This window comes from Corallococcus terminator (genome assembly GCF_049194865.1).
Classification (GTDB): domain Bacteria; phylum Myxococcota; class Myxococcia; order Myxococcales; family Myxococcaceae; genus Myxococcus; species Myxococcus terminator_A.
In genome coordinates this window covers 1-55887 of sequence record NZ_JBLZWL010000144.1, presented here as the reverse complement: position 1 = coordinate 55887, position 55887 = coordinate 1, and the positions used below count along the sequence as shown (strand labels likewise).

Below are 55887 nucleotides of genomic sequence, written 5' to 3'. Positions count from 1 at the left end.
GGTGGAACAGCGGGCCGAACAGCAGCTCGACGGCGACGTCCAGGTCCACGCCTTGCGCCACCTGTCCCGCCCGCTGCGCGGCCCGCAGTCGCTCCTTCGTCACCTCCAGGCTCGGCCGAAGCAGCGTGTCCACGAACTGCCTGGCGAGCACCGGGTCCAGTTGTGACTCGGCGGTGAGCGCGCGGGAGGGCACCTCGAAGCGCGGCTCACACAGCTCCACCACCGTGGCGCGCAGGACTGTCTTCAGGTCCACCGCGAGGTTCCCCGTGTCGGGGAGCGCCGCCGCTTCGCCCGCCAGCGCGGCGAAGGCGTCCAGTACCAGCGCGCCCTTGGTGGGCCACCACCGGTAGATGGTCTGCTTGCCCACGCCCGCCCGGGCCGCGATGGCCTCGATGGTCAGCCGCGCGTAGCCCTGCTCCCCCACCAGCTCCACCACCGCCTTCAGGATGGCCTGATGGGAACGCCCGCTGCGGCGGGACACGTCCGGCGTCTTCGCGTCACTCATCTCCCGGCACGCTAACTGGACCCAGACGACACGCAACGTCTCGTCTTGACAAACCCGCGAGGCATCTCCAAGGTGACTCTGACGAGACGGTCCGTATCGTCTCAATCATACCTTCAGGAGGTCGCCATGCGCCGTCGCGCCCATATCGCCATGGTCAGCATTCCCGCCCACGGCCACGTGAACCCGAGCCTGGAGGTCATCCGGGAGCTGGTGGCGCGAGGCCACCGCGTCACCTACGCGAATGACGCGTCCTTCGCGGAGCGCATCGTCGAGACAGGGGCGGAGCTGGTGCCCTACCCGTCGACGCTGCCACGAGAAGGCGTCGCGGACCGGAGCTGGCCGGAGGACACCATCGGTCAGCTCTCTGTGTTTCTCGACGATGCCGTGGCCCAGTTGCCGAGGCTCCGCGCCGCCTACGAGCAGGACAAGCCGGACCTCTTCCTCTACGACATCGCGGGCTACGTCGCGCGCATCCTCGCGGAGAACTGGGGGCGGCCAGCCATCTCGCTCTCGCCCACCTTCGTCGCGTGGGAGGGCTACACCGAGGAGATGGCGCCGATGATGGAGTCGCTGCGAGCGGCCCCTGGCGGCGCCGAGTACTTCCGGCGGTTCTCGTCGTGGCTCGCGGAGTGCGGCGTGGCCCAGACGGAGTCCACGCTCTTCGTGGGGCTGCCACCGCGCTCGCTCGTGCTCATCCCCCGGGCGATGCAGCCCCAGGCGGACCGCGTGGACACGAAGCGCTACACCTTCGTGGGCCCCTGCTTCGACGAGCGGCCCCAGCAAGGCACGTGGAAGCGCCCTGCCGGTGTGGAGAAGGTGCTGCTCATCTCACTCGGCTCCACCTTCACGAACCAGCCGGCCTTCTATCGCCACTGCATGGCGGCCTTCGGAGACCTGCCGGGCTGGCACGTGGTGCTGAACATCGGCCGACACGTCGAGCGCGCGGAGCTCGGGGAGATTCCCCGCAACTTCGAGGTGCACCCGTGGGTACCGCAGCTCTCGGTGGTGAGTCAGTCGGACGCGTTCATCACCCATGCGGGCATGGGCAGTACGCAGGAGGCGCTGTGGTGCGGCACGCCCATGATTGCCGTGCCCCAGGCCACGGACCAGTTCACCAACGCGGACCGCATCGTCGAGCTGGGCGTCGGCGTGCGGCTCGACACGGAGAAGGCCACCGCGAAAGCGCTGCGCGAAGCACTCCATCACATCACCACGGAGGCGAGCATCGCGCGGCGAGCGGCAGCGGTCCGCGCCGAGCTGCGAGATGAAGGGGGCGTGAAGCGCGCCGCGGACCTCATCGAGCAGGCTCTTCCGGCCATCGACTGAGGAGTCGTGCCAGACTCGACGGCATGGACGCGCGGGACATCCATTCGAAGTGGGTCGTGAACCTGGAGGCCGCGGACCCGGAGTCATCCCTATGGCTCGGCTGGGCCGCGCTGGCGCGACTGCTGGAGTCCATGATCGAGCTGTCCACCCACCCCAACACCTTCGTCCGCGTCGCGTTCTCCGAGAGCACCTTCGAGAGCCTGCGTGAGCTGTTGACGCGCGCCGAGGAGTGTCACGCGACCGAGGACCCTCACCTGCCCCATCCTCGCGCCCTGAGCACCGAGCGGCTCGCGAGCGCGGCGAACGAGCTCCACCAGGAGGCCCAGCTCCTCGAAAACAAGCTGGCCGAGCCGGGCGCCACGCACGTCATCTCGCGTCAGGAGGTGACGGCACACCAGGCCTTCATCGACGAGTGGAAGACGATTCAGGCCCAGCTCGGCAGGGGCGGCGGTCGACTCCCGCCGCTGCACGACTGCTCGGGCTCGATGACGCTGTCGCTCATCTGGGGATGGTAGCGTTTCGGGCCCCATGGAAAGCCCGGCACCCTCCACCGCGCAGTCCGTCGCCTCCGCCCGACCCGGGCTGATGACTCGCTTCGGGCCCGGCATCCTCGTCGCCGCCACGGGTGTGGGCGCGGGAGACCTTCTCACCGCGAGCCTGGGAGGCTCGGCGGTGGGTGTCGCCATCCTCTGGGCCGCGGTCGTGGGCTCGGTGCTCAAGGCCTTCCTCAACGAAGGCGTCGCGCGCTGGCAGCTCGCCACCGGTACCACCGTGCTGGAGGGCTGGGCTCGACTGGGCCCTGTCCTGCGCAATGTCTTCTTCGTCTACCTGCTGGGCTGGAGCTTCTTCACGGGCGGCGCGCTCATCTCCGCGTGTGGAGCCGCGGGTGATGCGCTGTGGCCCATCGGAGGAGATTCGGAGACGTCCCGGCGCATCTGGGGCGTGGTTCACTCGCTCGTCGGGCTCGCGCTCGTCGGGCTCGGCGGGTTCCGCCTCTTCGAGAAGCTGATGGCGGCCTGCATCGCGCTGATGTTCGGCGCGGTCCTCTTCGCCGCCGTGGGCTCGCAACCGGACTGGGCCGCCGCCGCGCGCGGGCTCGTGATTCCCTCCCTGCCCGACAATGGCTCCGTCTGGGTGCTGGGCCTCTTGGGCGGCGTGGGCGGCACGGTGACGATGCTCTCGTATGGCTACTGGATTCGAGAGAAGGGCCGCGAGGGACCTCAAGGCCTGAAGACCTGTCAGGCGGACCTCGCCGTGGGCTACGCGCTCACGGGGATGTTCGGCGCGGCCATGGTCATCATCGGCTCGACGCTGCGGCTGGAGGGTAGCGGCCTGAAGGTGGCGTCACTGCTCGCCACGCGGCTGGAGACGGTCATCGGTCCCGCTGGCTACTGGGTGTTCCTCGCGGGCTTCTGGGGCGCGGTCTTCTCCAGCCTGCTGGGCGTCTGGGAAGGCATCCCCTACCTGTTCGCGGACTTCCTGCGCATCCACCGCAAGCGCGAGCCGGGGCCGCCCGTGGACCTGCGAAAGACTCGCGCGTGGCGGCTGTACCTGGTGGCGCTCGCCATCGTCCCGCTTCCCATGCTCTGGGCACCTCTCCAGCGCGCGCAGCTCGCCTACGCCATCGTCGGCGCGCTGTTCATGCCGCTGCTCGCCGCCACCCTGCTGTGGATGAACAACCGGCGCGCCTGGGTGGGCGCCCTGCGCAACGGATGGCTCACCAACGCCGCGCTCGTCGCCACCCTGCTCCTCTTCCTCGCCGTCGGCCTCCAGGAGGCGCTCGACGCACTGCGCAAACTGCGAGGGCCCTGAGCTGGGACGGGCGGCGCGGTCCGCGGGGTGAGCCCAGGGCGAGGATGTGAACTGGCGGTCGTTGCGTCCGCTGGAGGGTGCGCGAGCGGACGTCATGACCTCCCCGAAGCACGAGGCTCGCAGTAGGCTATGAGGCGCGAACGGTGGTTCTTCCACGCCCCTCAGGAGGGACACATGAAGCGCTGGAGTACGTTGCTCGCAGTCGCGGCGCTGTGCGCGGGTTGTCAGAACGGTGGCAAGGACGACCGGCCCACACGCGCGCAGATTCGCAAGACGGGACCCGCGACGATGGAGGTCATTCCCTCCGCCGGGCAGCTCCCCTACTGCATGCTCTACACGGTGTCCCAGAAGGGCGTCATCCGGCAGCTCACGCTGACGCGGGAGAATCGCTCCATCCGCTGCGACTCGAACAAGCCCGTCGCCAACACCAGCTTCCGCGTGCCCACGCAGGAAGGAAAGGTGAAGGTCTACATCTTCTTCTCCGACGACCGCATCCCCGCGGGCCCCGTCGCGCAGCAGCTCTATGACTTGCGCGGCCAGGAGCGCATCAACGCGATGGACCTGCGCCTGCCCGGACGCGTCTACGTGGAGACGCTGGACTTCGTGCCCGAGGAAGGCACGGCGGAGATGACCGGCGCGGTGGTGGGCTCGCACGGCGAGGTCACCGACGCGGGCCCTGGCTCCGGGAATGACACGGACCTGGGCGCCACGGTGCTCGGAGACGGCGGCACCACCGGCGCCCCGCCGGCGGCCTCGGACGAAGGCAACTGAAGTCCGTCAGCTCCGAGGGAGGCGCTCGCCTCCCCCGGGACGACGCTGTGTCACCAGGCCTCGCGGGCCATGGCCAGCAGGTCGGCCTCCACCACCTTGCGCGGGTTGCTCAGGTGCGAGGCATCCAGGAAGGCCTTGTCGGCGATCTTCGGCAGGTCCTCTTCCTTGACGCCCACGTCGCGAAGCCGCGCGGGAATGCCGATGGCCGCGTTGAGCTTGCGCACCCGGTCGATGGCGTTGCTCGCGAGCACGTCCTCCCGAGCGTTGGTGGTGTCACCCATCGCCACCGCCACACGCGCCAGCCGCGTCGTGCTCGAGGCGCGGTTGAACTCCATCACCACCGGCAGCACGACGGCGTTGGCCAGGCCATGGTGCACACCGGAGATGGGCGTCAGCGCGTGCGCGAGCGCGTGGCACGCGCCCAGGCCCTTCTGGAAGGCCATGGCGCCCTGCATCGCGGCGATCATCATGTCCGTGCGCGCCGCCAGGTCCTTGCCCTCGCGCACCGCCGTCACCAGCGAGCGACTCACGCGCTGGATGCCGTCGATGGCCACCGCGTCCGCGAGCGGGTGGAAGCCATTGGCCAGGTAAGCCTCCAGGCAGTGCGTGAAGGCATCCATGCCCGTGGCCGCGGTGACGCCAGGAGGAAGCCCCAGCGTCAGCTCCGGGTCGACGATGGCGGCGCGAGGCAGCAGGGCCGGGCTGAAAATCACCGTCTTGCGACCCGTGTCCGCCAGCGTCACCACGCCCGAGCGACCCACCTCCGAGCCCGTGCCCGCCGTCGTCGGAATGGCGATGAGCGGAGGCAGGTCGTCCTTCACGTACTGGTCCCCGCCCTTCGCGTCGTCATAGCGACTGAGCGGAGGCTCGTGGGTGGTGAGCAGCTGCACCAGCTTGCCCGCATCCAGCGCGCTGCCGCCGCCCAGCGCGATGAGCCCGTCGCACTTGTTGTGGCGATAGACCTCCAGGCCGGCGAAGACGTCCTTCTCGGTGGGGTTGGGCTCCACGCCGTCGAAGACGGCGCACTCCAGGCCCGCCGTCTTCAGGACTTCGAGCACGCGGGAGGCGAGCCCCGCCTTCACCACGCCCGCGTCCGTCACCAGCAGCGGGCGCTTCATGTTCAACCGCTGCGCCTGGGCGGGCAGCCGCTGGAGCGCTCCGGCGCCCAGGACGATGCGGGTGGGCCACGCCATCTCGGTGATACGGGGCTCAGCGGGAATGTCGAACGGCTTCATCGCGGGTTCCTCCCTCGGGCTCATCAGATGAGCTCCAGGTAGCGCTCCAACTCCCAGCTCGTGACGGCGCGCTCGTACTGGCGCACCTCCCACTCGCGCGTGCGCACGAAGTGGTCCACGAAGCCCTCGCCCAGGATTTCCCGAGCGCGCTCGCTCTGCTTGAGCAGGGCCACGGCATCTCTCAAATTGCGCGGCAGCGGCGCGGCCTCGTGGGACGCGTAGGCGTTGGAGTTGCACGCGGGCGGCGGCTCGATTTCGTTCTCGATGCCCCACAGGCCCGCGGCCATGCTCACGGCCATGCCGATGTACGCGTTCATGTCCGCGCCGAGCTGGCGGTACTCGATGCGCATCGCCTTGGCGTTCTCGCCGATGACGCGCACGGCGCAGGTGCGGTTCTCCAGGCCCCACGCGGCGGTGGTGGGCGCCCAGGTGTTCTCCACGCTGCGCTTGTAGCTGTTGATGGTGGGCCAGTAGAGCGCCGTCAATTCCGGCATCAGCGCTATCTGCCCACCGATGTAGTGGCGCATGAGGCGGCTCATGCCGTGCGGCGCGCCTTCCTCATGGAAGAGGTTGTGCTCGCCCTTCAGGTCCCAGAGGGACTGGTGCACGTGCCCCGAGCACCCCGGCAGCTTCGCGTTCACCTTGGCCATGAAGCACGCGGTGAGACCCTGGCGCGAGCACAGCTCCTTCACCACCGTCTTGAAGAGGGCCGCCTTGTCCGCGGAGCGCTCCACGTCGTCATAGCGGATGGCGGCCTCGAAGACGCCGGGCCCCGTCTCGGTGTGGAAACCCTCGATGTTGAGGCCGAAGCCGTTGCATCCATCGATGAGCGCGTGCACCAGCGGCGCGTTCTGCGACGTGCGCAGCCACGAGTAGCCGAACATGCCGGGCGTCAGCGGCGTGAGGTCCTGGAAGCCCTTCTGCTTCAGCGTGTCCGGCTGCTCCTTGAAGATGAAGAACTCGTACTCGGCGCCGAAGCGAGGCAGGTAGCCCTGCTCCCTCGCGCGAGCGGCGATTTTCTGGAGCAGCTGCCGGGGACTGGCCTCGAAGGGCGTCCCGTCCGGGTTGACGAAGTCGAGCAGGAAGGCCGCGGTGTCGGGCTCCCACGGAATCACCCGCCCCGTCGTCAAATCCACCGTCGCGTGCGCATCCGGGTAGCCGGTGTGCCAGCCCGTCACCTGGGTGTTGTCCAGCAGCTCGTCGCCCAGGTCCCAGCCGAAGACGACGTCGCAGAAGCCCAGGCCGCCCTTGGCGGCGCTGAGGAACTTCTCCAGGGAGATGTACTTGCCGCGCCAGACACCGTCGATGTCGATGGCGCCGACCTTCACCTTCTTCACGCCGTTGTCGTCGAGCCAGCGCTTGAGCGTGTCGGTGCCGCCCGGGTCCCGGGCCACGGCGCCGCCGCGCACGGGGCCTCCGCGCTCTTTGGCACGGGCCCGGCGGGCCACGGTCGGATGCGTGAGAACCTTCGCCTTGGGACGGGTCGGCATCGGGACCTTCCTTCCTGGGGTGAGGGAATGCTCAGGTGTCCGTCGGCAGCCGCGTCCACACCGCCTTGCACTGGAGGTAGCCTTCCAGCGCGTGGTGCGACAAATCACGGCCCCAGCCGGACTCCTTGTAGCCGCCGAACGGCGCGGCATCGTCGAACTCGTTGAAGCAGTTGATCCACACCACGCCGCTCTTCACCTTGCGAGCCAGCGCGTGCGCCTTCGCCACGTCGCGAGTCCACAGCGAGGCGGCCAGGCCGTAGAGCGTGCCGTTGGCCAGCTCCAGCGCGTGCGCGTCATCGCGGAAGCGCAGGCAGCTGAGCACCGGTCCGAAGATCTCCTCCTGGGCGATCTTCATGTCCGGCTTCACGTCGCCGAAGATGGTGGGCCGCATGAAAGCGCCCTTCGCCTTGACGCCCTCCGTGTCGCGCTCGCCACCGGCCAGCAGCGTCGCGCCCTGCTGACGACCGCTCTCGACGAAGCCGAGGATGGTGTCGAGCTGCTTCTGGCTCACCTGCGCGCCCATCTCCGTGGACGGGTCCAACGGGTCACCGACGCGCAGCTTGCGCGCGCGCTCCGCCAGCTTGCCCACGAAGTCGTCGTAGATGCCGTCCTGCACGAGCACGCGGCTGCCCGCGTTGCACGTCTCACCCTTGTTGCCGAAGATGCCCCAGAAGCACGCCTCCACGGCGCGCTCCAGGTCCGCGTCGGCGAAGATGACCTGGGGGCTCTTGCCGCCCAGCTCCAGCGTCAGCTTCTTGAAGTTGCTGCCCGCCGACGCCTGCATCAGCCGGCGCGCGGTGCGGCCGGAGCCGGTGAAGGAGATCTTGTCCACGTCCGGGTGCCGCGCGAGCGCCTCGCCCGCGGGGTCTCCGTAGCCGGTGACGACGTTGAGGACGCCGGGAGGGAAGCCCGCCTCCAGCGCGAGCGCGCCCAGCTTCATCGCCGTCAGCGGCGTCATCTCGGAGGGCTTCACCACCACCGTGCAGCCAGCGGCGAGCGCGGGGCCCAGCTTCCAGCAGAGGATGCAGGTGGGGTAGTTCCACGGGACGATGAGTCCCACCACGCCCACCGGCTCCTTGAGCACGTAGGTGTGGAAGGGGCCGTCCACCGGGAGCACCTCGCCGTGAATCTTGTCAGCCCAGTCCGCGAAGTACGCGAGCGTGCCGGCGCCCGGCGCCACGTCGCCTCGGATGGCGTCGCGGAACGTCTTGCCGTTGTTGAGCGACTCGACGAGCGCGAACTCCTCGCGGCGCTGCCACAGCAGGTCGGCGAGCTTGCGGATGAGCTTGCCGCGCTCGCGGGCGGACATCTTGCTCCACGGGCCGGACTCGAAGGCGCGACGGGCGGCTTTCACCGCGCGGTCCACGTCGGGGGCGGTGGCGCTGGGTACGTCGCACACCTTCTCACCCGTGGCGGGATTCACCACCGGGAGCGAGCCCCCTTCGACGGGGTCCACGCCCTGCCCATCGATGAGCAGTTGCAGGACGGGCAGCCGGGGGGAGAGCGAGCGGGCGTCTAGCATGGGGATTCCTCGGGGCACACGGGGGCGTTCCAGACAGATTGGCCAGGAGCGAACACAGGTGGCACGACAGGGTAGGAATGACGTCCAGACGCGGCAACCTGCGGTGGTGAAGAACGTCTTGTTGCTGAAAGCTGGTGAGGCCGCGGAGTCAGTGCGTCTCACCGTCGGTGATTACGAGCAGTGGTTCCTGGGCACCATCGGACTGGAGGGCCATCGCTTCGACATCCTCCCGGTGCACCGCGACGCTCCGTTGCCACGGGAGGCGCATGCGTACGACGCGGTGATGATGACGGGCTCTCCTCTGTCGGTGACGCGGCTGGAGCCGTGGATGGAGCGCGTCGCGGACTTCATGGTGGAGGCCGGGGAGAAGGGCACGCCGGTGCTGGGTGTGTGCTTTGGTCATCAGTTGCTCGCTCGGGCGTACGGTGGACAGGTGGCGCGAAATCCGCTGGGCCGGGAGACAGGCACGGTGGAGGTGAGGCTCACCGAGGCGGGGCGCCGGGACGCGCTGTTCGACGGGGTGCCGGAGGTCTTCGCCGCCCAGGCCACGCACGAGGACATCGTCGCCCAGGTGCCCGAGGGCGCGACGGTGCTCGCGGGCAACGCCAACACGGCCGCGCAGGCGCTCGCCTTCCGCCCCAACGTCCGGGGCGTGCAGTTCCACCCGGAGGCGGCGCCGGACGCGCTGCGCGCCGTCATCAACGCGCGCCGCGAGGGACTGGAGCAGGAGGCCGTGGCGCGGGGGATTCCGCCCGGTGCGCAGGTGCCCAGGTTGCTCTCGGGCCTCACTCCCACTCCCGCTGGGAGGCGAATCCTGATGAACTTCCTGGAGCGCTTCACCTGACTCCCCTCGAGGCTCCCCTTGCCGCGCATCCTGTCGTCGCTCCTGCTCGCCCTCCTCGTCTCCTCCTGCTCCGACGGTGACCCGTGCTCCCAGGCTCCTCGCTGTGACGACTCGGAGGCCCTCAACTGCGAGACGGCCTGCACGGTGGGCCCCTGCTCCACCGGCGCCATCTTCCAGCAGTGCGACCAGGGCACCACCTGCACCGTCGTGCCCGGAGACCGGAGCGACGCGCGCTTCTATCGCTCGCGGGCGGTGTGCGCGCGGAGCCTGACGGCGTGTGACCCGGCGACGGCGCCCGAGCCCGTCTGCGAGGACGGCCGCTTCGTCACCGGCTGCGGGGCACACCGCCGCGACATCCGCGCCTTCTGCTCCCAGGCGGCGCTGTACTTCGCGAAGGTCCCCGCGTGCTGCATCACCGCGCCGGGCGATGGTGGGACGGATGCCGGCACCGACGGTGGCACGATGGATGGTGGAATTCCGGACGCTGGGCCGGGCACGTCCGACGCCGGACGTTGAGCAGCGCGCGTTCGCGGGGTGATGACCCCGCGCGCGCCCGGCGGAACGAGGGGACGAGTCCCAGGTTGTCCCTGGACGGCGCTCCGCGCGCCGACCGAGTGCGCCATGACTCCTCTCGTTCCGCGCTATCGCCGGTGGACACGACAACTGCGAAACCTCGCGGCCTATCTGCACGTGGACACGCGGGCCCATCACATCGTCAGGAAGACGGACTTCACGCAGTGTCCCCGGCCGGTGTTGTTGCTCTACGGCTTCTTCAGCACGCGGCGGGTGTTCGAGGTGTTGGAGCAGCGGCTGCGGCGTGACGGCTACTCCGTCTGGTCCATCCACCTGGGCGGTGCGTTGGACCGGTACAACACGTGTGGCATCGACGCGCTGGCGCAGAAGGTGCGCGAGAAGGTGGAGCGCATGTACACGCGCTATCCACACATGGGGCCGCTGAGCATCGTCGGCCACTCGAAGGGCGGACTCATCGGGATGTATTACGTGAAGCGCCTGGGGGGAGATGCGCGGGTGCGAAACCTCATCACCCTGGGGACGCCGCACCAAGGCTCGCGGCTGGCGTATCTGGGCTGCGCGACGCTCGGGTGGTTCAGTCGCAGCATGTGGCAGCTCACGCCCGTGTCGCCGTTCCTGAAGCAGCTGCGCACGGGAGCCTTTCCAAGGGACGTGCGGCTGGCCTCGCTCTACTCGAAGGTGGACGAGGTGACGCCCTGGACGTCGGCGCGGCTGGACGTGGAGGGCCAGCCGAACGTGTCCAACCACGAGCTGTCCAACGTGGGACACGGAGAGCTGCTCACCCGGCGGGCCGTCTACGAGGTCATCCGACACGAGCTGAGCGCCGGCTATGGCGAGTGCGCACAAGGCCTGCGCGCGGTGTCGCTGCCGCCATCCGCCTCTTGAGGTAGAGAGGGAACATGCCCTCGCGCTGGGACCGCCTCTTCGACCTGAAGCCCGTGCCCCTCATGGACCACTTCGTGGAGGAGGTGGCCAAGCTGCTCGCGCAGGACCTTCAGGGCTGGCCGCCGCCGGTGGACGAGGTGGACCTGGAGACGGGAGGCCACTTCGCGCCGCTGTTCACCGAGCCTCGCCCGCGTCCCGCGCCGGCCGTCTACACGGAGGCGCTGAGGCTGACGCGGTGGGAGCTGGCGCACGAGACGGACGCGTTCGACGACTACATGCGCAACAAGCGCTACCTGGAACGAGGGCTCGGGCCGGATGACCGGCTGGCCCTGCTGTTCCTCGCCCGGTGGCTCACCGAGCAGATGCTGAGCCTGGGAGAAGCCACCGAGGGCCGCGTCAAACGCAAGCAGATGCAGGTCTGCCTGGACAAGCTGGAGTCGAAGCTCCGGCTCGTCCAGGGCGCTCAGGCGTGAGCCGTCCCACCCCGAGGCCCCGCAAAAGCTGGGACCTCGAACTTTCCGCCCCTTCGGAACGAGTGGGCCCTGGTGCGGAGGGCAAGCGAGAACCTGGGGCACCGGCCCTTGTCAGCGCGCGGGCGCTGCCGTAAGCCCGAGGCATGTTGCAGCCCCTGGACACCCCGTCTCCGACGCCCACCACCGACCGCCGCAAGCGCCTGCTCATCCTCGGAGCCCTCTGGCTCGTCGTGGCGGCGGCCCTCGTGACGTTCCGCTCGGTGGTGATGCCCTTCGCGGGCGCGGCGCTCATCGCGTACCTGGTGCAGCCGCTCGTGGCGCGCATCACCCGGCTGAAGGTCGCCGGACGCGCCGTCCCCCACTGGGCGGCCATCCTGCTCATCTACGCGGGCTTCTTCGTCGGGGTGTACCTCTTCCTGGTGGCCCTGGTACCGCAGCTCTACCGGGAGATGGCGCGCGTCAGCCGCGACGCGATGGCGCTGGCCAACACGCTCACGCCGGAGCAGGTGCAGGTGCTCGCGCAGCGCGGCGAGACGTGGCTCAGCGACTATGGCATTCCCGTGGCGCTCTCCAACCGGGCGCTGGAGGGCGCGGACGCCGCGGGCAGTGGGCACTTCAGCCTCGCGCTGGACCTGGAGCAGCTGCTGAGTGACGCGGTGAAGCGCATCTCGTCGCTGGTGCAGGAGAACCTGGGCGACATCGTCAATGTGTCCCGCAGCATCATCGCGGGAGTGGCCGCGGGCGTCTTCACGCTGTTCTTCGTGCTGATGGTGGCGGCGTTCTTCTCCATCGACGGTCACGCCATCCGTCGGTACTGCGGCACCCTGGTCCCCGCCGAGTACGCCCACGACGCGAGGCAGCTCGCCGACCGCATCGACCGCTCCCTGTCCGGAGTAGTGCGCGGGCAGGTCACCATCTGCGTCGTCAACGGCGCGCTGACCTTCGTGGGGCTGCTGCTCTTCGGCGTGAAGTTCGCATTCCTGCTGGCCACCATCGCCACGTTCTTCAGCCTCATCCCCATCTTCGGCACCATCCTCAGCTCAGTGCCCATCGTCCTCATCGCGATGGCGGACGGCTTCAAGAAGGGCCTGGCCATCCTGGTGTGGATCATCGGCATCCACGCGGTGGAGGCGTACTTCCTCAATCCCAAAATCATGGGACAGGCCGCGCGCATCCACCCGGTCATCGTCGCCTTCTCCCTCATCGCGGGAGAGCGACTCTTCGGCCTCGTGGGCGCGCTCTTCGCCGTGCCCATCACCGCCATCCTCGTGGCCTGCTTCGACTACGCCCGCCTCAAGGCGCAGCCGCAGCCGGTGCTGACGCTCCCCTCCTCCGAGCAGCCGTCCGCCGTCACCGGGAAACAGACGCCCGCGGCCTGAGCGCCGCTTCGCCGCACGACGGGACTACGACGAAGCACCGCTCCCGAGCGGCTTCGCAACGTTCGCGAGCGAGCGGTTGTAACGCGGTAGAGGGCACGCCAGCACGCCGCGCGGCAGGCTTGCGCCTGGGCATCACTGACAGGCGGAGTCGCAGCGGGCTCCACGGCAGAAGGGGATGCAGCGCCCGCAGTCGATGGAGCCTTCCGGGCACCCGCCCGTGCAGCTCACACCGCCACAGCTCGGGCCTTCGTCCGCGTGGGTGACGGCGGTGCCAAGCCCGCAGCAGGCATTGGCGACGCAGTCGTCATCCGAGTAGCAGGTCTTGTTCGACAGCACCGGGGGCGCGTCTTCATCAGGCGGCCCCAGGGAGTCCACATCGCATCCCAGTCCACCTCCGAGTGACACCCCGAGAATCAGGGGAAGCAGACGGACGAACATGGAACGGGACATGGACCCTCCGGGCGGTGGCTTATCGGTTCATCGAGCCGAGGAAGTCAGCGTTCGTCGGCGTCGGACGCATGTGCTTGAGCACGAACTCCATCGCGTCGATGGGCGTGAACGGGTGGAGCACCTGGCGCAGCGCAGTGATGCGCACGAGATCTCCCGGCGACAAGAGCAATTCTTCCTTACGCGTTCCGGACTTGTTGATGTCCAGCGTCGGGAAGATGCGCTTCTCCATCAGCTTCCGGTCCAGGACGATTTCGGAGTTACCCGTGCCCTTGAACTCCTCGAAGATGACTTCGTCCATGCGGCTGCCGGTGTCGATGAGCGCGGTGCCGATGATGGTCAGCGAGCCGCCCTCCTCGATGTTGCGCGCGGCGCCGAAGAAGCGCTTGGGCTTGTGGAGCGCGTTGGCGTCCACGCCGCCGGAGAGAATCTTTCCGGACGCGGGCACCACCGTGTTGTAGGCGCGCGCCAGACGCGTAATCGAGTCGAGCAGGATGCAGACGTCGTACTTCTGCTCGACGAGGCGCTTGGCCTTGTCGATGACCATCTCCGCCACCTGCACGTGCCGCGTGGCGGGCTCGTCGAAGGTGGAGGACACCACCTCGCCCCGCACGCTGCGCTCCATGTCCGTGACTTCTTCCGGGCGCTCATCCACGAGCAGCACGATGAGGTACACGTCCGGGTGGTTGCGGCTGATGGCGTGCGCGATGTTCTGCAGCAGCACCGTCTTGCCGGCCTTCGGCGGCGCGACGATGAGGCAGCGCTGTCCCAGACCGATGGGGCAGAACATGTCGATGATGCGCGTGGTCATCTCCGACGACTCGTGCTCCAGCTTGAGCTTGCGCGTCGGATACAGCGGCGTGAGGTTGTCGAACAGGATGCGCTCGCGCGCCGCGTCCGACATCGGGTCCGTGAAGTTGACCGTGTCCACCTTCTGGAGCGCGAAGAAGCGCTCGCCCTCGCGGGGCTGGCGGATGGGGCCCGTCACCGTGTCGCCAGGGCGCAGGTTGAACCGGCGCACCTGCGAGGGGGACACGTAGATATCGTCCGGGCTGGGCTGGTAGTCGCTGTCCGAGCTGCGCAGGAAGCCGAAGCCGTCGCTGAGCATCTCCATCACGCCTTCGGCGTGGACCTCGAAGCGCTTGTCGGCGATGCCACCGAGGAGCGCGAAGATGAGGTCCTGCTTCTTCAGGCCCTGGTAGTTCTCGAGGCCCACGTCGTGGGCCATCCTGGACAGGTCCGTGATCTTCATCCGCTTCAGGTCATTGAGCTTGATGACCTGCATCGGCGCGCCGTCGCGGCTGACTTCCGTGATGGCGGGCGTGTCGGGGACCTCCGGCGCGGGCGGCAGCGTGGCGGCCGGAGACTCGTCCTCTCCAGACAGACGCGCCTCCTGGATGTCGTCGTCGCGGACCGGACGGGAAATGGGAGTCAGGACCGGACGGGGCGGCTCGGCGCTCACCTCCGGCTCCGCGCTGACTTCCTCGTCGCGGCGGGGCGCGCGGCGGGTGCGGGAGGGCTTCTCGGTATCTTCCCTTTCGGCGGTCTTCGCCGCCGCGCGCTTGCGACGGGGCTTGTCGTCGGCCTCGACGGGAACTACGACGTCGGCGGCCTTCTCTCTCGAAGTACGGGCTTTGCGCATGTCTGGAACGCTTGGGGATTGGTGGGGTGCCCGAGGACTCGGACGCTCGATTGCCGGGGGAGATTCCGCGCGGCCTCGGAAGCACCTTCCAGGAGGACAGCCGTACCGGAATCCCTGAACGGGACTGCGCGGGCGCGGGCCGGTGGTTTGGGGAAGAGATGGCGCCGTCGAAACTCCTGCGCCAATGAACCGCGCGGGGACGTTATTGACCCCCTCCTGGCCTGTCAAGGCATCTTGAGGGCTTTGGCACGGACTCTTCCTCATGGAGCAACATGAGCCCGTCGCCAGACATTTCCACCGTCACCAGGGACACTTCGGACCCGGGGACCAGGACCCGGAAGGTCGCTTCGCGGTCCGTGAGTCCCTCCCGCTGTCGTCCCGGACAGCCCCGCACGGCGCCCGGGGGAATGCGACGCCCCCGCCCTCACCCACCGCGCGATTCCCAGCCTACGTGTCAGGGTGTACGCGAGCCAAGCGGGCCCGACGTCCGGGAGCGGGCTCGACGCGATGTCGGGGGGACGCTCTAGATTGCGCGGCACTGGACACGCCCTCGCCGGGGGCGATTTGGGGTAAGGACCGCCCACCGTGGACGACTTCAAGACCGCCGAAGCACGAGCCCGAGAGCTCCGTCGTGAGCTGGCCCACCACAACCATCGCTACTACGTGCTCGACTCGCCGGAGATCAGCGACGCGCAATACGACACGCTGATGCGCGAGCTGCAGGCCCTGGAGGACAAGCACCCCAGCCTCCAGACGCCGGACTCCCCCACCCAGCGCGTGGGCGGCAAGGCGGCCGACGAGTTCGGCGAGGTGGTCCACCGCGTCCCCATGCTCTCGCTCGCCAACCTCTTCGAGGACGAGGGCCTCGTGGAGTTCGACGAGCGCGTGCGCAAGCTGCTCGGCCAGCCCGCCGTCACCTACGTGTGTGAGCCCAAGCTGGACGGGCTCGCCATCGCCCTGCGCTTCGAGAAGGGCATCTTCGTCCAGGGCGCCACGCGCGGCGACGGCACCACGGGCGAGGACGTCACGGGCAACCTGCGCACCATCCGCAGCCTGCCCATGGAGCTGTTCCCCCTGGACGACGTGAAGGTGCCCGCGCTGTTGGAGGTTCGCGGCGAGGTCTTCATCCGCAAGGCGGACTTCCAGAAGCTCAACGAGAAGCGCGAGGAGGAGGGCGAGCCGCTGTTCGCGAACCCTCGCAACGCGGCGGCCGGGAGCCTGCGCCAGTTGGACCCGAAGGAGACGGCCGCGCGCCCCCTCTCCGTCTATCTTTACGAGTGCGTCCCCACCGAGGGCGTGCCCGCGTTCAAGTCCCACATCGAGAAGCTCGAGTACTTGAAGTCGCTGGGGCTGCCCATCAACCGCTACGTGCGCGCGGAGGGCATCGACGGCGTGCGCCAGGCCTATGACGCCTCCTTGAAGGGCCGCCATGAGCTGCCCTTCGAGGTGGACGGCATGGTGGTGAAGGTGGACGACGAGGACCAGCGCAAGCGGCTGGGCCAGGTCTCCAAGAGCCCCCGCTGGGCGGTGGCCTACAAGTTCCCGCCGGAGGAGGAGTCCACGGAGGTGCTCGACATCGGTATCCAGGTGGGCCGCACCGGCGCGCTCACCCCGGTGGCGCACCTCAAGCCCGTGAAGGTGGGCGGCGTCATGGTGGCGCGCGCCACGCTGCACAACGAGGACGAGCTGCGCCGCAAGGACGTGCGCAAGGGCGACACCGTCTTCGTGCGCCGCGCTGGCGACGTGATTCCGGAGATCGTCTCCACGGTGCTCTCCAAGCGCCCGGAGAGCTCCCAGCCCTTCGAGTTCCCCAAGCACTGCCCCGTCTGCGGAGCCGCCGCGGTGAAGGACGAGGACGGCGCGGTCATCCGATGTACCGGAGCGTCCTGTCCCGCGCAGCTGGTGGAGAAGATCCGCCACTTCGCCAGCCGCATCGCCATGGATATCGAAGGCCTGGGCGACAAGCTGGCCGCCCAGCTGGTGGCCACCGGCACGGTGAAGACCTTCGCGGACCTGTACGCGCTCACCAAGCAGAAGCTCCTGACGCTGGAGCGCATGGGCGACAAGAGCGCGGACAACCTGCTGGAGTCGCTGGAGCACTCCAAGAGCACCACCCAGCGCCGCTTCCTCTACGCGCTGGGCATCCGACACGTGGGCGACGCGACGGCCAAGGCGCTCGCCGAGGGCTTCCCGGACGTGCGCCAGCTCTTCGAGGCGCCCTTGGATGACATCACCCGGGTGAAGGATGTGGGCCCCGTCATGGCCCAGGTCATCCACGCCTTCTTCCAGGAGCCCCAGAACCGGGAGGCCATCCTCGCCCTGCTCGGCGCCGGGGTCTCCCCCGCCCCGCCCCAGGTCAGCACCGGCGGCCCCTTCGTCGGAAAGACGGTGGTGCTCACCGGCTCGATGACAGGTATGAATCGGGACCAGGCCAAGGAAGAGGTGGAGCGTCGGGGTGGGAAGGTGGCCGGAAGTGTCTCGCGCAAGACCGATTTCGTGGTGGCCGGGGACGATGCCGGCAGCAAGCTGAAGAAGGCCCAGGAACTCGGGGTAAGAATCCTGGACGAGCAAGCGTTCCTGCAGTTGTTGCAGACGGACGCCAGAGGGTGAGGCTTTCAGTCCATGAGCGGCACGCGGCGGACAACGCTGCGCATCCAGGGCAAGGTGCAGGGCGTCTTCTACCGGGAGAGTGCCCGCGTGGAGGCCACGCGCCTGGGTCTGGTCGGCTGGGTGCGCAACCGCCCGGACGGCTCCGTGGAGGCAGTGGTGGAGGGTGAGCCGGGAATGATGGAAGAATTCATCCGCTGGTGTCACCGGGGTCCGTCCCAGGCGCGGGTCGACAGCGTCGGGCGTACCGACGGCGAGGCCACCGGCGAGTACAGTCACTTCATCGTGGAGCGCACATCATGACGCCCTACGCGCTGGCATCCCTGCCGGCCATGCTGGGCATCCGGGCCGGTTCCAAGGTCTCCGTCATCAACCCGCCGCGCGGCTTCGTACAGAAGCTCAACCCGCTGCCGGATGGGGTGGAGTTCCTCATCACCGCGGTGACGGGCCTGGATGTCATCCTCTTCTTCTCCCAGGACGCCCAGGAGCTGGTGCAGCGGCTGCCCGCACTGGCGCGCGCCATGGCCCTCACCGGCGGCATCTGGGTCTGCTGGCCCGGCGGAGAGGGCGTGAAGACGAACCTCTCCGAGGACTTCGTGCGCCAGGCCGCGCTGGATATCGGCATGGTCGACAACAAGATTTGCGTCATCGACTCGACGTGGACGGGCCTGAGGCTCGTACGCCGGCCGCGCGGGAGATTGGACAAGCCGTCGGGCGGCAAGCAGGCCCCCGCCCAGGCCTGAGAACCCGCCAGGGAGGCATCCAGCATCTGCACGACAGTGGATGGATGCCGTTTCTCGGCTTTACACGTGTGCCGGGGGCGTGGAAAACTCCCCGTGTTTCTGGGCGCTTGTGTGACACTCCGCATTGGCGAAGGTCACGCCCAGTCGTGAATTTTTGACGGGTTGCGTTCCCGGATACCTCCGGGCGCGTCGGCTGCGCCGGGGCTCCAGTCGCCCCCCCAAGGTGACCCACTGAAGGGCACCGACCGGGTGTGGAAGGAAGGAGCGGGCGGCACGCGCGTGGTGGAGGACCTCGAACGCGGTTGAAGACAAGGCTCCGCCCGGCAGGGTGCCGGTCGCAAAGCGGAGCGACTAAATTCGGAGGAGCAGGCGGTGGTCCCCTTGGCCCTCGACAGCGTGACGCGAGCCGTACCCGGACAGACCGGGAAGGCCGTCCTGACTGGAGGGCCACCGGAGGCCGCCTCTCCCTTCGCAGCGTGCTCGGAGGCGCGGCGTCTTGCCGCCTCCCGTCCGGTGAGGTCCGCCCTACCGCGCGCGCGTCCAGGATTCGTCCATGAGCAGCATCCTCGTCATCAACGCAGCGGGTCGGGAGACTCGCGTAGCGCTCGTCGAGAACGGGCACATCGCGGAGTTCTATCTCGAGCGTAAGAAGGACAAGGGCGTCGTTGGAAATATCTACAAGGGCCGCGTGGTCCGGGTGCTCCCCGGCATGCAGGCGGCCTTCGTGGACATCGGCCTGGAGAAGGCCGCTTTCCTCTACGTCAGCGACGTCGTCTACGACCCGGACTTCGCCCGGGCCCAGTTCGAGCTGACGGAGGGAGAGCACGAGGACGCCCCCGACGTTCCGACCGAGTCCGAGGCCGATGCCGCCGAGGCCGCGGCCCGGGACGCGGGCCCCGCGGTGGACGTGGAGGTGGAGGCCGCGGAGCTGGCGGGTGAGGACCAGGCCCACCGCACCGAGTCCCTGCCGCGCGACACCATCCTGGAGCTGGCGGCGAACGCGCCGTCCATCGAGCTGGCGCCCGTCGCCGAGGCCCCCGCTCAGGGTGGTGAGCCTTCCGCCGAGGCCACCACGACCGAGCCCTCCGTGACGGTGGTGGAGGCAACGGAGGTCACCGTGTCCGCCGTCGAGGCGGCGACGCCCGTGCTGGAGACGGAGTCCGTGGCCGTCGCGGTGCTCGAGGCCCCCGTGGCGGAGAGCCCGTCCGAGGCTCCGACCGAGGCCGCGCCGCTGTCCGACGAAGCCACCGCCGCCGCGCTGGCCGCGGCGATGCTGCCGCCCGAGCCGCCGCCGCACGCGGCCACCGCGCTGAGCGAGCTGATTCCTGCTCCAGCGGGCGACGAGGCGGCCGTGGCCGCGCGTCCGGCCGAGGTCTCTGGAGAGCGCCGCACGCCTCGCGAGGCCCGGGAGGCGCGTGAGCCGCGCGCTCGGGAGAAGGAGAAGGAAAAAGAGAAGGACAAGGGCCGGCACAAGGGGGACGAGAAGCGCCGGGACAAGCACGACGAGAGCGGCAAGGAGAAGGTCAAGCAGCGCCGGACGGACAAGATCGAGGACTTGCTGAAGGTGGGCCAGGAAGTGGTGGTCCAGATTTCCAAGGACCCCATCGGCACGAAGGGCGCGCGCCTCACCTCGCACATCTCGATTCCGGGCCGTCAGCTCGTGTTCATGCCCACGGTGGACCACGTGGGCATCAGCCGCCGCATCTCCAACGAGAAGGAGCGCCGACGGCTGCGTGACATCGTGGACCGGCTGCGGCCGCCCGGGACGGGCTTCATCGTGCGCACGGTCGCGGAGAACGTGCCGCAGGAGAAGCTCGAGAGCGACATCCGGTTCCTCATCGAGGTGTGGAACCAGGTCGTCCGCAAGAACGAGAAGCGGGGCGGGCCGGGCCTGTTGCACCCGGACCTGGACCTCATCCTGCGCGCCACGCGTGACTTGTTCGCGCACGACGTGGAGAAGCTCGTCGTCGACGACCGCGAGGAGTACGAGCGAATCCTCGGCTTCGTGACGGCGCAGGACCCGGCGCTGCGGGACAGGGTGGCGCTGCACGAGGGCGACGACACCGTCTTCGACGCGTACGGCATCGAGCAGGAGCTGCAGCGCGCCACGCAGCGCAAGGTGTGGCTGAAGAGCGGCGGCTACCTCATCATCGACCAGGCCGAGGCGCTCACCGCCATCGACGTCAACTCGGGCCGCTACGTCGGCAAGAAGAGCCTCGAGGAGACCATCACCAAGATCAACGTCGAGGCGGCCAAGGAGATCGTCTACCAGCTCCGGCTGCGCAACATCGGCGGCATCATCATCTGCGACTTCATCGACATGGAGAAGGCGCAGAACCGGGACAAGGTCTTCAAGTCGCTCCAGGAAGCACTGGGCCGCGACAAGGCGAAGACGAACGTGCTGCGCATCTCCGAGCTGGGCCTCGTGGAGATGACGCGCAAGCGCGTGCGCGAGTCCATTGGCCGCGTGCTGCACGAGGATTGCCCGTACTGCGACGGCAACGGCTTCGTGAAGACGGCCACCACGGTGGCGTACGAAATCTTCCGGGAGATTCGCCGGGAAGCGCCGGGCTACAAGGACTCCACGCTGGTCATCAACTGCAACGCGGAAGTGGCGCGCCTGCTCCAGGGCGAGGAGCGCAACGAGCTGCGGCACCTGATGGACCGGTACAACAAGTCCATCCAGGTCAAGGCGCAGCAGAACTACCACCGCGAGCAGTACGACATCTATGGACGCTCGGCCACGGGGCCCGAGCACAAGGTGGCCTCGTCGCCGGGCTCGGGTGATGGCGAGCTGGCGATGCAGCATCGCAAGCCTGACAGCGGCGGCTTCGGACGCCAGGACCAGAACCGCCGAGGCGGTGGCAGGGACCGGGACCGGAGCGGTGGTGACCGCCGTGATGGCGGCGGCGGCGGCGGCGGTGGTGGTGGTGGTGCTGGCGGTGGTGGCGGTGGCCGACGCCCGGAGCGCGGCGGGGACCGTCCTCGCGGAGACCGGGGCGGTGAACGCGGCGAGCGCGGTGGTGGTGAACGCGCCGGCGGCGAGCGCGGCGAACGCGCCGGTGGTGAGCGCGGCGAACGCGCCGGTGGTGAGCGCGGCGAACGCGCCGGTGGTGAGCGCGGCGAACGCGCCGGTGGTGAGCGCGGTGACCGTGGCGGCGAGCGCGGTGAACGCGGCGGTGGTGAACGCGGCGGCGAGCGCGGTGAACGTGCGGACCGTGGCGGCGAACAGCGCGGTGAGCGCGGCGAGCGTCGTGGCGAGCGCGGCGGTGGTGGCCAGGGCTCGTCGGGCGGAAGCGGTGGCGAGAGCGGCGGTGGCTCGACGCCTCCGGCCTCCTCCGGTCAGGGCGGCTCGGAGTCCTAGGGCGCACCGCCTGATGCCTCACGGTGGGGTGGGTGATGCCAACGCATCCCCACCCCATCGAGTTCCCGCCTCACTGAGCGGCGGGGGCTGAGATTGACGCCGCCCTCTCTCCTCCGAGGGCGGCGTGCCCTCGGCTCGAAGCCAGGGCGAGTTCGAGACCTCGTTCGCTAGAGCCAGATGCTCGCGGGCGGGCTCCCACCCACAAGCTCCCACGACGAGCAGGTGGCAGGGTTCCGGGCGGGGATGTCGGGAGGTGTGCTCAGAATCGCGGAGTCACGGGGGGTGGGCTGGCCCAGGAGGCTCGGGTTTGGCTAGCCTTGCGGCTCCATGTCGCGGAGCGTCGTCGGCTTCCCTGCCCCACTTCAGTCCCGGATGACCCTCATCTCCGCTCCGCGCCAAGCCTCCTGCCGCCCCTTCATCCCCTCCCTCCAGGGGGCTCGCCCCTTCGTGGGCTGGCGCACCTGAGGTCGGCCGTGGCCCTGTCTCCGTCTTCGTGGCTGAGAACCACCCGAGACCGGGTGAGCGCGTGGGCCCTGCGCGTCTGGGCTCCGGTGGAGGGCACTCCGTTGGGCCGCTTCGCCACGGACACGGTGCTCGCCGCGAGCACCGTGACGCAGGGGTTTCGAGGAGAGAATCTCCGGCTCCGCGCCGCCGCCCTCACCTACATCAGCATGTTCTCACTGGTGCCCTTGCTGACGGTGGGCCTGGTGCTGCTGAACGCCTTCCACCAGGACCGCTTCGAGGAGCGTCTGCGCTCCGTCGTCCGCGAGCTGCTCGCGCCGGGTGTCCAGGAGAAGTCCGCGGCGGTGCTCAACCGGCTGCTGGACCAGGGCAACTCCGTGGCCATCGGCAGCATCGGCTTCCTGGCCATCCTCCTGTCCGCGGGCTCGTTGCTGCGCCACATCGACGGCGCGGTGAACGAGCTGTGGGGAATCCGCCGCCAGCGCCCCTGGGGCATCCGCCTGCTCATCTACGCCGGGCTGTTGCTGCTGGGCCCCGTCTTCCTGGCCGCGTCCTTCACCGGAACCCGGGCGGTGCGTGGCGTCCTGCAGAGCCTGCCGTATCCCGGCGTCTTCATCGCCCTGGGCACCACGCTCATCGCGGTGGTGGGCCTGACGATGCTGTACTTCTGGACGCCCTACGCACACGTCCGGGTGCGCTCCGCCCTGGCGGGCGGACTCGTCGCGGGGCTCGGATGGATGGTGGCCAAGTCCCTCTACGCCGAGTTCGCCGCGCGCAGCTTCCAGTACAACCTGCTCTACGCCTCGCTGAGCGCCCTGCCCCTCTTCCTCGCGTGGGTCTACGTGAGCTGGCTGCTCTTGCTCTTCGGCGCCCGGCTCTCCTACGCCGTCGAGCACACCGCGTTCCGCGACTCCCTCTTCGCGTTCGGCACCCATCCCCGTGCCCATGAGCTGGTGGCCTCCCGCGTCGCCCAGGAGACCACCCTGACGTGGGTGGACGGAGGCCCGGCTCCCACGCCGCGCGAGCTGGCGACCCGGCTCCGAGTCCCCGAGTCGCTCGTCCACGAGGTGGTGGACCGCATGGAAGCCGCCGGGCTGCTGGAGCGCCTGCGCCGAGGAGGCCTGCGGCCCGCAAGGGACCCAGCCTCGCTCACCCTGGCGGACACCACCCTCGCGGTGCATGGGGTGATGATTTCCGGAGGCACGGATACCTGGAATGGTCCGCGCGCAGCGGGCTTCGAGCAGGTGGAGCACTTCTTCCAGGAGGCGGACTGCCTCGGCGTCGAGCGCCTGCGCCAGACGCGGTGGACCGACCTGGTCGTCCCCCTGCGGCCTGGACTGGCGGAAGCGCTCCCTTCGGCGCCCGCCAAGGTGGCGGCAGGCGGAAATCCGTAAAGTTTCTAGGTGGTTGGGAGTCCACCCTGCTTGCAGTGCCAGCGCGTTCTGTTATCTTTTCCTGATTCACCACGGGCCACAGTGCCCTGTCGCCAAGGGGTCACCGGGTTTGCGGGAGCGTCCGATGCTCAAGTCCGATCTGATCAACATCCTCGTGGCCAAGCGAGGCGTGACGCAGAAGCAGGCTGAGGCCACCATCGAGACGATTTTCGAGTCGATGAAGGATGCCCTGTGTCGCGGCGAGAACATCGAGATTCGCGGTCTCGGCGCCTTCCACGTGAAGAACTACCAGGGATACCAGGGACGCAACCCGAAGACGGGTCAGGTCATCCCGGTGAAGCCCAAGCGTGGCCTGCTCTTCCGCACGGGCAAGGAGCTGCGAGACAGGGTCAACCGTCCCGCCCCCCAGCAGGCCCAGAGTGACCTGCCTTCCCCTGAGACCAAGAGCCCCGGCAGCACCGGCACGGGCCTCTGAGTCGACTCAGGACCCCATCGGCACAGGCGAAAGCCTGCCGATGGGCCGAATCTGAAGGGCGCCGTCCAGCTCCCCATAGGTGAGCACGGCCACTTCAGGAAACGCCCCCTCGCAGAGCCTCCGCAGCGACCGCCGGACGTCTGGCGCGGTGAGCAGCACGGCCTTTCCTCCCGTGGCCACCTGTCGGACGCCTTCCAGGATTTCCGCCACCCGCTCCGGGTCTGGCGCGGGTCCCCGCGGACCGGTGGACCGCAGGATCTCCTCCACCTCCGGGTCCACGAGGTACGCGTACAGCGGACCGGTGGGCGCGAACTTGTGGCTGAGGTAGCGGCGCAGGGCCTGGCGACAGCGCTCGGCGAGCGCGACGGCGTCCCCTTCCGTGGTGGGTGAGACGAGCGCTTCCAGGATGGCGCGCAGGTCGCGAATGCTGACCCCTTCCTGGAGGAGCTTTCGCAGCACGTCCGCGAGCAGGGGCAGTGGGACTTTCTGCAACGCCTCCTTCACCAGCATCGGCGCACGGGGCTCCAAGCCCTCCAGCAGTCCCTGGACATCCTGGAGTCCCAACAGGTCCGCGGCGCGGCTCCGCAGCACGCCTCGCAAGTGGTCGGCGAGCAGTTCCTCGGGACGAAGGACCAGGACCTGCGCGAGCTCCACCGACCCTCGACTCGACTCAGGGATGTGGCTGATGGTCCTTCCCGTCGAGGGCTCCACCGCCGGGTCTGCCTTCAGCTGGAGGAACGCGAGCTCATCGGGGGGTGCCATCGCATAGAGCCCGTCCACGCGCACCTGCCCGCCTCCCGCTGGCACTTCATCCACCAGGATTCGGTACTCGCCGGGGGACAGGTATGCGGCCTGCGTCCGCACCCGGATGCCAGGGATTCGCACTCCCAACTCGAAGAAGAGCTCATCGCGCACGGTGTTCAACGTCGTGTGGACGAAGGCTCCAGCGGACGCCTGCGCCAGCATCGTCAGGTCCGGCGCGAGATCCAGCGTGAGGGGCGACACTCCCACGGGCACCACGGTGCTCTCTGGAGCCGTGCCTTCCTTGTCCGTGGCTCCAGCCTTGGAGCCCGGCTGCTCCCCTCCTCGCGTCGCCGCCTCCGCCAGGCGAGGGCCTCGCTTCAGGGCGCGCCCCAGTCCGACCAGCCCCGCCGCCAGGAGCAGGAAGGTCAGGTGCGGCATGCCCGGCATCAACGCGAGCGCCACGCACAGTCCCGCGACCACCCAGAGTGTCCGAGCCTCACCGAAGAACTGCGAGCCGATCTCCGAGCCCAGCGAGTCGTCCTCGTGCTCCGACGCGACCCGCGTGACGACGAGGCCCGCCGCCACCGTGATGCACAGGGACGGCACCTGGGAGACGAGCCCATCGCCGATGGCGATGAGCGCGAACGTCGACGCGGCTTCGGAGAGCGTCATCCCGCCCTGAAGCACGCCGATGAGCGAACCGCCGAGCAGGTTCACCGCGACGATGACGAGGCCCGCGACGACGTCTCCCTTCACGAACTTCATCGCGCCATCCATGGCGCCGAACATCTGCGACTCGCGCTCCAGGTCTCTCCGCCGCTTGCGGGCCTGGGCCTGGTCGATGGCGCCCGCGCGCAGGTCCGCATCGATGGACATCTGCTTGCCCGGCATCGCGTCCAGGGTGAAGCGGGCGGACACCTCCGCGACGCGCTCGGCGCCCTTCGCCACCACCAGGAACTGGACCAACGAGAGGATGGCGAACACCACGCCGCCGACCACGTAGTCCCCTTGCACGACGAACTCACCAAACGCCTGGATGACGTCGCCCGCGTGCCCCTCCGCGAGCGCCAATCGCGTGGATGAGACATTGAGCGCCAGCCGGAACAGCGTGGTGAACAGCAGCAGCGAGGGGAAGGACGTCACCTTCAGCGCGTCCTTGGCCCGCAGGGACGCCACCAGCAAGGCCACCGCCGCCGCCAGGTTCACCGCCAACCCCACGTCCAGCAGCCACGCCGGCAGGGGAATGATGAGCGCACCCAGCACCGCGGCCATCGCCACCGCCAGCACGAGGTCCGACGAGCTGCGCACCTTCATCAACCACTTCGCGAGCACCTTCATGATGTCTGTCTCCGTGCTGCTCCATCCCCGTCCCGCGACTCCATCGCCGTGCGCAAGACGACCGCCGCGGCCTGGTACAACTCCTCGGGAATGGGCTCACCGATGTCGTAGTGAATGAGGCTTCTCGCCAATGGGATGTCTCGCACCACCGGCACCCCGAGCCGCTGGGCCTCCTCCCGAAGCGCCAGCGCATCCTCTTCTCGCGCCTTCGCCACGAGATAGGGCGCCTCGCACTCCCTCACGTCGTAGCGGATGGCGACCGCGAGGTGCGTCGGGTTGACCACCACCGCCGTGGCTTTCTGGACTCCGCGCGATGGGCCGCCTTGAGCCAGTTGACGGTGCAAGGCCCTGCGCTGCCCCTTGTGGCGCGGGTCCCCTTCACTCTCCTTGTGCTCACGCTTCACTTCTTCGCGGCTCATCATCAGCTCGCGCAGATGACTCCTCCTGGCGAGCACGTAGTCCCCAATGCCCAGCACCAGGAGTACCCAGGCCACGCGGCGAATCAGCGCCACGAGGTGCTCCAGCATGAGTGGCAGCCCGTCGCGCCCGGCCAACCACGCCGTACGCAGCGCGTCCGGACCGACCGACTCCACCTCGCTCCAGACGAGGCCGCCCACCACTGCCACCACCACCAACGCCTTGCCCAACTCCTTCACGGGTTTCACGCTGAAGAGGCGCTTCAGCCCTGACGAAAGACTGACCCGCTCCCACTTCGGCGCCACATGGCTCGGGTCCATTTCGAGACCCACGGTGGCCATGGAGACCGCCAGTGACGCGGCGAACGCGCCCCCCAGTGCTGGCGCGCTCAGGCGCACGAAAATCCAGAGCCCCTCTTCCCAGGCCCCCGTGAGCTGCTGCTCCAGGAACAGCCTCGACGTCCACTCCTCGAGCCGAGAGAACATCCCGACCGCGCCCGAGCCGAAGCCAAGCACCCCACCCAAGGTCACCGCGCTGGAGGACAGCAGTCGACTGCGGGGAATCTGCCCCTTGCGGCGGGCCTCGCGCAGACGTCGGGCCGACGGCAACTCCGTCTTCTCTCCACTCATTGGGCCAGGATCCCCAGCAACGAGAGCGAACCGTCCGTGGAGAGCACCTCCGCCAGCAGGCGCTCACACAGCACCCCGATTCCCAGCCACAGCACCACGCCGCCCCCAAGGATTCGCAGCGGAGCCCCCAACTCTTGGAGATTCACTTGCGGCGCCGCGCGCGAGGCCAATGCCAGAAAGCAATCCACCGCCAGCATCGCCGCGGCCATCGGCGCCCCCACCGCCAGCCCCGTGGCCAGCGCGCCGCCCGCGAGGACGACGACGTGCAAGGTCGCCGCTTCCGTGGGCACGAACGCCCCCAGCTTCACCACGCCAAAGCCACGCACCAGCGCTCCCAGGACCAGTGGCGCCACCGCCCCCGACGTCGCCAGTCCCACCAGCAGGTGGTAGAGCCCCTCGCCCGTGGCCGACTCCCGGCTCCCCGCCACCGGCAGGCTCGCCTCGGCGGACGTTCCGCGAAGCAGGTCGATGAACCGTCCACCCATTCGCGCCGCGTCGAACGGCAACGCCGCGACCAACCCCACCGACACGCCATAAGCCAGCTCGCGCAACACCCACCCCCCCAACACCAACGACGACGTCACGGGCTCCGCCGTCCCCACACCTCCCTCCGCTCGAAGAAAGAGCGAGAGCGACAACACCCACCCCAGTCGCACCGTGGTGGGCGTGGCCTGTCCTCCGAACAGCGGACACAGGAAGGCCACGGGCAGAAGCCGCGCGGCACACAGCGCCACCGCAACCGCATCCGGCCCCAGCGTCTCCAGTTGGGCGCGCAGCAGCTCCAGGTTCATGCCGACACCTCGGAGATGAGCATCAGGAGCTGGTGGGTGAATCGCGTGAGCTGCGCCGCTATCCACGGTCCGGAGAGCACTAAGGCCACCACCGCCGCGCACAGCTTCGGCACCACCGACAACGTGCTCTCCTGAAGCTGGGTCGTCGCCTGGAACAGACTCGACAGGAAGCCCACCAGCAGACTCGCCCCGATGGGTGGCAAGGACGCGAGGACCATCAACAACAAGGCCTCACGTCCCAGGGTCAACAACACATCCTGGGTCATCGAATCACCGGTAACCCAGGATGAGGCCGCGCGCGAGCAACGACCAACCATCCACGGCCACGAAGAGAAGAATCTTGAAAGGCAGACTCACCTGGCTGGGCGACAGCGTCTGCATGCCCAAAGCGAGCAACACGTTGGCGATGACCATGTCGAGCACCAGGAACGGGAGGAACACGAGGAAGCCAATCTGAAAGGCTTCCTTCAACTCGGTGAGGACGAAGGCGGGAATGATGACGAAGAGGTCCGTCTCCCGCACCGCGTCCATCTCCTCCGGGGGACGAAGCTCCCGCGCCATGTCCACGAAACGAGCCCGCTCCTCGGGGCTGCCATGCTTCACGAGAAAGGCCCGCAGCGGCTCCGCCACCCGGGCCGCGGCCTCGAGAATCTTCACGCCGGAGCCCGCCTCCAGTTCCTGATAGGCGAGCTGCCCCGCGTCGTACGTCCGCTCCATCACCGACGCCATGATGTGGCCCGTCAGCACCGCCGCCAGCCCCGTCAACACCAGCGTGGGTGGCGCCTGCTGCGTTCCCATCGCCGAGCGCGCCAGCGACAACACCACCGCGATTTTCGAGAAGCTCGTCAGCATCAACACCGCGAACGGCAACAGGGACATCACCGCCAACATCCCCATCATCGACAGCGGGCTTCCCGCGTAGGACTGCTGGCTGAGCACGCCTTCCGACGCCACGGCCATGACCGGCGAGAGCATCCCCCAGCCACCCGTCATGACAGCATTCCCTTGCGGAGCCCACGACCCGAGCGCTGTCGACGTGCCGGAGCAAAAGTCTCGGTTTCCGCATCCCGCGCGGGCAGCGCATGGACTTCCGCGAACGCATCCCCGAAGGCCACGAGAAATCCCCGCCCCTCGACCTCCACCAACGCAAGGCCGCAGCGAGGAGAGAGCCCCGCTCGGGAGATGACCTGCATCCGCTCCACACTCGCCACGCGTGTCCCCGTGGCGCCCCGTCGAAACCACCACCAGCCCAGGCCGCTGAGCGCTCCCAGCACCAGGAGCCATCGAGCCGTGGACACCACGGACACTCCGCCCAGGGGCCCCAGCAAGGCCAACCCGAGGACGAGCAACATCGCGACCTGAAGACGCGCGCGGGGCGAGAGCGAGACGTTCCGAATGCGCATGGGCTCACTCACGGCAACAGGGCCAGGACACGGGCACCCACCTCGCCCTCGATGTCCACCAACTCAGCGCGCGCCACCACACGGTCTCCCACGCGCAACAACACCGGCTCGCTGGCATTGATGTGCAGCGGAAGCAGGACACCCGGCCTCAACGCCGCCAACTCCGAGAGCGGGACCAGCACCCGCGTCAGCTCCACTTCCACGTCCACCGGAAGCGGGGGAATGCCCTCACTCCGTTCATTCACGACCACCATGTTCGACTCCTGGAAATGCGCGCGAACACGCGCGCGGGTCAGCGAGAAGCCCTCGGGCTGAAACGTCCCCGTGAGCGAGAAGCCCCGAGCCACCAGCCTCCCGGGGCCGAAGAGGCGCGTGTCCTCGCGACGCACGCCCTCGAAGACCACGACGTCCCCCACCGCGAGCGCGTCCATCGCCTGCGATGACAGCGGCGTCTGTCCGATGAGGCACCTCAGTTTGAGCGTCGCGGCGAGCACCTGCGGAGCGACGCCCGTGACTCGCTCCATGGGAAACTCCTGAGCCACGCCCTGAAGCACGGAAGCAGGCAGCAACAACCGTCCACCCGCACGCACCTGCCCCACCGTCACATCCAGCTCCACGCCCACCAGCGACTGGCGCCCCCGCAGGCGCACCGCGACGTCTTCACGCCGCATCGTCATCGCGGACAGACGCGGCGCCAGGGCGGGATACAGCGGTGACTTGGAGCGCACCGCGGAGAGCGCCACCAGCACCAGGTACGCCAGCGTCGCCTCTTCCAGTCGCGCCAGCTCCGTCACCGCCCCGGACTTGCCTCCCGACCCGGCGATTCGCTCCAACGCGGCGACCGCCAGCGCGGGCTCCAGCTCCAGCACGGCCACGCCACCCACCGCCGACAACTCCAGCAGGATGAAGACCGCGGGCTTCGACAGCCCAGTCGGGGACGAGACCACGGCATCCAACAGCCGGGCCTCCGCTGTCACCGCACATCCCAGCTCCCGGCCCAACGCCGCACAGATCTCCCCCAGGGCCTCGCGCCCGAGTCCGGCCACACGAGGCCTTCGTGAAAGCAAGAGGTGCGCTCGGCTCAACCGGCGCGACCCCAGCCGACGCAGTCGACGAGGTACAGGGGGAGACAGGGAGGGCTCGGTATCGGGGTTCATCGAAGGTTCGTGAGCGGCAAGAGGTGACACCCCGCTCGTGCACGCCCCTCGCCAGGAAGCGCGCTCGTGGTGACGCGGGGTTGCGGTGCATCGGCATCCGCACGCGGGATGCCGGGTACGCGGGCCAGGACGGCTACACGCGAGGACGTCAGCGCGTGGCTTCCCGGATGAGTCGCTCGGCGAGCGCGGTCAGCAGCGGAGGAGCCAACGGGTCCACGGGCTCCACCTTCCGGCCGGGAAACAGGGTCCGGTGATAGGGAGGGAGGCGCCGGAACACCTCCTTGCGAAGCGGCTCCGGCACCTCGTCCATCAAGGCCTTCAGCCTTGTCGCCGCGTCGCTCCGCTCCCCGAATTCCTTCGCGACCTTCGCCTGTCGCTGCGCCGAGGGCATCGCGGCAAGGTGTCGCAAGTGAGCCTTCGCTCGCTTCAAGGCTTCCGTTCCCAGCCCCTCCAGAAGCTCCCCGGCCCGCTCTCGCCCCAGGACCCACGCCACCAGCGCATAGCGCTCCAGCGGAAGCACCGGAGGCTGACGCCGAATCGTCGTCGCCTGCTCCGCCAGCGGAATCCGCACCCGAGCGGACACCGCCTCCTTCGTCGGAACAGGGAGCGGCGCCTGCACTGGAGCGGGCCGTGGCGCCTCCAGCGCGGGTACCGACTCCTGGACTGGAGCGGGCACACCGCTCCTCGCCGGGCGCGCGGCCCGGCCCACACGTGTCGCATCCATGATGAGAATCTCCGTCGCCTGCTCAGGCGACCTTGCGAGTCGCTCCAGGCGAGAGCACGGGACGCGCAGGGACGGGCGGCGCGGGAGGCACCACGCTCTGCTCCCGGTAATGACGCATCCGCAGCGTCACCCACACCAAGGCCCCCGACAGCCCCGTCACCAACACGCCCAGCACGGCCAGCAACCACCGCAGCCTGGACAGGGACGACAGGCCACTCGCCGGGACCACTTCCACCCTCACGGGCACCTCATCCACCAGCAGCGATATCGACTCCACGGAGAGCCCCTCAACCCCTCCCGCCAGGAGCGCCCTCAAGACCTCCGAGGACTGCCGCACCCTCGCCGCACTGCCCGGCGTCACTCGCAGCATCGCCGAGGCCTTGGAAGGCACCGCGGCCTGCCCGGGCCGTGGCACGGGAGGCACCACCAGGTGGACGCGCGCCAACAACACTCCCTCCACGGATTGGAGCGTCTTCTCCAGGCCCCGCTCCAGCACTCGCACCCTGCACACGCCCTCTTCCACCGGCGTGCGCACCAGGCCACCACCACCAAAGACATCGCAGCCGACCTCCGCGGCGGGCCTCGGCAACCCCAGTTCGGCGAGCACTCGCACCGCGTCCGAGGACTGGTCTCCGGTGACCTCGATGGCCCAGGAGGGCTTCTTGCCTCCCTCCGGTACCTTGCGAGCATCGAGGCCACGTTCGATGAGCACGGACTGCAGTTCGTTGGCCTGTCGCTCATCCAGGCCGTGCTGGATGCGCTCCCGACATGCCGTGGCGCTCAGGAGGAACAGGAAGAGAAGCCAGCGTCGGTCACTCGAAGCCATGTGCACGAGCTCCTCAAACCTGCGTCTGGAGGACCTGCTTGACGCCACCGGTCGCCTTCTCGACGACCTTGCCGGCGAGGTCGAGCTCCTGGCTCGCCCGGTAGACCTGGGCCTGCAACGCGAGCAGCTCCCCGGGCGAGAAGTCTCGCCCCGACTCCGCCATCTCCAGGATGCGGTCCAACCGCTTCTGCGCCTGCCCCACCCGCTCCAACGCCTGCGCGGCCTGCTGCTCTCGCGCCGCCTGGACGGAGTCCACCCGCGCCCCGGTCTTCACTTCCGAACATCCCGCCGCCGCCTGCGTCCCCGTGCCCTCGACCCGCGCCACACCCCGCGAGGCCTCGACGGCCGGACGCGCCGCGCCTTCCGTCGTCGCCGACGGCGTCGTCTCTCGCGCCGGACCTCGGACCCCCTCCAGCACCTGGTCGAATCGCTCCCGGCCGGGCTCAACCGACGTCGGGCCCGCGCCACCCACCGCTCCTACCTTGTCCACGCTCATGGCTCGCCGCGCCCCTCTCAGCGGATGTTGTTGATGGCGGCCTTCGCCGAGTCGTGGCGGACCTTCATGATGTTCGAGATGGCGTTGTGCTCGCGGCTCTCCCGCTGCATCTCGTTCTGGAGCTGCAGATAGGCCGCGTTGAACTTCTGGCCATCCTCGCTGAGCGCCTTCTGCGCCTGCAGCAAGTCCCACCCATCCCCATTGCCCGACGGCGTTCCCAGCGAGGCTCCCGCCCCGGACGTGGACGCGCCCGAGGTGGTGGTCGTCCCCATCGGCACCACCGAGGAGATGGCCATCTTCGTGCTGGAGACGGCCGCGCTCAGGATGGGGCCCTGCGGAATCATCCCGCCCACGAGTCCCGCCCCCTTGCTCACCACCTGATGCGCCGCGTGCGCCAACACCGTGCCGAAGTCATTGCGCGGCGTCTGCCGGGGCATCGTGGTGGTGATGCTGAGAGACTGAAGCCTGCGGTGATTCGGGTCCAAGAGCTGCCTCCGGCGGCGGGTTGCCGGCGGGGCCAGTTCAGACGACGTGCCAGCCGAAAACCCAAGCAATCCCGCGCGCATGGCCACGACTCGCGCGCGCCTGAAGCTCCAAGGCCCGGGAAGAGCGTCCAGCCGATGGGACGCCCGCCGCGCGGACGGAAACTTGCCTCACACGCAGGCTGCCTCAGAGTTGTCGCACCCTGTCGCAGTCGTGAGGAGCCGAGCCGATGCACACTTCCAATGGTGGACCCCCTATCGCCGAGCGCTTCCACCCGCGCGTCGAGGCGGCCCTTCCCGTGAAGGTGCTCCTGCCCGGACGCGCCGTCATGGCTCGCGCCCGAGACGTCTCCATGGCGGGCCTGTTCCTGCTCGCGCACCCCGGTGACGCCCAGCGCCAGCTCACGCTGAGCCTGCCGCTGCCGGGCGAAAAGGAGATCGTCACCACCTGCACCATCCGCCGCCGCGAGGCGGACGGCGTGGCCCTGGAGTTCGGCGAGCTCGACTGGGACGACCTCATCGCCCTGGCGCGCTTCCTCCACCCGCGCCTGCCCTGAGCGGGGACGCCCCCCGTCTCGTCAGCCCGGCTCCGAGCGAGGCGGCGCCACGCGCAGCCGCTCCACCAGCGCCATCAGCTCCGCGCCTCGGAAGGGCTTGTGGATGTAGCCATCCGCTCCCGCCAGCGTGGCGCTCTCCATGTCCGACTTCTTCGCCTTCGCCGTGAGCATGTAGAGCGGCACCGTCGCGGTGACGGGGTCGCTCTTCAGGATGCGACACACGGAGATGCCGTCGAGCTGCGGCAACACCACATCCATCAGGATGAGGTGGAAGGGCCGGCTGCGCGCCAGCTTCAGCCCCTCCAACCCGTTGGCCGCGCACACCACCTCCACGGTGCCGTCGCTCAGCATCGAGCGCACCAGCTCCCGGATGACCGGTTCGTCCTCGACGAGCAGGATGTGGAAGGGTGCCTGGGACATGCCAACCATGTTTCTCCGGCGCGACTCTGGACCTCAGAGGGACGATGCTTCGCGGGCGCGCCACCCCCACTGCCGGTGCCACCTGCCGCGCGCGGTATAGCCCCGCCAACACCACGCGCACCAGGGTCGCCCCATCATTTGTGTGGAGCACCATGCATCGGCCTTCTGTAAGCCCATGGCGGAAGGGGTGCCTGACTTCCGCGCCTGCCCGCCCATCAGCCTGTCTGACAGAGGGATGAAGCCATCTTTCCCGCCAACAGCGGCCTCCCCAGGCCCTGTTTCCACCCCGCCCCCTGGGGCGTCGCGGTGATGGGGGCCCGGAGCGCTATGATGGGTCCGAAATGGCCGCAAAACTAGAATGTCCAGAGTGCAGGGGCACGGTGGAAGAGGACGACTTCCAGTGCGAGCACTGCGGGTTGCTCCTGGACCCGGAGCAGGCCAGCGGGGAGTACATCATCACGGAGCCCACCATCGTCCGGGCCATGCTCTCTCCGCCCCAGCGCAGCAGGACCATGGAGGTGCCCAAGCCTCCGCCCCAGCGTCCCGCGGCGCACGACCTGGCCACCGCGCGCTTCACCGTGCCGATGGACGCGAACACCGTGCCGCGCCTGCGCGCCGGACTGAACATCGCGTTGCAGCCCCTGCACCCGTTCGAGGCGCACATCGCGTCCTTCGTCGACGGAGTCCACGCCGTCCCCCAGCTCGCGCTCGCGGCGCGGCTGCCTGAAATCGAGGTGAAGGTCGTCCTCAAGGCCCTGCTGGAGCGAGGGGTGCTGGAGCTGCACCGCGCGCCTGTCAGTCCCCCACCGCGCAGCCGGACCGCCGAGCTTCCCGTGCTCGATGGCAGTGAGTTCCTCACCCCGGAGGCACCCGAGTTCGACGACGTGGAGCCCTCCACGCTCCAGGAGGAGGACGCCCCCACGCTCACCGGTGAGCGGCCCGCCATGCTCATGGCCCTGGGCGCGGAGGAGGAGCTGTCTCCCATGGCGCTCGGCGACGAGGAGCCCCTCACGCATCCCGCGCCCCGCCCTCCGAGGGCCACCGCGCCCGACGAGCGGCCCCGCCCGAGCGCCCCGCCCGTGTCACGCGCGCAGCCGACTCGCAACATGCGGCCCGCCGTCGGTCAGGCTCCTCGGCCTGGCGATGTCGCCGAGCACGTCACCCATCCCAGCACGCCCGCGCCGCCCGCGAGGGCTCCCCAGGCTCCGCCGCCCCTGCCCTCCGCGCGCACCGGACCCGCTCCCGCGACACGGGGCACTCCTGCTGGACTGGGTGGGTCGACTCGCGTCGCCTCCCCCGTCTCCGTGACGGCCCCCGCCGTGCCGCCGCTGCCTCCTCGTCCCGCACCTCCCCCGCGCCTCTCGACGAGCTCCGCCCCCACGCTGCCCGCCGCGCCCTTCCCCTCGGCGCCGGGCCCCGTTGCCACCCAGCAGCAAGCCCCGCGCCCCGTGCGCCCCAACCTGCCCCTGGACGCGCCCGTGCCCGTGTCAGCGACGGAGGACTTCCTCCAGCGCGCGGTGCGGCTGGAGCGCGGAGGCCACGTGGACCGCGCCATCGAGGTCCTCACCAAGGCCATCGACCAGGCCCCCGAGGCCGCCGCGCTCCACAGCAAGCTCGCCCTCATCCTCGTCCACCAACGCAAGGACTACGTCCGGGCGGCGCGGCTGCTGGAGCGCGCGGTGGAGCTGGAGCCGGGCAACACCGTCTTCCATCAGAATCTCCTGAAGGTCGCCGGGCTGGCCGCGGCCTCCGCCGAGCGCAAAAACCACAAGCCGGGGCTCTTCGCCCGCCTCACCGGCAAGCGGAGCTGAGCGGTCCGCTGCTCAAGGAGCGCCGCTGTCCAGCAGACGCTCCGCCTCCTCCAGCGAGAAGGCGAGGTGCGCGTCGTAGCCCATCTCTCGACTGGTGCGCTCGAACAGGACCGCCGCGTCAAACGAGCGGCCCACCACCCGCACCACGCGACGAAACCCTCGGGCCTTCGCGGCCTCCATGATTCGCCGCAGGTGCTCCGTGCCCTCCGGGTCCAGCGACGTCACGCCCTTCAGGTCCGACAACAGGTCGAATCTCGGACGCAGCCGGTCAATGGCCCTCACCGCCGCGTCACCGACGCGCTGGGCCTCCTCCTTGGCGATGTCTCCCCAGATGCGCACCACCAGTCGGTTCTTCCCGACATGGGTCTCGACTTCGAACACGGGGCTACGACCTCCAAGGAAAACCCGCCATTCCTTGAAGACAGTCTACTCCCGGCGTCGCGTGCGCTTCCAGGTTTCGTGGTCCGGGCGTCGGAACGCTCAGATTTCGGCCACGCCCTCACGCTCGGCCCAGCCCTCCAGGCCGTTGGGCAGCCGGATGCGCACGAAGCGCCCGGTCTCCTCCAGCAGGCGCACCTTGAGGCCCGCATGCACCTCGAAGATGGAGCGCGCGCCAGGCTGCGGCAGCTCCCGAGCCACCAGCGTGGGCGACAGCACCACCGCCTCGTGCACCGTCTCGTCCACCCACGCGTGCGCGGCCAGCAGGGCACCCGAGGGCACCGCCACGGCGAACAGCAGCGCGGCCACCACTCCCACGCCCGTGCGACGGCCCGGGGTCAGCCACCGCCACACCAGCAGGAGCAGCAGCGCGCCCACCCAGGTGCCCAGGAAGGTCCACGCCACCACGGTGCCCTCCGTGGCCGCCGTCACGCGCGGGAGGAACTCCTCCTCCGCCGTGGCCCCCACCACCTTGTCCACCTGCCGCGCGCGCGCCACCGCCAGGTTGGCCTCCAGGTCCGGCACGCGGCCGCCCTGCTTCTTGGCCTGCTCCAGCGAGAGCACCGCCCGGCCCAGGTCTCCTCGCGCCAGGTGCGTGGTGCCCAGGTTGTAGAGGACGTCCGCGCCGCCATGGCCGTGCGAGAGGAGCTTCTCGTAGCCCGCCTGCGCCGCCGCGTAGTCCTCGCGCGCGTACGCCTCGTTGGCCTTCAAGAAGACGTCCTGCGCCTCTTCCGGCGAGTAGTACCCGCTCACGCCCAACCCTCCATGGCCGCGACCGCGGCATCCATCACCTTCTGTCGCGCGGCGGCATCACCCCCACCGCCATAGCGGCCCAAATCACAGGCCTCCAGCACGTACAGCACCCGCGCGCGCCGCTCCTGCGCCACGCCCGCCGCCGTCATGCGCTCGCCTATCGCCTCGCGCGTGAGGCCAATCACCGGACCGCCCAGGCGCGCGCCCAGGAAGCCGTGCAGCGCCTTCTCCACCTCGGTGTAGAAGGCCCCCGCGTCCGCGCCTGCCCGGAGCTTCTCCGCCTCCGCCAGTCGCTTGCGCGCGGCCTTCGCCTGCTGACGCCCCTTGTCCGCCTCGGTGCGCGTCGCCAGCCGGCCTCGCACACCGCCCAGGAGCGCCGCGCCCGCCAGCAGCCCCAGCGGGGCGAGCACCAGCGGGACGAAGAAGCCTCGCTTCCACGGCGGCTCGGACGGAGCGACGAAGCGCGCCTGGTAGCGCACCGGCCGCAGCCCACCGGACGTCAGCACGTTCTTCTGCTCGTTGGCCGAGTCCGCCACGTGCGCCGACGACGTGGGCGGAGTGGCCGCGCTGCCCGCCACGGGCTCCACCGTGACGGTGATGGGGTCCGTGCTCGCGACCTCGTATTTCCGCGAGCGTGCATCGAAGAAGGGAAACTCCAACCCAGGCAGCGTGAAGGTGCCCGTGCGCTGCGGCATCACCAGGTACTCCATCACGCGGCGGCCCTGCACCCGGTTGCGCTGCGGCGTCACCTTGTCCGTCGTCGTGGGGTCATAGATTTTCAGCGCGGCGGGGCCCGTGAGCTTCGGCGGGGTGACGTTCTTCACGTTGCCCGAGCCCTCCAGAATGACCTTCACCGTGACGGGCTGGCCCAGCTCCACGCGCGTCTGCGACACGTCCACCGACAGCCGCCACTGGCCCACGTTCGCGTTGGACATGCCCTGCGGCGCACCCGGAGGCAGCGGGGCCACCTTCACCTTGAGCCCGTTGGACACGCGGTGCACGCGGTGGCCGGCGAAGAGGAAGCCCGTGGTGATGTCCGCCTCCGCCGGGGAGATGTTCAGCGTGCCCGACTTCACCGGGAAGAGCGCGCGGCGGCGCAGCAGATAGGCCCGGTACGGCACGCCGTCGACGACCTTCTGCTCGCCCGACAGCTGCGTGGGGCTCTCCACCTCCTCCGTCCAGAAGCCCTCCAGCTTGGGCATGGTGACGGCGTCCACGCTGGACAGGTCCACGCGCGAGTAGATGTAGAGCGACAGCGTCACCTGCTCGCCCACGAAGATTTCGTCCCGGTCCAGGCTCGAGCGCAGGAACAGGTCCGAGTCCCCTCGGGGAATGGAGGGTTCGTCCTCCGGCTCGTCCGCGAACGGGTCCGGCAGGCGCGAGGGCATGTTGGAGAACGGGTCCGGCAGGCGCTGCTGCTGCCGCCCGGCTTGCGCGGGAGGCGGGCCCAGTCGTCCCGGCTTCACGTCGATGCGCACGGAGTCCGTGCGATGCGTCTTGCCGCCCGTCGTCATCTCCGACGGAGGAATCGTCAGCTTCCCCGCGCGATTGGCCCGCATCACCAGCACGTACTTGGTGACGTCCTGGATGTTGGCGGGACCGCCACCGGACCACGAGACGGAGCGCTGCGTGCTGCGCGAGCTGTTGACGACCTCGAAGTCGTCCGACGCAGGCAGCTTCACCTTGGCGTCGGCGGGTGCATCCACCGTCACCACCGTGAGCAGGAAGGTGTCCTCGCTGCCCACCTCCTCGCGGTTCACCGTCTGGTAGAACTCGAGGCCCGCCGCCCACGCCGGCGCCGAGGCCAGCAGGGCCAGCCCGACGAGCACCGCCACGGGGCCGCTGCTACCAGTCCTTCTCATTGGGCTTCCTCTGCTTCTTCTTCTGCTGGAAACGCCAGAGCTGGAGATTCTTCTCGTTCTGCTTCATCGCATCCAGCAGGCGCTCCGCCTCCTGCCGATCCAGCTCCGAGGGACTCACTCCACCATCCGCGCGCGAGTCTTCCGCGTCACCTTCCGACTCGCTGCCGCCATCCGACCCGCCATCCTGGGGGTCGCCCTCGCCGTCATCGTCACCGCCGTCGGCGCCACCGTCGCTGCCGCCATCACCCTTCTGCGGAGGACCCTCCTGACCGCCGTCCCCGCCATCCGCGCCGCCGTCACCCCCACCGTCAGCGCCGCCATCTCCCCCGCCATCCGCGCCACCGTCAGCGCCGCCGTCGGCACCGCCATCCGAGCCACCGTCCTCACCTCCGTCGGTGCCTCCTCCATCCACGGGACTGCCGCCGTCCGCCTTGGTGCCGCCGTCCTCGCCTCCGTCGGGCCGCCCGCCATCCGTGCCGGAGTCACCCCCACCATCCGAGCCACCGTCCGCCGAGTTGTCCTGCGGAGGAGGGAGGTTGCGCAGCACCACCTCGTAGTTGTGCCGGGCCTGCACGTCCTGCGGGTCCAGGGTCAGCGCGCGTCGATAGGACTTCAGCGCCTCCACCCTGTCTCCCGTCGTCGCGGCCAGGTTGCCCAGGTTGTACCAGGCCTTCTGTCGCAGGTCGGGACGGTTGGACTCCGTCACCCCGCGGAAGACCTCCTGCGCGTCCTTCACGCGGCCCAGCTTCGCCAGCGCGTCGCCCCGGTTGAAGTCGACCGCCGGGTCATTGGGCCGCTCCTTCTTCGCGTCCTCGAACGCCTTCAGCGCCTCCTCGTAGCGGCCCGCCAGGTACGCCTCGCGGCCCTGCTGCACCCGCGGATGGTCCCTCTCCAGCGGACCCGCGCCGAACGCCGATAGCGGCAACACGAGGCACGCCACACACGCCAGCACCCGCGCTCCGAGGTTCGTGCTCATGACGACCTCCGGCGCGTGGACGGCAGCAACAGCATCCCCAGCGCGAGCAGCGCCAGCCCGGGGATGGCGAAGGACTGGAAGCGCTCGTCGTAGCGGACCGTCACCCGGCTCTCGAGTTCGCTCTTCTGCATCTGGTCGATGCGCTCCACCACCTGGCTCATCGCCACGCCGCGCGGCTGGAAGAAGAAGGCCCCACCGGTGGCCTCCGCGATGGCTGTCAGCCCCGCGCGGTCCAGGCGCGTAATCACCGTGTCGCCCGTCGAGTCCTTCTTGTAGTCCACGAACTCGCCGTTCCTGTTGAAGACGGGAATGGGCTCGCCGGACTCGGACCCCACACCCACCGCCAGCACCTGGACGCCCGCCTCCTTCAGCGCATCGGTGGTCTCCCCCACCTCGCCGACGAGGTCCTCGCCGTCCGACAACAGCACCACCACGCGCTCCTTCGAGCCCCGGTCCGCGTTCTCCAGCACCTGATTGGCGAGCCGCAGCGCCGCGCCCACGTTGGTGCCGCCCTGGGGCATGACTTCCGGGTCCACCGCGCGCAGGAACAGCTTCACCGCCGAGTAGTCCGACGTCAGCGGCGACTGGATGAACGCATCCCCCGCGAAGACGACCAGGCCCACGCGGTCGCCCTTCAGCTCGTCCAGGAGCGTCGTCAGCTCCAGCTTGGCGCGCTCCAGCCGGCTGGGCTGCACGTCGCGCGCGAGCATGGACTTGGACGCATCCAGCGCCACCACCACGTCGATGCCGCGCCGCTTCGTCAGCTCGCTCTTGGTGCCACACTGCGGCTGCGCCAACGCGAAGCCGAACAGCGCCAGCCCCAGGCCATACAGACCTCCCTGCGTGGCCGGACGCCACACGGAGATGCCCGGCGTGAAGCGCTCGGCGTGCCGCTCATGCAGCACCGCGCGGACCCGGGAGCGGCGCCGCAGCGACAACGTCAGCGCGAGCAGCCCCAGCAGAACGCCCACCAGCACGAGGCCCAGGAACAGCGGCTGGGCGAGTCCCGCCTGATAGCCGAGCAAGGTGAAGCGCCAGGGTTCCACGGGCGTCACGGGAAGACCCTCAGGAAAGTCGCCCGCAAGAGCAGCTCCAGCGCGGCGAGACCAAAGGCGGCCAGCAGGAACGGATGGAACTCCTCACGGTACGTCGCGGACGCGCCGCCCTCCATCAGCTTGGAGCGCTCCAGCGAGTCGAGCACCTTCTGGAGTCCCCGGCGCAGTCCCTCGGGGTCCGTCGCGCGGTAGTACTCGCCGCCCGTGCGGTCCGCGATGTCCTGCATCAGCTCCGGGTTGATGGGAATCTCCGTCTCGCGCCACACGGTGTTACCGAACAGGTCCGTCCCCTGCGGGAAGGGCACCTTGCCGCCCTTGCCCACGAGGATGGTGTAGATGGGCACATGAAGGGCCTGCGCCATGTTCGCGGAGTCGATGGGCGACAGCTTCCCCGCGTTGTTGTCGCCGTCCGTAATCAGCACCACGACGCGGCTCTTCGCCTCCGAGTCCCGCAGGCGGTTGAGCGACGTGGCCAGCGCATCACCGATGGCGGTGCCGTCCTCCAGCACGCGGGTGCGCAGCTGCTTGATGACCTCCTTGAGCACGCCATAGTCCAGCGTCAGCGGCGCCTGCGTGTACGCCGCGCCCGCGAAGACGACCAGGCCGATGCGGTCGTTCACCCGGTTGGCGATGAACTCGCTGAGCACTTCCTTCGCGACGTGCAGACGGTTCTGCGGCCGGAAGTCGCCCGCCTCCATGGAGGTGGACAGGTCCAACGCCACCACGATGTCGATGCCCTCCACCGACAAGTCCCGCACGCGAGAGTCGCGCACCTGGGGCCGGGCGATGGCCAGCACCGCCGCGGTGACGGCCACCGCGCGCAAGAGCGGCAAGAGCGGCAGCATGTACGTGCGCAGGCCCTTGCCACTTCGGGCGAACACATTCGCCGCGGAGAAGCGCAGGGGCGCGCGAGCGCGACGCTCCCGCCAGGCCTGCACCAGCAGGAGCGGCACGAGCAGCAGTCCCCAGAGCGCCTCGGGGTTATTGAACGCGGGGAGCGGCGGCATTGGCGGGAGCCTGAGGCGGCGGGGGCGGAACGTAGGTCTTGTCGATGAGTTCGTAGCCGAACAGCAGCGCGTCTCGGCAGCTCTCGGGCGACGCATCCGCCCGGGCGTACTTCACCATGTCCGACTCGGACACGAAGCGCATCAGCTTGTCCTCGGGCAGCCCGGGCGGCGACAGCTTGCGCAGCGAGGCCATCAGCTCGGTGCTGGTGCACTCCAGCGCCTCGAAGCCGTAGCGCTCGCCCAGGTAGCCTCGGAGGATTTCGGACAGCCGGAAGAAGTAGTCCTTCACGTGGCCGCGCGCCGGCAGGTTCTCCGCCTTGAGCGAGTCCAGCGCCTTGCGAGTGCGCACGTCCAACGGCAGCGGCGGCGGCAGGTTCACGTGCGTGGGGCGGTTCTTCCACCAGCGCCAGAGCGCCCACGCCAGGAGGCCCGCGGCGAGCGCGCCCAGCAGCGTCAGCACCAGCCGCCACGAGCGGATGGGCACCTCCTGCGGCGGCTGGAAGTCGAACAGGTCGGCGCCCTTGCCCTCCGCGTCCGGCGGCAGCGTGGCGGCCACCTCCACCGGACGGCCCGGCAGCGAGTAGCGACGCGGGCCCTCCGGCGTGGCCACGTCGAACTCGAGCGGCGGCACCTGCACCGTGCCCAGCGCGAAGGCGGACAGGCGCACGGCGAACGTCGTGGTGGTGGTGTCCGGCCCGTCATGACGCTGGCGCGTCTGGTCCAGGAACTCGAAGTCTCCCGTCTCCTTGGGCACCGCCAGTTCGTAGCGGTGGTCCTTCGGATGCGTGAGCACCACGTGGTACGTGAACGGGTCGCCGATGCGGACCTGCTGCGGGTCCACTCGCACCGACACGTCCAGGGGCTGCGTCACCTCATGCGCGGGCGCACCCGGGGGGGGCGGCTGGGCGTTCGCCCCCGCCGGAAGCGTCCCCAGGCACAGCAGCACCGCGAGCAGGGCCATCCACCGGCTCATGCCGCCATCCTTCGGGCCCGCGCGCGGAAGAACTGCGCGAGCGCCTTGCCGTGGTCATCTCCGGCGCGCAGCTCCACGTGGTCCAGCTCCAGCTTCTTGAAGAGCTTGCGGCGCTCGTCACGCGCGCCCTGCATCGCCCGGGCATAACGTCCGCGCACGCCCGGGTCGCTCGTGTCCACGACGAAGCGCTCTCCGGTCTCCGGGTCCTCCATCTCCACCAGCCCCAGGCGCGGGAAGGCCTCCTCGAGCGGATCCTCCACCACCACCGGGACGAGGTCGTGCTTGCGTCCCACCAGCTTCAGCGGCTTCTCGTAGTCGCGCGCCTGGAAGTCGGAGACGAGGAAGGTGACGGCCTTCCGCTTCGCCACCTGCGTCAGGTACGTCAGGCCCGTGGACAGGTTGGTTCCCTTGCCCACCGGTTGGAAGGTGAGGATGTCGCTCACCAGGCGCAGCACGTGCGTGCGGCCCTTGCGCGGAGGAACCACCTTCTCCACCCGGTCCGAGAAGAGGATGAGCCCCACCCGGTCGTTGTTGGCAATCGCGCTGAAGGCAATCTGCGCGGCGACCTCCGCGGCGATTTCGGACTTGGTGCGCTCGCGCGAGCCGAACTCCTTCGAGGCGGACACGTCCACCAGGAGCATCACCGTCAGCTCGCGCTCCTCGGTGAAGACCTTGACGTAGGCCTCGTTCATTCGCGCGGTGACGTTCCAGTCGATGATGCGAATCTCATCCCCGGGCTGGTACTGCCGCACCTCGGAGAAGGCCATGCCTCGGCCCTTGAAGACCGAGTGGTACTGGCCCGCGAGCATGTCGGAGACCACCTTGCGGGTGCGAATCTCCAGCTTGCGGATGCGGCGGATGAGGTCCTTGGGCAGCACGGGTCGCTCGTCGGGCGGTCAGGGAACTTCGACGCGATCAAACACGCGCTGGATGATCTTCTCCGGGGTGAGGTCCTCGGCCTCCGCCTCATACGTCATGGCGATGCGGTGGCGGAGCACGTCGAAGGCGATGGCCTTGACGTCCTCGGGCGTCACGAAGCCCCGGTGGCGCAAGAAGGCGTGCGCGCGCGCGGCCTGCGCCAGGGAGATGGTGGCGCGCGGCGAGGCGCCGAACTGGATGTAGTCCGCCAGATCCTTGAGGCCGTACTTGCCGGGCTCGCGCGTGGCGAACACCACGTTGAGGATGTACTCCTTCACCTTCTCGTCCATGTAGATTTGATGGACGAGCTCGCGGGCGCGGACCAGGTTCTCCACCGCGATGACCTTCTGCGCGCGGGGAGTCGTGCCACCGGACATACGGTCCATGATGACCTTCTCTTCGTCGCGCGTGGGGTAGCCCACCTTCACCTTGAGCATGAAGCGGTCCACCTGCGCTTCGGGCAGCGGATAGGTGCCCTCCTGCTCGATGGGGTTCTGCGTGGCGAGGACGAGGAAGGGCGAGGGCAGCCCGAAGGTCTGGTCGCCAATCGTCACCTGTCGCTCGGCCATGGCCTCCAGCAGGGCGGACTGCACCTTGGCGGGGGCGCGGTTGATTTCGTCGGCGAGGACGATGTTGGCGAAGATGGGACCCTTGCGGACGGTGAAGTTCGCCGCCTGCTGGTTGTAGATCATCGTGCCCACCACGTCGGCGGGCAGCAGGTCCGGGGTGAACTGGATGCGCATGAAGCTGGCGCTGAGCGCGTCCGCCACGGTGCGCACGGTCAGCGTCTTGGCGAGACCGGGCACGCCCTCCAGGAGGACGTGGCCATTGCACAAGAAGCCGATGAGGATGCGCTCCAGCATGTAGCGCTGGCCGACGATGACCTTGCCGGTTTCCTGGTTGAGGACCTCGACGAAGCTGCTTTCCTGCTGCACGCGTTCGTTTAGCGCGCGGATGTCCGTGTTCATGACGCCTCGGTAAGGACTGGCGGCGGGCAGCCTAGGGTTGACCGGGTATCGGGCTCAACACCGCAGAAGGCCGGGCATTCCAGTAAGTTCCGAGCCAGCCCCCCGGAGGGCTCCACCCATGGCCCGCTCTCCCCCCACCCTCTGTAGCACTCCGCGCCGCCCGATGGGGCCCCGGAGTCCCTCATGAAGGGCTCCCCCCTGGCGAAGTCCCCCACGGCGGGCCCGGTCGAGGCGGGCCTCCTGGCCCAGCTCTCCCCCGTGGTGAAGGCGACGGTGCACTGGGTCCCCGGAGGGGGCGCGCTGCGAGTCCTGGAGGGGGGACAGGGCCCCACGGTGGTGCTCCTCCACGGACGGGGCGGGGCGGCCTCCACGTGGTTCGCGTACTTGACGGCCCTGGCCCGAGGGCACCGGGTGCTGGCGGTGGACCTGCCCGGCTTCGGGATGTCGTCTCCTGGCGAGGGGCCCGTCCGCTCGGCCGAGGAGGGGGTGCGCTTCTTCACGGACCCCGTGGAGGCGCTGCTGGAGCAGTTGGCCCCCGGACCCGTGACGGTGGTGGGCCACTCGCTGGGCGGGCTGGTGGGGCTGGAGCTGACGCTGCGGGCTCGCGTGCCGGTGGAGCGGCTGGTGTTGGTGGACGGCATGGGGCTGGGGCCGGAGCTGGAGCGCAAGGCCCGCCTCTTCTTCCACGCGGGGCCGGAGCGACTGGCTCGCGCCCTGGGGCCCTGGGCCTGGGCGCGACTGATGCCTCCGGTGCCGACGCCCCTGGGACAGCGGCTCGGGGAGCTGGGGTACGAGCTGGTGTCGGCCCCGGGAGGGCGCGACGCGGCGACGCGGGCCTTCAATCGACTGGTGCCGCTGACGGGGCCCGTGTTCCACCACCGCGAGCGGCTGGGGGAGGTGAAGGTGCCCGTGCTGCTCATCTGGGGGGAGCGCGAGGACGTCCTGCCCCTGTCGCTCGCCGAGGAGGCCATGCGGCGGCTTCCTCGGGCGCGGTTGCTGCGCGTGGATGCGGCGCACAGCCCTCATCAGGAGCGCCCCGAGCGCGTGCTCCCGGAGCTGAAGGCGTTCCTGGAGGCGGAGGCGCCTTAGCGCGGGGGCTCAGGGGTCGAAGCGGATGACGCGCTCGATGCGGTAGGTGCCGGATGACTCCAGCGGCTTCAGGAGCATCAGGTCCGCGCGCTGGCCCAGGGACAGGGCCTGCTTCGCGGGGCGCGTGAGTTTGTAGGTGTCCCCGGGCTTCGCGCCCTTGCCTGTCAGCGGCACGACGAAGAGTCCCGTGCCGTCCACTGTCTCGAGGGCGCCGAGGATTCGCAGGTCGCCGAGCTCCTCGACCTTGCCGACGTGCGCGAGCTGGAGCCTCTTGCCCTGGTTCCGCACGGCTCGGGTGACGGCGATGCCCACGTCACCGGTGAAGGGCTTGCCGTCCACGCCGAACATGCCGACGCCCTTGAGCAGGAGGTGGACGATGCCGGAGCTCTCGTTCTCGGGGATGGAGTCGTAGCGGGCGACGTCGGCCTTCTCGGCCTGGCCGCTCGCGAGGGCATCCAGGGCGGTGGCGAGCGCGACGAAGTTGAGGCGGACGAGGGGCTCATCTGGAGGCAGCGACGGCCACGCGCCGGTCTCGATGAGGACGGTGGGTGTTCCCCAGAGCGTCATGTTGTCGCCGAAGGCACGCACCTCGAAGGAGTCGTCGTAGCGACCCACCTGCCCTGGCGCGAGCGTCTCCACGGCGTCTCGAATCACCGCGCAGACCTTCTTCGCGAGGATGCGGCCGGGGTTGTCGCTCCGAGCGCGGTCGAAGGCAGCGGCGAGCAGGGAGATGGAGGCGGGGCGGCCGGTGTCGCCGACCCCGTGACGCCAGCCCTGGTTGTGCAGGTTGAAGCCGACGGCGGGCTGGAGCTTGTCACGCAAGGACTTGAGCGCGCGGGCCTCGGGCGTCTGGAGCGAGAGGGCGTCGCGGTTGATGTCGATGCCCTGGGCATTGCGGCGCTGGAAGCGCTCGGCGCCGTCGGGGTTGAGCATGGGCACGGCGTGGAGGGTGAGCCTGGAGAGCAGTCGGGAGACCCACGGCTCCTCGCGATGCGCGCGGAGGTACTCGAACAGGTCCAGCAGCGCGGTGGTCGCGGTGGGCTCGTCGCCGTGCATCTGCGACCAGAGGAGGATGTGGCGCGGGCCGGTGCCCAGGGTGACGTGGTAGAGCGCGCGGCCCTCCACCGAGTGTCCCGCGACCTCCAGTTTGAAGAAGTCGGGAGCGCGGGCCTGGAGGGCCTTGAGGTGCTGCTCCACGTCGGGGTGCCGGACGAGCGGCGCCACCGGGAGAACCTTCGAGTGGACCTGTTCCCACTGCGCCGCGAGCGCCTGGGGTGCGGGAATGGTGAGGGTGGGAGAGGAGGACATGGCGGGAGCGGCGGACTGCGCGGAGTGGGCGTGGACCGTGCCGACGAGGCCCCAGGTGACGACGAGGCAGCAGCGAGCGATGAAGCGACTGTAGCGACTGCGTCCGACGTGGAGCATGGCGGTGTCCTTACCGTCGCGAGTCAATCAAGGAAGCGGCGCTCCCAGCGATGGATTTCTTCCGGGGTGAGGCCGCCCCAGTGGGCGTCACCGTGGGTGTACATCCAAGGTTCGAGGACACGCGCCAGCTCACGGTAGTGCGGCAACGTGTCTCCAGTCTCCAGGTCTCCAGCCTCGGGCCATTCGCCCAGGGACACCACCGCTCGGTCTCCCGACATCTCCTGCACCGTGGTGCCCGGAGATTTCAGTTGAGCGCGCAGCCCCGCCACGCCACCCAGTCCACCGAGGATGGGCTGCCCCAGGAACGTGAGCCAGGAGGCCCCACGCGTTCTTGAACCCATGACGCGGCGAAGCTTGTCAATCCCTGGGAGGTTGAAGCCCGGATGGCGTTGGCTCAGTGCCCGAACGACGGGCGTGTTGTCTCGCATCCAAGCGGCAATGTGAAACGACAATCCCGCGTGTCCCGAAGTAAAAGGCAGTTCCGCACCCAACTCCATGGCGAGATCACGGACTCGGCTCGCTCCATGCTCAAGCAAGAACTCCGTGGGTAGATAGAACTCCACGGACGATACAGGCCGGTGTTTTTCGGACTCGCCCCAAGACTCTATTGGGGACTCTCCTCGATAGCTGAATGAATGACTCAACGACTTCGGGCTATCGCTCAGCTCGATGCGCGCGGAGAGCGGCATCTCGAACTCCGCCTGAACGAACGCCCTGCCCCTCGCGTCAAGCTCCTGCCAGTCACCTTCATTGTCAACGTACTGGGTAAGCGACTCAGATCCCACTGCGGCTTCATAGCGGGACAAAGACTTCGCCACCGCCTGCGCAATCTCGTCGTGATTGCGGTCCACGTAGAAGGTGATGCACACGCTGTCTCGCAGGATGAGGACCTCTTCATCCTCCGTTTCCACGAGGAACGGCAAACATATCCGTGGATATCGTGGACTCATCTTGTGACCCCGTATCCAGGCGAGACCTGGACAGATTGCAGCCTTGGCGTCAGGGCCGAATCGTACAACTCTCCTTGCGTGAGTCGTCTTCCAGAACTATCCGTTGCAGAAGTGGGTCCCCATCTGGGCGCGCTCAAATCCGCACACGGGAATTTGAAGTCGTAGATCCTCTGCACCGAGAGGGGATTTCCGGAAGCATGGATGACGAGGTCCGGGACCAGTGTTCCCACCAAGAGGCGGAACAAGCCATCCTCGATCCAGCGTCTTACTTCCTCGGGGTCGAGCAAACGCAGTCTGCCCGTCTGCGGGTCTCGGAAGTAACGAGGCTCCACACTGAAGCTCTCCGGAAACCGCTCTCCCAATCTCGCACGGGCGCACTCCAATGCAACCTCGTGCTTGGCGCTCCCCATTTCCATGGCCCACGTCACCACGTTGTTCCTCGCATCGCGCCTCGCCTCTTTCGCGCACCACTCCCGGGTTGGCCTCTTCCCTTCCCCCAGCATCCGCTCATTCACCTCGAAGTTGGCCTGCTTCGCACAGTCCATGAGCACCGCCTCCACCTGGGCGAGCTCCGCCGCCTCCAGGAACCGGAGCGTGGCGACCACCGTCCGCGCCCCTGAAGCAGTGCGTGCCAACCACGGCAGGACGGCATCCTCTCCCACCTGCGTGTAACAGGCGGGATTCTTCAGGCACGCGTTCGTCGCCGAGTCCACCGTCTGCTCGTAGCGACCAGACCGCGAGTGCCTCCCGGTGCTCGTCGTCGAGCACCCGGCCAGCAGCACGCAGACCCACCACGTCATGACTCGAAGCGAGGCAAGCAAGACCTGGGACATGGACTCCGCTCCCTCTCGAACGGCACCACCCGACCTCGACTGCTCGCGACGCGGGCAACCTACCATGCCCCTTCGTGAGCCCGCCTGGGCTCGCCCCTGGTCCGCGTGGCTCCCGTGTGGACCTCGTCTTGGCTACACTGCGCGGCCGTGCCGAAAGACCTGCTCGACCTCGATGCGACCCCCGAGCGCCTCCGCGCGCTGACGGACGCCAGCGTCATCCCTCCGTCCAACCTGGAGCGCGCGCTCTACCTGTCCACCGCCTCGCCTCCCGCTGAAGCCTGGCGCCGCTTCGTGTCGTCCACGCTGCTGGCACTCGGCTCGCTGCTGGTGCTCTCCGGCGTCATCTACTTCTTCGCGTACAACTGGGCCGCCCTGCACCGCTTCGGCAAGATGGGCCTCATCGCCGCCGCCATCGCCGGCACCGCGCTGGGCGCTCGCAAGCTCGGCGACAGACTCGCCGGCCAGTTCTGCCTGCTCGCCTCCGCCGTCCTCGTCGGCGCGCTGCTCGCCGTCTACGGACAGGCCTACCAGACGGGCGCGGACCCGTATGAGCTGTTCGTCGGCTGGGCCTTCCTCATCCTCCCGTGGGTGGCCATGTCGCGCTTCCCACCCCTGTGGATGCTGCTCGTCGTCCTCGCCAACACCGGCCTCGTCCTCTTCCAGCAACAAGTCCTCGGAGACACGGGCCGGTTCATCAACTGGCTCGCGGTGGCCTTGGGCCTCCTCAATGGCTTCGCCTGGGCCACCTACGAGCACTTCGCCAACCTGCGCGTCCCCTGGCTCCAGGTACGGTGGATGCCTCGCGTGCTCGCGGTGCTGACCGTCGCCCCGCTCCTCGCCGCCGCGGTGGCCTTCATCGTCATCCCCTCCGAAGCCGGCGCCGGCGCCGGCTTCGCCCTGCTCCTGATGTTCGCGACCTTCGCCGCCGACTACGCACTCCACCGCCACCTCCGCGGCGAGCTGTTCCTGCTCACCCTCGGCGTGCTCGGCCTCATGACGCTCGTCACCACCGCCGTCGGCCGCGTCCTCATCGTCGACTTCGATACCAACACGCTCACCCTCTTCATCCTCCCCTTCGTCGTCATCGGTCAGGTCGCGCTCGCCGTCGGTTGGCTGCGCACCGAGGCCCGCGCCACCGGCGCCTCCGAGGAGTCCTGACATGTCCCTGCGTCCCTCCCTCCGAGACGTCCTCCAAGGACTCCAACACGAAGGTCAGCTCGATGAGCACGCCGAGGCCCGCGCGCTCGCCACCCTGGAAGTCCACCAGCGAAACAGCACCGCCACCCCCTGGTTCGTCAAAGCCCTCGCGGGCTTCGGCGCCTGGATTGCCGCCGGCTTCCTGCTGAGCTTCTTCGGCTGCATCGGCATCCACAATGAAGAGGCCGCCCTCATCGTCCTCGGCGTCCTGCTCTGCGTCGGCGCCACCTTCCTCCGCCGCTCGGGCCAGGGCGCCTTCCTCGAACAGCTCGCCCTCGCGCTCGCCCTGGCCGGTGTGGGCCTCATCACCACCGGCATCGCCATCCTGTCCCGGAACGAGAGCATCCCCGCCATCACCCACTTCATCGTCTGCGCGGCGCTGCTCTTCACCTTCCCCGACCCCATCCTGAGATTCCTCGCCACCCTCAACATGGGCGGCGCGGCGCTGTTCCTCCTCTGGGATGGACTGGGCGGCATCGGCCTGGACCTGGGCATCCTCGCGTGCGCGGCGCTCATGCACGGCCTCTTCCTCTTCCAGTCACGCCTGACGGCCGGCCCCCGCGGCGACCTCGTCCGCCCCGTCGGCTTCGCGCTCGCGAGCGGAATCCCGGGGGTGCTGCTCGCGCGAGGCCTCCCCGAGGTCATCGGCACCTTCTTCTTCGACCGCGTGGCCCTGCCTGTCCCCTCCCTCACCGTGGGACTCACCGCCATCACCCTCTTCACCGCGTGGAACGTCATGAAGGAGCTGAAGCTGGACCCCGCGGGAGGAGCCGGCGCCGCCGTCTTCGCCGCGCTCACCGTGACGGCCCTGCTCACCCCTCACACGCCCGCGGTCATCACCTCGGTGGGCCTGCTGACGCTCGGCTTCCACCGCCGCAGCAACATCCTGCTCGGCATCGCCGTCGCGTTCCTCCTCGCCTCGGGCGGCTGGTACTACTACGACCTGGGCCTCACCCTGCTGGCCAAGGCCATCGCGCTGGCGGGCAGCGGCCTCGTCTTCCTCGCGCTCCGCCAGGCCCTCTCACGGCGACACCCCGCGCCCCCCACGACGACCGCGGAGGCACACTGATGCGCTCGACGCTCTTCTTCCTCGGACTCGCGCTCGCGCTCCTCGTTCCACTGGGCCTCGTCGTCCAGAAGGAGCACGTCCTCGCCACCGGACAGAGCGTGCTGCTGGAGCTGGCGCCTGTAGACCCGCGCTCGCTGATGCAGGGCGACTACATGGTGCTCGACTACGACGTCAGCCGCGCCCTCAACGCCGACGGCCCCAGCGGCCCCAGCTCCGGCCTGCTCGTGCTCAACCTGGACGAACACGGCGTCGGGCACTTCGTGCGCATCGACAGCCCCGACCAGCCCCTCGCCCCCGGAGAGCTCAAGCTGCGCTACCGCCGACGCAACGGCAGGACGCGCCTGGGCGCCGAGTCCTTCTTCTTCCAGGAAGGCCACGCGGCCCACTACGAACAAGCGCGCTACGGCGAGCTGCGTGCCACTTCCAACGGCTCCAGCGTCCTCGTCGGACTCAGGGACAAGCAACGCCAGCCGCTCGTCGCCGGGCCCGCTACGGCAGCATCCCCCACCGTCGACACGGCAGCGTCTCCCATCGACGACATGGAAGCGCCTCTGCCTCCCACGGACGACATGGAAGCGCCGCCGTCTCCCACCGACGACACGCCACCGCCTCCCACCGACACGCCGTAACCCCACCGAAACCTCCCGGGATTGACTCCCGTTCGGGTTTCGCGCATCATCTTGTTGATTTCGATAATCAAAATCAAAATCAAGGAGACACGAGATGCTCGGTCAGGGATGCGGCAAGAGAGTGCTTGCGCGGGGGCCATGCGCCGAGGTGACGCGCTGCACCTGTGGTCACATCCATCTGGCCCTGGGCCCGGTGACGATTCGGGTGGAGGAGGAGGTGCTGCGCGCCATTGGCCTGACGATGGCGGAGGCACTGCAGAACCTGGACGAGCCGGAGCGTGGGCACGCCGAGGAGTCCGATTCCGAGTCCGCGTCGTCACTGCTGGGCGGGTGGAAGCAGTGAGCGCCACCGGCACCCTGCGGGTGTCGCGGACGGAGCAATCCGCGCGCGTGCGGCGCCTGAGCGAGAACGAAGCGGAGGCGCTCACTCCGGCCGAGCCCCGCGTGACGGCGGCGCCACTGTCCGTGTTGCTCGCGGAAGGCACGGCGCGGGCCCATCAGCAGGCCGAGCGCTCCATCTTCATGCAGGCCCTCTTCGTGGACACCTGGGACGGCATCTACGGCCAGTTCGTCCAGGCCCAGCACTACGTGAGCTATCTGCGCCAGCTCCACGTGCTCTACTCGACGTTCGAGAGCGTGCTGCCGCGCGTGGCGCGCACCGCGCTGACGCCCGTGCTGTTGATGCCGGAGCTGCGCCGCGCCACCGCGCTCGAGGCGGACCTGGCCTACTTCTGCGGCGAGACGCGCACGGAGACCTTCGCGTGCGTGGAGACGCGCCTGCACGCGGAGCGGCTGCGCGAGGTGGCGGAGGACGCGCCGCACCTGCTCGTGGCGCATGTCTATGCGCGGTGCGTGCTGGACTTCTTCGCGGCGCCGGAGCGCGCGCGCGTCATCACCCGGGCTTTCGAGCTGGAGGACTCACGCGGCACCCTGTTCCACGGCGCGGCCACGCCCCTGGAGCTGGCGGAGTTCCGCGTGCGGCTCCACTCCCGCATCGACGGGCTGGAGTTGGAAGAGGACGAGGCGCGCGAAATCATCCAGGAGGCGCGCATGGCCTTCCGGCTCCAGGCGCTCGTGTGTGACGAGCTGGCGCGAGGCGCGACGGGAATCACGTCCGCTCCGGGCGGCGGCTACCGGGGCGGATTCAGCGCGTCCCAGTAGCTGTGCAGGCCCCGCAGGTGGCTGCCTCCGTCCACGAAGAGGCTCTCTCCCGTCACCCAGGAGGACTCCTCGGAGCACAGGAAGGCGACGGCGCGGGCCACGTCCTCGGGCATCCCATGGGCGCGGCCCAGCGGGGTGCGCGCGAGCAGCTCGCGGCGCACCGTCGGCTCTTCGATGAAGGCGGCGGCCACGGGCGTGAGGGTGGCGCCCGGCGCGACGACGTTGACGCGGATGCCATGGCGCCCCAGCTCCAGGGCGGCTGACCGCGACAGCTGGGCCAGCGCCGCCTTGGAGGCGGAGTAGTGACCGAACCCCTCCGTCACCACCTCCTGGCAGAGCGAGGAGACGTTCACCACCGCGCCGGCGTGCTTCTCCGCGATGAGCGCGCGGGCGAACGTCTTCATCATCAGGAAGGGCCCCTTCAGGTTCACCGCGAGCACGCGGTCCAGCTCCTCCTCCGGCAGGTCCACGAGCAGCGTCAGGGAGAGTGAGCCCGCGTTGTTCACCAGGATGCCGGGCAGCCCCAGTTGCGCGGTGGCGACGGCGTGGGCGCGCGCGACGTCCTGCGCCCGACACACGTCGCCAGCGAAGGGCACGGCGCGAGCACGCCCCTCCGCCTCCCGATTGAGGCGCTCGGCGGCCTCGGCCACCTTCGTCTCCGTTCGTCCGAAAACCAGCACGCTGGTGCCCTCGCGCATGAGGCGCGAGGCGACAGCCAGACCGATTCCCTGCGCGCCACCCGTGACGATGGCGCTGTTCGAGAGGAGCTTCACGGTTCACCCCCGGGCATCGTGGACCGGGAAGCTAGCAACGGCTCCTCTCGACGAGGATTGTACCGCGGGCCACTGGCCGGACTCAGGCCGCCTCGTCCTCCGACAGCAGGTCCGCGAAGGGCGAGCTCTCCTCACCGAGTGCCTTGTAGAGCGCCTCCACCTTCTCCAGCTCGCGCTTGAGCGCCTTGTGGTGGTTGCGGTTCTTCACCAGGCTCTCGCGGCCGAGCAGCTTGAAGCCCTCGTCGCGCCCCACCTGACGGATGGCCATGCCGAGCACCAGACCTCGGAATGCATCCGCGAGGTCCAGGTCCAGCGGCGCGTTGCGACGACGCGCCTCCGCGACGAACGCCTGCGCGGCGGCCCGCAGCGCCTCTGGCAGCGGCTTGCTGCCCGGTGCCTGCTCGTAATCGAGCGCCCGCGCGACGTGCTTCTCGTGGAGCACCAGCTCTCCACCGGAGACGGCGTGCTCCACCATGGCCAGCGTGTAGGCGCGGCGGACGATGTTGTCGAGCTGTCGCAGGTTGCCCGGCCACGAGCTGCCCACGAGCAGCCGCTCCGCGTCCTGAGTCACGCGCGCGTTGCCCTCGGGCGAGCGCTCGCGGTGACGCCGGTTCACCATGTACTGGGCCCAGAGCGGAATCTCGTCCTGGCGCTCCTGCAGGGCCGGCATGCGCACCGGCAGCACGTTGACGCGGTAGTAGAGGTCCTCGCGGAAGCGGCCCGCGCGCACCTCCGCGTGCAGGTCCGCGTTGGTGCCGATGATGAAGCGCACGTCCGCCTGTCGCTCGCCGGTGCCTTCGCCCAGCGGCCGGTAGCTGCGCGACTCCAGCAGGTGCAAGAGACCCGCTTGCGCCTTCAGCGACAGCTTGTCGATTTCGTCGATGAACAGCGTGCCGCCATCCGCGCGCGCCACGCTGCCGGGTGCGTCCCTCACCGCGCCCGTGAAGGCGCCCTTCTTCCAACCGAAGAGCTCCGCCATCTGGAGGTCCTCGGGCACCGTCACCAGGTCCAACGTCTCGAAGGGCTTGCTGCGACGGTTGGAGCGCTCGTGACACCAGCGCGCCAGCCGCGACTTGCCCGCGCCCGTCGCGCCGCTGATGAGGATGGTCTCATCCTGCAACGCGAAGACGCGCAGGATGGGCAGCAGCTCCGCCATGGAGCGGCCCACCACGGGCAGGTACTCGTCCACCTCCGGCGTGGCCACGGGCCGCTGCGGTAGGCCCGCGAGGTACGGCGAGGCCACGTCCGCGAGCAACTGGAGCTGCTCGCCGACGTCGCGCCAGACGAACTCCTGCCCCATCGCGGCCAGACAGTCGGCCTCCAGGGAGATCATCCCCTCGATGCTGCCGCCCGGCGTGCGCAGCGGCAGCACGCAGACGTGCGTCGCATGGCGCCCCAGGAAGCGCTGGCGGCTCTCGTTGCTGTGGAAGCCCGCCAGTCCCGGGTCGCCCGTCACGGGTGCGTCCGGTGCGTGCGGCTGCACCGTGCCCACGTTGACGTCGATGGACACCGCGCAGCGGTGCTCGACGACGGCGCGCCACGCCGTGGCCGAGGTGAAGAACGGGGTCCCCACACTCGCATCCGTAATCTCAGTGGCTCCCACATCCAGCGCGGCGAGGCGACGATAGGCCTCACCGGGGCGCAAGTGGACGATTCCTCGGAGCACCCTGGCGCGGGCTGCGTACCGGCTGGACGCAACAGCGTCCTGGGCAACGGCCAACATGCGCTTCAGGGTGGTGGCCGCGGCCGTCTCGAAATCCTTCGCCCCCCGCAGCGCGCTCATGAGCTGCGGCATCTCCTCGTGCATCCACTCGCCTCCGTCCGGTGCCATCCGAGAGTACCCGCCAAGGGCCGCTTCGGAAGGAGGCAGTGTAGCGGAGATGAAGAACGCGGAAGGAGCGGCCCCTCCTTCCGCGTTCCCGAACTCGCTGACGGCTGGGCGCCCGGTTGCTCGCGGCGCCACGCGAAACCACCATGCGTGGTTCGTGCCAACAGCCCGTTTCACGTCTTTTCAGGGGGTTGACGTGAAAGGGGGGCTTTGGAGGCCCCAAAGCGCGTCCAAGTGGAACGCAGCTGCGTCCAGACGCGACGCAGATGGGACGTGCC

Annotated in this window: 55 protein-coding genes (1 of these 55 only partly in view); 23 read left to right on the top strand and 32 right to left on the bottom strand. The window is 69.2% G+C overall.

The window, feature by feature from the left end:
* Positions 1-505, bottom strand: partial view of a TetR/AcrR family transcriptional regulator gene (locus tag ACN469_RS43150; RefSeq protein ID WP_498778188.1) — the 5' portion only. Its footprint begins 110 nt before the window's first position; the window shows 505 of its 615 coding nt (coding positions 1-505); it begins with the start codon at positions 503-505; its stop codon lies off the left edge, out of view.
* A gap of 126 nt (positions 506-631) precedes the next feature.
* Between ACN469_RS43150 and ACN469_RS43145 the strand changes: the two genes are divergently transcribed.
* From ACN469_RS43145 to ACN469_RS43130, 4 genes are all read left to right on the top strand, one after another.
* A complete protein-coding gene (locus ACN469_RS43145) occupies positions 632-1831 on the top strand; it encodes a macrolide family glycosyltransferase (protein ID WP_498778186.1) in 1200 nt (399 codons plus the stop codon).
* A gap of 23 nt (positions 1832-1854) precedes the next feature.
* Positions 1855-2346 carry a hypothetical protein gene (locus tag ACN469_RS43140; protein WP_498778185.1) on the top strand — a complete coding sequence of 164 codons (492 nt, stop codon included), beginning with the start codon at positions 1855-1857 and terminating at the stop codon, positions 2344-2346.
* A 13-nt stretch (positions 2347-2359) separates the two neighbouring features.
* Entirely contained in the window at positions 2360-3643 is a 1284-nt protein-coding gene (locus ACN469_RS43135) for an Nramp family divalent metal transporter (protein WP_498778184.1), read from the top strand.
* A 174-nt stretch (positions 3644-3817) separates the two neighbouring features.
* Positions 3818-4414, top strand: coding sequence for a hypothetical protein (locus tag ACN469_RS43130; RefSeq protein ID WP_498778182.1), 597 nt, complete (start codon positions 3818-3820; stop codon positions 4412-4414).
* Positions 4415-4464: 50 nt separating this feature from the next.
* Here ACN469_RS43130 and ACN469_RS43125 read toward each other — a convergent pair whose 3' ends face one another.
* The 3 genes from ACN469_RS43125 to ACN469_RS43115 are packed head-to-tail and all read right to left on the bottom strand — an operon-like array spanning position 4465 to position 8661.
* The gene (locus ACN469_RS43125) at positions 4465-5649 is read right to left on the bottom strand and encodes an iron-containing alcohol dehydrogenase (protein ID WP_498778181.1); all 1185 of its coding nucleotides are present in this window, start codon (positions 5647-5649) and stop codon (positions 4465-4467) included.
* 23 nt (positions 5650-5672) lie between these two features.
* Complete coding sequence (locus ACN469_RS43120) at positions 5673-7139, bottom strand: glutamine synthetase family protein (RefSeq protein ID WP_498778180.1); 1467 nt, start codon at positions 7137-7139, stop codon at positions 5673-5675.
* A gap of 31 nt (positions 7140-7170) precedes the next feature.
* A complete protein-coding gene (locus ACN469_RS43115; RefSeq protein ID WP_498778178.1) occupies positions 7171-8661 on the bottom strand; it encodes an aldehyde dehydrogenase family protein in 1491 nt (496 codons plus the stop codon).
* Positions 8662-8719: 58 nt separating this feature from the next.
* Here ACN469_RS43115 and ACN469_RS43110 point away from each other — a divergent pair, with 58 nt between their 5' ends.
* The 5 genes from ACN469_RS43110 (at position 8720) to ACN469_RS43090 (ending at position 12776) form a co-directional block, all read left to right on the top strand.
* Positions 8720-9505, top strand: coding sequence for a glutamine amidotransferase (locus ACN469_RS43110; RefSeq protein WP_498778177.1), 786 nt, complete (start codon positions 8720-8722; stop codon positions 9503-9505).
* A gap of 18 nt (positions 9506-9523) precedes the next feature.
* Complete coding sequence (locus ACN469_RS43105) at positions 9524-10021, top strand: hypothetical protein (RefSeq protein WP_498778176.1); 498 nt, start codon at positions 9524-9526, stop codon at positions 10019-10021.
* 105 nt (positions 10022-10126) lie between these two features.
* Positions 10127-10924, top strand: coding sequence for an esterase/lipase family protein (locus tag ACN469_RS43100; protein ID WP_498778175.1), 798 nt, complete (start codon positions 10127-10129; stop codon positions 10922-10924).
* Positions 10925-10938: 14 nt separating this feature from the next.
* Complete coding sequence (locus ACN469_RS43095) at positions 10939-11397, top strand: hypothetical protein (protein ID WP_498778173.1); 459 nt, start codon at positions 10939-10941, stop codon at positions 11395-11397.
* 143 nt (positions 11398-11540) lie between these two features.
* Positions 11541-12776, top strand: coding sequence for an AI-2E family transporter (locus ACN469_RS43090; RefSeq protein WP_498778171.1), 1236 nt, complete (start codon positions 11541-11543; stop codon positions 12774-12776).
* Positions 12777-12908: 132 nt separating this feature from the next.
* On the opposite strand, the gene ACN469_RS43085 is transcribed toward ACN469_RS43090, so the two are convergent.
* Positions 12909-13226, bottom strand: a complete 318-nt coding sequence (locus ACN469_RS43085) for a hypothetical protein (RefSeq protein ID WP_498778170.1) — start codon at positions 13224-13226, stop codon at positions 12909-12911.
* 19 nt (positions 13227-13245) lie between these two features.
* A complete protein-coding gene (gene rho, locus ACN469_RS43080; protein ID WP_498778168.1) occupies positions 13246-14865 on the bottom strand; it encodes a transcription termination factor Rho in 1620 nt (539 codons plus the stop codon).
* A gap of 585 nt (positions 14866-15450) precedes the next feature.
* Here rho and ligA point away from each other — a divergent pair.
* From ligA to ACN469_RS43050, 6 genes are all read left to right on the top strand, one after another.
* On the top strand, positions 15451-17475 hold the full coding sequence (gene ligA / locus ACN469_RS43075; RefSeq protein WP_498778166.1) for an NAD-dependent DNA ligase LigA: 2025 nt from the start codon (positions 15451-15453) through the stop codon (positions 17473-17475).
* Between the two features lie 12 nt (positions 17476-17487).
* Positions 17488-17775, top strand: coding sequence for an acylphosphatase (locus ACN469_RS43070; RefSeq protein WP_498778165.1), 288 nt, complete (start codon positions 17488-17490; stop codon positions 17773-17775).
* Positions 17772-18215 (top strand): DUF3052 family protein, encoded by a 444-nt coding sequence (locus ACN469_RS43065; RefSeq protein ID WP_498778164.1) that lies wholly within the window; start codon positions 17772-17774, stop codon positions 18213-18215. Before ACN469_RS43070 ends, ACN469_RS43065 begins: the two co-directional genes overlap by 4 nt.
* Before the next feature lie 553 nt (positions 18216-18768).
* Positions 18769-21579 (top strand): Rne/Rng family ribonuclease, encoded by a 2811-nt coding sequence (locus tag ACN469_RS43060; RefSeq protein WP_498778162.1) that lies wholly within the window; start codon positions 18769-18771, stop codon positions 21577-21579.
* Positions 21580-22052: 473 nt separating this feature from the next.
* Positions 22053-23435: a YhjD/YihY/BrkB family envelope integrity protein gene (locus tag ACN469_RS43055; protein WP_498778161.1), complete on the top strand. Its 1383-nt coding sequence runs from the start codon at positions 22053-22055 to the stop codon at positions 23433-23435.
* 124 nt (positions 23436-23559) lie between these two features.
* Positions 23560-23910 carry an HU family DNA-binding protein gene (locus tag ACN469_RS43050; RefSeq protein ID WP_253992874.1) on the top strand — a complete coding sequence of 117 codons (351 nt, stop codon included), beginning with the start codon at positions 23560-23562 and terminating at the stop codon, positions 23908-23910.
* Between the two features lie 6 nt (positions 23911-23916).
* On the opposite strand, the gene ACN469_RS43045 is transcribed toward ACN469_RS43050, so the two are convergent.
* The 11 genes from ACN469_RS43045 to ACN469_RS42995 form a co-directional block, all read right to left on the bottom strand.
* Positions 23917-25992 (bottom strand): FHIPEP family type III secretion protein, encoded by a 2076-nt coding sequence (locus ACN469_RS43045; RefSeq protein ID WP_498778160.1) that lies wholly within the window; start codon positions 25990-25992, stop codon positions 23917-23919.
* Positions 25989-27038: an EscU/YscU/HrcU family type III secretion system export apparatus switch protein gene (locus tag ACN469_RS43040; protein ID WP_498778158.1), complete on the bottom strand. Its 1050-nt coding sequence runs from the start codon at positions 27036-27038 to the stop codon at positions 25989-25991. The genes ACN469_RS43045 and ACN469_RS43040 overlap by 4 nt, the downstream gene beginning before the upstream one ends.
* Complete coding sequence (locus tag ACN469_RS43035) at positions 27035-27829, bottom strand: EscT/YscT/HrcT family type III secretion system export apparatus protein (protein WP_498778156.1); 795 nt, start codon at positions 27827-27829, stop codon at positions 27035-27037. The genes ACN469_RS43040 and ACN469_RS43035 overlap by 4 nt, the downstream gene beginning before the upstream one ends.
* Positions 27826-28095 (bottom strand): flagellar biosynthetic protein FliQ, encoded by a 270-nt coding sequence (locus tag ACN469_RS43030; protein WP_498778154.1) that lies wholly within the window; start codon positions 28093-28095, stop codon positions 27826-27828. The genes ACN469_RS43035 and ACN469_RS43030 overlap by 4 nt, the downstream gene beginning before the upstream one ends.
* A 4-nt stretch (positions 28096-28099) precedes the next feature.
* Positions 28100-28822 (bottom strand): type III secretion system export apparatus subunit SctR, encoded by a 723-nt coding sequence (gene sctR / locus ACN469_RS43025; protein ID WP_498778152.1) that lies wholly within the window; start codon positions 28820-28822, stop codon positions 28100-28102.
* Positions 28819-29232: a flagellar biosynthetic protein FliO gene (locus tag ACN469_RS43020; RefSeq protein ID WP_498778150.1), complete on the bottom strand. Its 414-nt coding sequence runs from the start codon at positions 29230-29232 to the stop codon at positions 28819-28821. The genes sctR and ACN469_RS43020 overlap by 4 nt, the downstream gene beginning before the upstream one ends.
* Before the next feature lie 8 nt (positions 29233-29240).
* Positions 29241-30278: a FliM/FliN family flagellar motor switch protein gene (locus ACN469_RS43015; protein WP_498778148.1), complete on the bottom strand. Its 1038-nt coding sequence runs from the start codon at positions 30276-30278 to the stop codon at positions 29241-29243.
* Positions 30279-30537: 259 nt separating this feature from the next.
* Positions 30538-31113, bottom strand: coding sequence for a hypothetical protein (locus ACN469_RS43010; protein WP_498778146.1), 576 nt, complete (start codon positions 31111-31113; stop codon positions 30538-30540).
* 22 nt (positions 31114-31135) lie between these two features.
* Positions 31136-31939: a flagellar M-ring protein FliF gene (locus ACN469_RS43005; RefSeq protein WP_498778144.1), complete on the bottom strand. Its 804-nt coding sequence runs from the start codon at positions 31937-31939 to the stop codon at positions 31136-31138.
* 13 nt (positions 31940-31952) lie between these two features.
* Positions 31953-32435, bottom strand: coding sequence for an EscF/YscF/HrpA family type III secretion system needle major subunit (locus ACN469_RS43000; RefSeq protein ID WP_498778142.1), 483 nt, complete (start codon positions 32433-32435; stop codon positions 31953-31955).
* Between the two features lie 17 nt (positions 32436-32452).
* A complete protein-coding gene (locus ACN469_RS42995; RefSeq protein WP_498778190.1) occupies positions 32453-32872 on the bottom strand; it encodes a hypothetical protein in 420 nt (139 codons plus the stop codon).
* Between the two features lie 275 nt (positions 32873-33147).
* Here ACN469_RS42995 and ACN469_RS42990 point away from each other — a divergent pair, with 275 nt between their 5' ends.
* Positions 33148-33474, top strand: a complete 327-nt coding sequence (locus ACN469_RS42990) for a PilZ domain-containing protein (protein WP_498778140.1) — start codon at positions 33148-33150, stop codon at positions 33472-33474.
* 21 nt (positions 33475-33495) lie between these two features.
* Here the strand turns inward: ACN469_RS42990 and ACN469_RS42985 are convergent, their stop codons facing one another.
* Positions 33496-33903: a response regulator gene (locus tag ACN469_RS42985; RefSeq protein WP_498778139.1), complete on the bottom strand. Its 408-nt coding sequence runs from the start codon at positions 33901-33903 to the stop codon at positions 33496-33498.
* Between the two features lie 371 nt (positions 33904-34274).
* Here ACN469_RS42985 and ACN469_RS42980 point away from each other — a divergent pair, with 371 nt between their 5' ends.
* On the top strand, positions 34275-35705 hold the full coding sequence (locus ACN469_RS42980) for a tetratricopeptide repeat protein (protein WP_498778137.1): 1431 nt from the start codon (positions 34275-34277) through the stop codon (positions 35703-35705).
* A gap of 12 nt (positions 35706-35717) precedes the next feature.
* Here ACN469_RS42980 and ACN469_RS42975 read toward each other — a convergent pair whose 3' ends face one another.
* The 9 genes from ACN469_RS42975 to ACN469_RS42935 all read right to left on the bottom strand — a co-directional run bounded on the left by ACN469_RS42975 (position 35718) and on the right by ACN469_RS42935 (position 44655).
* Complete coding sequence (locus ACN469_RS42975; RefSeq protein WP_498778135.1) at positions 35718-36086, bottom strand: STAS domain-containing protein; 369 nt, start codon at positions 36084-36086, stop codon at positions 35718-35720.
* A 99-nt stretch (positions 36087-36185) separates the two neighbouring features.
* Positions 36186-36896 carry an SH3 domain-containing protein gene (locus ACN469_RS42970; protein ID WP_498778133.1) on the bottom strand — a complete coding sequence of 237 codons (711 nt, stop codon included), beginning with the start codon at positions 36894-36896 and terminating at the stop codon, positions 36186-36188.
* The gene (locus ACN469_RS42965) at positions 36893-38758 is read right to left on the bottom strand and encodes a BatD family protein (protein ID WP_498778131.1); all 1866 of its coding nucleotides are present in this window, start codon (positions 38756-38758) and stop codon (positions 36893-36895) included. Before ACN469_RS42965 ends, ACN469_RS42970 begins: the two co-directional genes overlap by 4 nt.
* Complete coding sequence (locus tag ACN469_RS42960) at positions 38742-39734, bottom strand: tetratricopeptide repeat protein (protein WP_498778129.1); 993 nt, start codon at positions 39732-39734, stop codon at positions 38742-38744. Before ACN469_RS42960 ends, ACN469_RS42965 begins: the two co-directional genes overlap by 17 nt.
* Entirely contained in the window at positions 39731-40789 is a 1059-nt protein-coding gene (locus tag ACN469_RS42955; protein WP_498778127.1) for a VWA domain-containing protein, read from the bottom strand. Before ACN469_RS42955 ends, ACN469_RS42960 begins: the two co-directional genes overlap by 4 nt.
* Positions 40786-41796: a vWA domain-containing protein gene (locus ACN469_RS42950; protein WP_498778126.1), complete on the bottom strand. Its 1011-nt coding sequence runs from the start codon at positions 41794-41796 to the stop codon at positions 40786-40788. The genes ACN469_RS42955 and ACN469_RS42950 overlap by 4 nt, the downstream gene beginning before the upstream one ends.
* A complete protein-coding gene (locus ACN469_RS42945; protein ID WP_498778124.1) occupies positions 41771-42769 on the bottom strand; it encodes a BatD family protein in 999 nt (332 codons plus the stop codon). Before ACN469_RS42945 ends, ACN469_RS42950 begins: the two co-directional genes overlap by 26 nt.
* Positions 42766-43647: a DUF58 domain-containing protein gene (locus tag ACN469_RS42940; protein WP_498778122.1), complete on the bottom strand. Its 882-nt coding sequence runs from the start codon at positions 43645-43647 to the stop codon at positions 42766-42768. Before ACN469_RS42940 ends, ACN469_RS42945 begins: the two co-directional genes overlap by 4 nt.
* Before the next feature lie 18 nt (positions 43648-43665).
* Positions 43666-44655, bottom strand: coding sequence for an AAA family ATPase (locus ACN469_RS42935; protein ID WP_498778120.1), 990 nt, complete (start codon positions 44653-44655; stop codon positions 43666-43668).
* 183 nt (positions 44656-44838) lie between these two features.
* On the opposite strand from ACN469_RS42935, the gene ACN469_RS42930 reads away from it, so the two are divergent.
* Complete coding sequence (locus tag ACN469_RS42930; protein ID WP_498778118.1) at positions 44839-45744, top strand: alpha/beta fold hydrolase; 906 nt, start codon at positions 44839-44841, stop codon at positions 45742-45744.
* 9 nt (positions 45745-45753) lie between these two features.
* Here ACN469_RS42930 and ACN469_RS42925 read toward each other — a convergent pair whose 3' ends face one another.
* From ACN469_RS42925 to ACN469_RS42915, 3 genes are read right to left on the bottom strand one after another with little or no spacing between them, the layout of a single operon-like run.
* On the bottom strand, positions 45754-47169 hold the full coding sequence (locus tag ACN469_RS42925) for a M14 family metallopeptidase (RefSeq protein ID WP_498778116.1): 1416 nt from the start codon (positions 47167-47169) through the stop codon (positions 45754-45756).
* A 23-nt stretch (positions 47170-47192) separates the two neighbouring features.
* Positions 47193-48092 carry a type VI immunity family protein gene (locus tag ACN469_RS42920; RefSeq protein WP_498778114.1) on the bottom strand — a complete coding sequence of 300 codons (900 nt, stop codon included), beginning with the start codon at positions 48090-48092 and terminating at the stop codon, positions 47193-47195.
* Positions 48093-48115: 23 nt separating this feature from the next.
* Positions 48116-48952: a hypothetical protein gene (locus ACN469_RS42915; RefSeq protein WP_498778112.1), complete on the bottom strand. Its 837-nt coding sequence runs from the start codon at positions 48950-48952 to the stop codon at positions 48116-48118.
* Between the two features lie 147 nt (positions 48953-49099).
* Here ACN469_RS42915 and ACN469_RS42910 point away from each other — a divergent pair, with 147 nt between their 5' ends.
* The 5 genes from ACN469_RS42910 to ACN469_RS42890 all read left to right on the top strand — a co-directional run bounded on the left by ACN469_RS42910 (position 49100) and on the right by ACN469_RS42890 (position 53008).
* On the top strand, positions 49100-50110 hold the full coding sequence (locus ACN469_RS42910) for a DUF2157 domain-containing protein (protein WP_498778111.1): 1011 nt from the start codon (positions 49100-49102) through the stop codon (positions 50108-50110).
* A 1-nt stretch (position 50111) separates the two neighbouring features.
* On the top strand, positions 50112-51218 hold the full coding sequence (locus ACN469_RS42905; RefSeq protein ID WP_498778109.1) for a DUF4401 domain-containing protein: 1107 nt from the start codon (positions 50112-50114) through the stop codon (positions 51216-51218).
* Positions 51218-51847 (top strand): GDYXXLXY domain-containing protein, encoded by a 630-nt coding sequence (locus ACN469_RS42900; RefSeq protein ID WP_498778108.1) that lies wholly within the window; start codon positions 51218-51220, stop codon positions 51845-51847. The genes ACN469_RS42905 and ACN469_RS42900 overlap by 1 nt, the downstream gene beginning before the upstream one ends.
* A 94-nt stretch (positions 51848-51941) precedes the next feature.
* Positions 51942-52190: a hypothetical protein gene (locus ACN469_RS42895; protein ID WP_498778107.1), complete on the top strand. Its 249-nt coding sequence runs from the start codon at positions 51942-51944 to the stop codon at positions 52188-52190.
* On the top strand, positions 52187-53008 hold the full coding sequence (locus ACN469_RS42890) for a biliverdin-producing heme oxygenase (protein WP_498778105.1): 822 nt from the start codon (positions 52187-52189) through the stop codon (positions 53006-53008). The genes ACN469_RS42895 and ACN469_RS42890 overlap by 4 nt, the downstream gene beginning before the upstream one ends.
* Here ACN469_RS42890 and ACN469_RS42885 read toward each other — a convergent pair.
* Together ACN469_RS42885 and ACN469_RS42880 are read right to left on the bottom strand one after the other, a co-directional pair.
* A complete protein-coding gene (locus ACN469_RS42885; protein WP_498778103.1) occupies positions 52978-53781 on the bottom strand; it encodes an SDR family NAD(P)-dependent oxidoreductase in 804 nt (267 codons plus the stop codon). The genes ACN469_RS42890 and ACN469_RS42885 overlap by 31 nt on opposite strands.
* A gap of 82 nt (positions 53782-53863) precedes the next feature.
* Positions 53864-55588: a sigma-54-dependent transcriptional regulator gene (locus ACN469_RS42880; protein ID WP_498778101.1), complete on the bottom strand. Its 1725-nt coding sequence runs from the start codon at positions 55586-55588 to the stop codon at positions 53864-53866.
* Between the last annotated feature and the right edge of the window lie 299 nt (positions 55589-55887).

What these genes read in the sequence shown, in the direction of transcription:
- ACN469_RS43145 (WP_498778186.1), top strand. Translation starts at nt 632, where the DNA reads ATGCGCCGTCGCGCCCATATCGCCATGGTCAGCATTCCCGCCCACGGC.
- ACN469_RS43140 (WP_498778185.1), top strand. Translation starts at nt 1,855, where the DNA reads ATGGACGCGCGGGACATCCATTCGAAGTGGGTCGTGAACCTGGAGGCC.
- ACN469_RS43135 (WP_498778184.1), top strand. Translation starts at nt 2,360, where the DNA reads ATGGAAAGCCCGGCACCCTCCACCGCGCAGTCCGTCGCCTCCGCCCGA.
- ACN469_RS43130 (WP_498778182.1), top strand. Translation starts at nt 3,818, where the DNA reads ATGAAGCGCTGGAGTACGTTGCTCGCAGTCGCGGCGCTGTGCGCGGGT.
- ACN469_RS43125 (WP_498778181.1), bottom strand. Translation starts at nt 5,649, where the DNA reads ATGAAGCCGTTCGACATTCCCGCTGAGCCCCGTATCACCGAGATGGCG.
- ACN469_RS43120 (WP_498778180.1), bottom strand. Translation starts at nt 7,139, where the DNA reads ATGCCGACCCGTCCCAAGGCGAAGGTTCTCACGCATCCGACCGTGGCC.
- ACN469_RS43115 (WP_498778178.1), bottom strand. Translation starts at nt 8,661, where the DNA reads ATGCTAGACGCCCGCTCGCTCTCCCCCCGGCTGCCCGTCCTGCAACTG.
- ACN469_RS43100 (WP_498778175.1), top strand. Translation starts at nt 10,127, where the DNA reads ATGACTCCTCTCGTTCCGCGCTATCGCCGGTGGACACGACAACTGCGA.
- ACN469_RS43095 (WP_498778173.1), top strand. Translation starts at nt 10,939, where the DNA reads ATGCCCTCGCGCTGGGACCGCCTCTTCGACCTGAAGCCCGTGCCCCTC.
- ACN469_RS43090 (WP_498778171.1), top strand. Translation starts at nt 11,541, where the DNA reads ATGTTGCAGCCCCTGGACACCCCGTCTCCGACGCCCACCACCGACCGC.
- ACN469_RS43085 (WP_498778170.1), bottom strand. Translation starts at nt 13,226, where the DNA reads ATGTCCCGTTCCATGTTCGTCCGTCTGCTTCCCCTGATTCTCGGGGTG.
- rho (WP_498778168.1), bottom strand. Translation starts at nt 14,865, where the DNA reads ATGCGCAAAGCCCGTACTTCGAGAGAGAAGGCCGCCGACGTCGTAGTT.
- ACN469_RS43070 (WP_498778165.1), top strand. Translation starts at nt 17,488, where the DNA reads ATGAGCGGCACGCGGCGGACAACGCTGCGCATCCAGGGCAAGGTGCAG.
- ACN469_RS43065 (WP_498778164.1), top strand. Translation starts at nt 17,772, where the DNA reads ATGACGCCCTACGCGCTGGCATCCCTGCCGGCCATGCTGGGCATCCGG.
- ACN469_RS43060 (WP_498778162.1), top strand. Translation starts at nt 18,769, where the DNA reads ATGAGCAGCATCCTCGTCATCAACGCAGCGGGTCGGGAGACTCGCGTA.
- ACN469_RS43050 (WP_253992874.1), top strand. Translation starts at nt 23,560, where the DNA reads ATGCTCAAGTCCGATCTGATCAACATCCTCGTGGCCAAGCGAGGCGTG.
- ACN469_RS43045 (WP_498778160.1), bottom strand. Translation starts at nt 25,992, where the DNA reads ATGAAGGTGCTCGCGAAGTGGTTGATGAAGGTGCGCAGCTCGTCGGAC.
- ACN469_RS43040 (WP_498778158.1), bottom strand. Translation starts at nt 27,038, where the DNA reads ATGAGTGGAGAGAAGACGGAGTTGCCGTCGGCCCGACGTCTGCGCGAG.
- ACN469_RS43035 (WP_498778156.1), bottom strand. Translation starts at nt 27,829, where the DNA reads ATGAACCTGGAGCTGCTGCGCGCCCAACTGGAGACGCTGGGGCCGGAT.
- ACN469_RS43030 (WP_498778154.1), bottom strand. Translation starts at nt 28,095, where the DNA reads ATGACCCAGGATGTGTTGTTGACCCTGGGACGTGAGGCCTTGTTGTTG.
- sctR (WP_498778152.1), bottom strand. Translation starts at nt 28,822, where the DNA reads ATGACGGGTGGCTGGGGGATGCTCTCGCCGGTCATGGCCGTGGCGTCG.
- ACN469_RS43020 (WP_498778150.1), bottom strand. Translation starts at nt 29,232, where the DNA reads ATGCGCATTCGGAACGTCTCGCTCTCGCCCCGCGCGCGTCTTCAGGTC.
- ACN469_RS43010 (WP_498778146.1), bottom strand. Translation starts at nt 31,113, where the DNA reads ATGGATGCGACACGTGTGGGCCGGGCCGCGCGCCCGGCGAGGAGCGGT.
- ACN469_RS43005 (WP_498778144.1), bottom strand. Translation starts at nt 31,939, where the DNA reads ATGGCTTCGAGTGACCGACGCTGGCTTCTCTTCCTGTTCCTCCTGAGC.
- ACN469_RS43000 (WP_498778142.1), bottom strand. Translation starts at nt 32,435, where the DNA reads ATGAGCGTGGACAAGGTAGGAGCGGTGGGTGGCGCGGGCCCGACGTCG.
- ACN469_RS42995 (WP_498778190.1), bottom strand. Translation starts at nt 32,872, where the DNA reads ATGCCCCGGCAGACGCCGCGCAATGACTTCGGCACGGTGTTGGCGCAC.
- ACN469_RS42990 (WP_498778140.1), top strand. Translation starts at nt 33,148, where the DNA reads ATGCACACTTCCAATGGTGGACCCCCTATCGCCGAGCGCTTCCACCCG.
- ACN469_RS42985 (WP_498778139.1), bottom strand. Translation starts at nt 33,903, where the DNA reads ATGGTTGGCATGTCCCAGGCACCCTTCCACATCCTGCTCGTCGAGGAC.
- ACN469_RS42965 (WP_498778131.1), bottom strand. Translation starts at nt 38,758, where the DNA reads ATGAGAAGGACTGGTAGCAGCGGCCCCGTGGCGGTGCTCGTCGGGCTG.
- ACN469_RS42960 (WP_498778129.1), bottom strand. Translation starts at nt 39,734, where the DNA reads ATGAGCACGAACCTCGGAGCGCGGGTGCTGGCGTGTGTGGCGTGCCTC.
- ACN469_RS42950 (WP_498778126.1), bottom strand. Translation starts at nt 41,796, where the DNA reads ATGCCGCCGCTCCCCGCGTTCAATAACCCCGAGGCGCTCTGGGGACTG.
- ACN469_RS42945 (WP_498778124.1), bottom strand. Translation starts at nt 42,769, where the DNA reads ATGAGCCGGTGGATGGCCCTGCTCGCGGTGCTGCTGTGCCTGGGGACG.
- ACN469_RS42935 (WP_498778120.1), bottom strand. Translation starts at nt 44,655, where the DNA reads ATGAACACGGACATCCGCGCGCTAAACGAACGCGTGCAGCAGGAAAGC.
- ACN469_RS42930 (WP_498778118.1), top strand. Translation starts at nt 44,839, where the DNA reads ATGAAGGGCTCCCCCCTGGCGAAGTCCCCCACGGCGGGCCCGGTCGAG.
- ACN469_RS42925 (WP_498778116.1), bottom strand. Translation starts at nt 47,169, where the DNA reads ATGCTCCACGTCGGACGCAGTCGCTACAGTCGCTTCATCGCTCGCTGC.
- ACN469_RS42915 (WP_498778112.1), bottom strand. Translation starts at nt 48,952, where the DNA reads ATGTCCCAGGTCTTGCTTGCCTCGCTTCGAGTCATGACGTGGTGGGTC.
- ACN469_RS42905 (WP_498778109.1), top strand. Translation starts at nt 50,112, where the DNA reads ATGTCCCTGCGTCCCTCCCTCCGAGACGTCCTCCAAGGACTCCAACAC.
- ACN469_RS42900 (WP_498778108.1), top strand. Translation starts at nt 51,218, where the DNA reads ATGCGCTCGACGCTCTTCTTCCTCGGACTCGCGCTCGCGCTCCTCGTT.
- ACN469_RS42895 (WP_498778107.1), top strand. Translation starts at nt 51,942, where the DNA reads ATGCTCGGTCAGGGATGCGGCAAGAGAGTGCTTGCGCGGGGGCCATGC.
- ACN469_RS42880 (WP_498778101.1), bottom strand. Translation starts at nt 55,588, where the DNA reads ATGCACGAGGAGATGCCGCAGCTCATGAGCGCGCTGCGGGGGGCGAAG.